This window comes from Microbispora sp. H10885 (assembly GCF_014161415.1).
Lineage (GTDB): Bacteria > Actinomycetota > Actinomycetes > Streptosporangiales > Streptosporangiaceae > Microbispora > Microbispora triticiradicis.
In genome coordinates, this window is the sequence record NZ_JABBWY010000015.1 from 113,593 (window position 1) to 167,214 (window position 53,622).

54 protein-coding genes and 1 riboswitch (1 of these 55 only partly in view) are annotated in these 53,622 nt (G+C 72.8%); of the genes, 40 read left to right on the forward strand and 14 right to left on the reverse strand.

What is annotated here, in order from left to right; genetic code table 11:
- The 15 genes from HHX37_RS32540 to rpe all read left to right on the forward strand — a co-directional run.
- A protein-coding gene (locus HHX37_RS32540; RefSeq protein WP_117408569.1) for a dihydroorotate dehydrogenase crosses the window boundary here: on the forward strand, nucleotides 1-521 show its 3' portion. Its footprint begins 454 nt before the window's first position; the window shows 521 of its 975 coding nt (coding positions 455-975); its start codon lies beyond the left edge, outside the window; it ends in the stop codon at nucleotides 519-521.
- Nucleotides 518-1,228, forward strand: coding sequence for an orotidine-5'-phosphate decarboxylase (gene pyrF / locus HHX37_RS32545; RefSeq protein WP_117408570.1), 711 nt, complete (start codon nucleotides 518-520; stop codon nucleotides 1,226-1,228). The genes HHX37_RS32540 and pyrF overlap by 4 nt, the downstream gene beginning before the upstream one ends.
- 229 nt (nucleotides 1,229-1,457) lie before the next feature.
- Nucleotides 1,458-1,781, forward strand: coding sequence for an integration host factor, actinobacterial type (mihF, locus tag HHX37_RS32550; RefSeq protein WP_030450375.1), 324 nt, complete (start codon nucleotides 1,458-1,460; stop codon nucleotides 1,779-1,781).
- A 136-nt stretch (nucleotides 1,782-1,917) separates the two neighbouring features.
- A complete protein-coding gene (gene gmk / locus HHX37_RS32555) occupies nucleotides 1,918-2,463 on the forward strand; it encodes a guanylate kinase (RefSeq protein WP_244361583.1) in 546 nt (181 codons plus the stop codon).
- A 13-nt stretch (nucleotides 2,464-2,476) separates the two neighbouring features.
- The gene (gene rpoZ, locus HHX37_RS32560) at nucleotides 2,477-2,740 is read left to right on the forward strand and encodes a DNA-directed RNA polymerase subunit omega (RefSeq protein ID WP_117408572.1); all 264 of its coding nucleotides are present in this window, start codon (nucleotides 2,477-2,479) and stop codon (nucleotides 2,738-2,740) included.
- 243 nt (nucleotides 2,741-2,983) lie between these two features.
- Nucleotides 2,984-4,195, forward strand: coding sequence for a bifunctional phosphopantothenoylcysteine decarboxylase/phosphopantothenate--cysteine ligase CoaBC (gene coaBC, locus HHX37_RS32565; RefSeq protein ID WP_182887855.1), 1,212 nt, complete (start codon nucleotides 2,984-2,986; stop codon nucleotides 4,193-4,195).
- Between the two features lie 93 nt (nucleotides 4,196-4,288).
- Nucleotides 4,289-4,657 carry a hypothetical protein gene (locus HHX37_RS32570; protein WP_117408574.1) on the forward strand — a complete coding sequence of 123 codons (369 nt, stop codon included), beginning with the start codon at nucleotides 4,289-4,291 and terminating at the stop codon, nucleotides 4,655-4,657.
- Between the two features lie 193 nt (nucleotides 4,658-4,850).
- Nucleotides 4,851-6,038 carry a methionine adenosyltransferase gene (gene metK, locus HHX37_RS32575; protein ID WP_117408575.1) on the forward strand — a complete coding sequence of 396 codons (1,188 nt, stop codon included), beginning with the start codon at nucleotides 4,851-4,853 and terminating at the stop codon, nucleotides 6,036-6,038.
- A 147-nt stretch (nucleotides 6,039-6,185) separates the two neighbouring features.
- On the forward strand, nucleotides 6,186-8,378 hold the full coding sequence (locus HHX37_RS32580; RefSeq protein ID WP_182887856.1) for a primosomal protein N': 2,193 nt from the start codon (nucleotides 6,186-6,188) through the stop codon (nucleotides 8,376-8,378).
- A gap of 40 nt (nucleotides 8,379-8,418) precedes the next feature.
- Nucleotides 8,419-10,083: a hypothetical protein gene (locus HHX37_RS32585; RefSeq protein ID WP_182879095.1), complete on the forward strand. Its 1,665-nt coding sequence runs from the start codon at nucleotides 8,419-8,421 to the stop codon at nucleotides 10,081-10,083.
- Between the two features lie 23 nt (nucleotides 10,084-10,106).
- A complete protein-coding gene (locus HHX37_RS32590) occupies nucleotides 10,107-11,348 on the forward strand; it encodes a hypothetical protein (RefSeq protein ID WP_182875739.1) in 1,242 nt (413 codons plus the stop codon).
- A gap of 46 nt (nucleotides 11,349-11,394) precedes the next feature.
- Complete coding sequence (gene def / locus HHX37_RS32595; protein ID WP_117408579.1) at nucleotides 11,395-11,943, forward strand: peptide deformylase; 549 nt, start codon at nucleotides 11,395-11,397, stop codon at nucleotides 11,941-11,943.
- Nucleotides 11,943-12,872, forward strand: a complete 930-nt coding sequence (gene fmt, locus HHX37_RS32600) for a methionyl-tRNA formyltransferase (RefSeq protein WP_182875738.1) — start codon at nucleotides 11,943-11,945, stop codon at nucleotides 12,870-12,872. Before def ends, fmt begins: the two co-directional genes overlap by 1 nt.
- Before the next feature lie 459 nt (nucleotides 12,873-13,331).
- Entirely contained in the window at nucleotides 13,332-14,615 is a 1,284-nt protein-coding gene (locus HHX37_RS32605; protein ID WP_220498617.1) for an RsmB/NOP family class I SAM-dependent RNA methyltransferase, read from the forward strand.
- A gap of 124 nt (nucleotides 14,616-14,739) precedes the next feature.
- Nucleotides 14,740-15,411, forward strand: coding sequence for a ribulose-phosphate 3-epimerase (rpe, locus tag HHX37_RS32610; RefSeq protein ID WP_111700279.1), 672 nt, complete (start codon nucleotides 14,740-14,742; stop codon nucleotides 15,409-15,411).
- A 97-nt stretch (nucleotides 15,412-15,508) separates the two neighbouring features.
- Here rpe and HHX37_RS32615 read toward each other — a convergent pair whose 3' ends face one another.
- The 5 genes from HHX37_RS32615 to HHX37_RS32635 form a co-directional block, all read right to left on the reverse strand.
- Nucleotides 15,509-16,540 carry an ABC transporter ATP-binding protein gene (locus HHX37_RS32615; protein WP_182879093.1) on the reverse strand — a complete coding sequence of 344 codons (1,032 nt, stop codon included), beginning with the start codon at nucleotides 16,538-16,540 and terminating at the stop codon, nucleotides 15,509-15,511.
- The gene (locus HHX37_RS32620) at nucleotides 16,537-17,637 is read right to left on the reverse strand and encodes an ABC transporter ATP-binding protein (protein WP_310737891.1); all 1,101 of its coding nucleotides are present in this window, start codon (nucleotides 17,635-17,637) and stop codon (nucleotides 16,537-16,539) included. Before HHX37_RS32620 ends, HHX37_RS32615 begins: the two co-directional genes overlap by 4 nt.
- A 45-nt stretch (nucleotides 17,638-17,682) precedes the next feature.
- A complete protein-coding gene (locus HHX37_RS32625; RefSeq protein WP_111700282.1) occupies nucleotides 17,683-18,663 on the reverse strand; it encodes an ABC transporter permease in 981 nt (326 codons plus the stop codon).
- Nucleotides 18,664-18,746: 83 nt separating this feature from the next.
- Nucleotides 18,747-20,540, reverse strand: a complete 1,794-nt coding sequence (locus HHX37_RS32630; protein WP_182887858.1) for an ABC transporter substrate-binding protein — start codon at nucleotides 20,538-20,540, stop codon at nucleotides 18,747-18,749.
- A 34-nt stretch (nucleotides 20,541-20,574) separates the two neighbouring features.
- Nucleotides 20,575-21,594 (reverse strand): ABC transporter permease, encoded by a 1,020-nt coding sequence (locus HHX37_RS32635; RefSeq protein WP_182887859.1) that lies wholly within the window; start codon nucleotides 21,592-21,594, stop codon nucleotides 20,575-20,577.
- Between the two features lie 350 nt (nucleotides 21,595-21,944).
- A riboswitch (FMN riboswitch) is annotated at nucleotides 21,945-22,095 on the forward strand.
- 132 nt (nucleotides 22,096-22,227) lie between these two features.
- On the opposite strand from HHX37_RS32635, the gene ribD reads away from it, so the two are divergent.
- From ribD to HHX37_RS32675, 8 genes are all read left to right on the forward strand, one after another.
- A complete protein-coding gene (gene ribD / locus HHX37_RS32640) occupies nucleotides 22,228-23,412 on the forward strand; it encodes a bifunctional diaminohydroxyphosphoribosylaminopyrimidine deaminase/5-amino-6-(5-phosphoribosylamino)uracil reductase RibD (protein ID WP_310740644.1) in 1,185 nt (394 codons plus the stop codon).
- A 1-nt stretch (nucleotide 23,413) separates the two neighbouring features.
- Nucleotides 23,414-24,022 carry a riboflavin synthase gene (locus HHX37_RS32645; RefSeq protein ID WP_182879090.1) on the forward strand — a complete coding sequence of 203 codons (609 nt, stop codon included), beginning with the start codon at nucleotides 23,414-23,416 and terminating at the stop codon, nucleotides 24,020-24,022.
- Nucleotides 24,019-24,651, forward strand: a complete 633-nt coding sequence (locus tag HHX37_RS32650; RefSeq protein WP_117409773.1) for a nicotinamide mononucleotide transporter family protein — start codon at nucleotides 24,019-24,021, stop codon at nucleotides 24,649-24,651. Before HHX37_RS32645 ends, HHX37_RS32650 begins: the two co-directional genes overlap by 4 nt.
- On the forward strand, nucleotides 24,648-25,907 hold the full coding sequence (locus HHX37_RS32655; protein ID WP_182887860.1) for a bifunctional 3,4-dihydroxy-2-butanone-4-phosphate synthase/GTP cyclohydrolase II: 1,260 nt from the start codon (nucleotides 24,648-24,650) through the stop codon (nucleotides 25,905-25,907). Before HHX37_RS32650 ends, HHX37_RS32655 begins: the two co-directional genes overlap by 4 nt.
- A 76-nt stretch (nucleotides 25,908-25,983) precedes the next feature.
- Complete coding sequence (ribH, locus tag HHX37_RS32660) at nucleotides 25,984-26,454, forward strand: 6,7-dimethyl-8-ribityllumazine synthase (RefSeq protein WP_182879089.1); 471 nt, start codon at nucleotides 25,984-25,986, stop codon at nucleotides 26,452-26,454.
- Between the two features lie 108 nt (nucleotides 26,455-26,562).
- Nucleotides 26,563-27,012 carry a PH domain-containing protein gene (locus HHX37_RS32665; protein WP_138462811.1) on the forward strand — a complete coding sequence of 150 codons (450 nt, stop codon included), beginning with the start codon at nucleotides 26,563-26,565 and terminating at the stop codon, nucleotides 27,010-27,012.
- A 113-nt stretch (nucleotides 27,013-27,125) separates the two neighbouring features.
- A complete protein-coding gene (locus HHX37_RS32670; RefSeq protein WP_182887861.1) occupies nucleotides 27,126-28,388 on the forward strand; it encodes a hypothetical protein in 1,263 nt (420 codons plus the stop codon).
- A gap of 72 nt (nucleotides 28,389-28,460) precedes the next feature.
- On the forward strand, nucleotides 28,461-28,961 hold the full coding sequence (locus tag HHX37_RS32675; RefSeq protein ID WP_182879087.1) for a hypothetical protein: 501 nt from the start codon (nucleotides 28,461-28,463) through the stop codon (nucleotides 28,959-28,961).
- Between the two features lie 132 nt (nucleotides 28,962-29,093).
- On the opposite strand, the gene HHX37_RS32680 is transcribed toward HHX37_RS32675, so the two are convergent.
- The 5 genes from HHX37_RS32680 to HHX37_RS32700 all read right to left on the reverse strand — a co-directional run bounded on the left by HHX37_RS32680 (nucleotide 29,094) and on the right by HHX37_RS32700 (nucleotide 33,523).
- Complete coding sequence (locus tag HHX37_RS32680) at nucleotides 29,094-30,227, reverse strand: LLM class flavin-dependent oxidoreductase (protein ID WP_182879086.1); 1,134 nt, start codon at nucleotides 30,225-30,227, stop codon at nucleotides 29,094-29,096.
- Nucleotides 30,224-31,219: an ABC transporter substrate-binding protein gene (locus HHX37_RS32685; protein ID WP_182887862.1), complete on the reverse strand. Its 996-nt coding sequence runs from the start codon at nucleotides 31,217-31,219 to the stop codon at nucleotides 30,224-30,226. Before HHX37_RS32685 ends, HHX37_RS32680 begins: the two co-directional genes overlap by 4 nt.
- Entirely contained in the window at nucleotides 31,216-31,989 is a 774-nt protein-coding gene (locus HHX37_RS32690) for an ABC transporter ATP-binding protein (RefSeq protein WP_182887863.1), read from the reverse strand. Before HHX37_RS32690 ends, HHX37_RS32685 begins: the two co-directional genes overlap by 4 nt.
- A complete protein-coding gene (locus tag HHX37_RS32695) occupies nucleotides 31,962-32,813 on the reverse strand; it encodes an ABC transporter permease (protein WP_138462807.1) in 852 nt (283 codons plus the stop codon). Before HHX37_RS32695 ends, HHX37_RS32690 begins: the two co-directional genes overlap by 28 nt.
- Before the next feature lie 119 nt (nucleotides 32,814-32,932).
- Complete coding sequence (locus HHX37_RS32700) at nucleotides 32,933-33,523, reverse strand: hypothetical protein (RefSeq protein WP_182887864.1); 591 nt, start codon at nucleotides 33,521-33,523, stop codon at nucleotides 32,933-32,935.
- Between the two features lie 383 nt (nucleotides 33,524-33,906).
- Between HHX37_RS32700 and HHX37_RS32705 the strand changes: the two genes are divergently transcribed.
- Both HHX37_RS32705 and HHX37_RS32710 read left to right on the forward strand, forming a co-directional pair.
- The gene (locus tag HHX37_RS32705) at nucleotides 33,907-34,146 is read left to right on the forward strand and encodes a hypothetical protein (protein ID WP_182875723.1); all 240 of its coding nucleotides are present in this window, start codon (nucleotides 33,907-33,909) and stop codon (nucleotides 34,144-34,146) included.
- 221 nt (nucleotides 34,147-34,367) lie between these two features.
- Entirely contained in the window at nucleotides 34,368-34,646 is a 279-nt protein-coding gene (locus HHX37_RS32710; RefSeq protein WP_117409761.1) for a DUF4031 domain-containing protein, read from the forward strand.
- Here HHX37_RS32710 and HHX37_RS32715 read toward each other — a convergent pair.
- A complete protein-coding gene (locus tag HHX37_RS32715; protein ID WP_182887865.1) occupies nucleotides 34,636-35,271 on the reverse strand; it encodes a metal-dependent phosphohydrolase in 636 nt (211 codons plus the stop codon). The genes HHX37_RS32710 and HHX37_RS32715 overlap by 11 nt on opposite strands.
- Nucleotides 35,272-35,509: 238 nt before the next feature.
- Between HHX37_RS32715 and HHX37_RS32720 the strand changes: the two genes are divergently transcribed.
- The 12 genes from HHX37_RS32720 (at nucleotide 35,510) to HHX37_RS32775 (ending at nucleotide 46,359) form a co-directional block, all read left to right on the forward strand.
- A complete protein-coding gene (locus tag HHX37_RS32720; RefSeq protein WP_182887866.1) occupies nucleotides 35,510-36,412 on the forward strand; it encodes an AAA family ATPase in 903 nt (300 codons plus the stop codon).
- Nucleotides 36,405-37,649 (forward strand): vWA domain-containing protein, encoded by a 1,245-nt coding sequence (locus HHX37_RS32725; protein ID WP_310740645.1) that lies wholly within the window; start codon nucleotides 36,405-36,407, stop codon nucleotides 37,647-37,649. Before HHX37_RS32720 ends, HHX37_RS32725 begins: the two co-directional genes overlap by 8 nt.
- Nucleotides 37,642-38,739 carry an XdhC family protein gene (locus HHX37_RS32730; RefSeq protein ID WP_182887867.1) on the forward strand — a complete coding sequence of 366 codons (1,098 nt, stop codon included), beginning with the start codon at nucleotides 37,642-37,644 and terminating at the stop codon, nucleotides 38,737-38,739. The genes HHX37_RS32725 and HHX37_RS32730 overlap by 8 nt, the downstream gene beginning before the upstream one ends.
- A gap of 1 nt (nucleotide 38,740) precedes the next feature.
- On the forward strand, nucleotides 38,741-39,385 hold the full coding sequence (locus HHX37_RS32735) for a nucleotidyltransferase family protein (protein ID WP_182887868.1): 645 nt from the start codon (nucleotides 38,741-38,743) through the stop codon (nucleotides 39,383-39,385).
- A 96-nt stretch (nucleotides 39,386-39,481) separates the two neighbouring features.
- On the forward strand, nucleotides 39,482-40,315 hold the full coding sequence (locus HHX37_RS32740; RefSeq protein WP_259402620.1) for an SAM-dependent methyltransferase: 834 nt from the start codon (nucleotides 39,482-39,484) through the stop codon (nucleotides 40,313-40,315).
- A gap of 150 nt (nucleotides 40,316-40,465) precedes the next feature.
- On the forward strand, nucleotides 40,466-41,500 hold the full coding sequence (locus HHX37_RS32745; RefSeq protein WP_182887869.1) for an LLM class F420-dependent oxidoreductase: 1,035 nt from the start codon (nucleotides 40,466-40,468) through the stop codon (nucleotides 41,498-41,500).
- A 181-nt stretch (nucleotides 41,501-41,681) separates the two neighbouring features.
- On the forward strand, nucleotides 41,682-42,740 hold the full coding sequence (locus HHX37_RS32750; RefSeq protein ID WP_220503340.1) for a M24 family metallopeptidase: 1,059 nt from the start codon (nucleotides 41,682-41,684) through the stop codon (nucleotides 42,738-42,740).
- A gap of 24 nt (nucleotides 42,741-42,764) precedes the next feature.
- Entirely contained in the window at nucleotides 42,765-43,325 is a 561-nt protein-coding gene (gene efp / locus HHX37_RS32755) for an elongation factor P (protein ID WP_117409754.1), read from the forward strand.
- A gap of 1 nt (nucleotide 43,326) precedes the next feature.
- Nucleotides 43,327-43,737 (forward strand): transcription antitermination factor NusB, encoded by a 411-nt coding sequence (gene nusB, locus HHX37_RS32760; RefSeq protein ID WP_117409753.1) that lies wholly within the window; start codon nucleotides 43,327-43,329, stop codon nucleotides 43,735-43,737.
- An 18-nt stretch (nucleotides 43,738-43,755) separates the two neighbouring features.
- Entirely contained in the window at nucleotides 43,756-44,478 is a 723-nt protein-coding gene (locus HHX37_RS32765) for a methyltransferase domain-containing protein (RefSeq protein ID WP_182875714.1), read from the forward strand.
- A 111-nt stretch (nucleotides 44,479-44,589) separates the two neighbouring features.
- Nucleotides 44,590-45,834, forward strand: coding sequence for a DNA polymerase IV (locus HHX37_RS32770; protein ID WP_117409751.1), 1,245 nt, complete (start codon nucleotides 44,590-44,592; stop codon nucleotides 45,832-45,834).
- A 147-nt stretch (nucleotides 45,835-45,981) separates the two neighbouring features.
- The gene (locus HHX37_RS32775) at nucleotides 45,982-46,359 is read left to right on the forward strand and encodes a DUF3040 domain-containing protein (protein ID WP_117409750.1); all 378 of its coding nucleotides are present in this window, start codon (nucleotides 45,982-45,984) and stop codon (nucleotides 46,357-46,359) included.
- A 133-nt stretch (nucleotides 46,360-46,492) separates the two neighbouring features.
- Here the strand turns inward: HHX37_RS32775 and HHX37_RS32780 are convergent, their stop codons facing one another.
- The 3 genes from HHX37_RS32780 to HHX37_RS32790 are packed head-to-tail and all read right to left on the reverse strand — an operon-like array spanning nucleotide 46,493 to nucleotide 51,245.
- Nucleotides 46,493-48,982 (reverse strand): DUF3488 and transglutaminase-like domain-containing protein, encoded by a 2,490-nt coding sequence (locus HHX37_RS32780; protein WP_182887871.1) that lies wholly within the window; start codon nucleotides 48,980-48,982, stop codon nucleotides 46,493-46,495.
- A gap of 34 nt (nucleotides 48,983-49,016) precedes the next feature.
- Nucleotides 49,017-50,243, reverse strand: coding sequence for a DUF58 domain-containing protein (locus HHX37_RS32785; RefSeq protein WP_182875711.1), 1,227 nt, complete (start codon nucleotides 50,241-50,243; stop codon nucleotides 49,017-49,019).
- A gap of 21 nt (nucleotides 50,244-50,264) precedes the next feature.
- The gene (locus HHX37_RS32790) at nucleotides 50,265-51,245 is read right to left on the reverse strand and encodes an AAA family ATPase (protein ID WP_182887872.1); all 981 of its coding nucleotides are present in this window, start codon (nucleotides 51,243-51,245) and stop codon (nucleotides 50,265-50,267) included.
- Between the two features lie 484 nt (nucleotides 51,246-51,729).
- Between HHX37_RS32790 and mraZ the strand changes: the two genes are divergently transcribed.
- The 3 genes from mraZ to HHX37_RS32805 form a co-directional block, all read left to right on the forward strand.
- Entirely contained in the window at nucleotides 51,730-52,161 is a 432-nt protein-coding gene (gene mraZ, locus HHX37_RS32795; RefSeq protein WP_117409747.1) for a division/cell wall cluster transcriptional repressor MraZ, read from the forward strand.
- A gap of 289 nt (nucleotides 52,162-52,450) precedes the next feature.
- Nucleotides 52,451-53,374, forward strand: a complete 924-nt coding sequence (gene rsmH / locus HHX37_RS32800) for a 16S rRNA (cytosine(1402)-N(4))-methyltransferase RsmH (protein ID WP_182887873.1) — start codon at nucleotides 52,451-52,453, stop codon at nucleotides 53,372-53,374.
- On the forward strand, nucleotides 53,371-53,622 hold a 252-nt coding region (locus tag HHX37_RS32805; protein WP_220503326.1), incomplete at its 3' end, for a hypothetical protein. The genes rsmH and HHX37_RS32805, both read left to right, overlap by 4 nt.

The window sequence follows — 53,622 nt, forward strand, 5'->3', positions numbered from 1 at the left end:
TGGCCTCGGTGCGCGCGGCGACGCCGTACGACGTGCCGGTGATCGCCAAGCTGTCGCCGGACGTGGCGGACGTCGTCGCGGTCGCGCGCGCGTGCGTGGACGGCGGCGCCGACGCCCTCGCGATGATCAACACGCCGGTCGGGATGAGCATCGACGTGGACTCGATGCGCCCCGCGCTCGCCGCCGGCACCGGCGGCCTGTCCGGCCCCGCCGTACGGCCCCTGGCGGTGCGCTGCGTGTGGCAGGTGCACGCGGCGCTGCCCGGGGTGCCGATCGTGGGCATGGGCGGCGTCACGACCGGCAGGGACGCCCTTGAGCTCGTCCTGGCGGGCGCCTGCGCCGTCGCCGTGGGCACGGCCCTGTTCCACGACCCCTACGCCTGCCCGCGCGTCCTGAGGGAGCTGGAGGAGCTTCTGCAGGCGCGCGGGTTCGACCGCCTCGCCGACGTCGTGGGCCTGGCCCACCGCCCGGCGGGCGCGCAACCACGCACACGCACCGATCTGGAGGAGAGTTCGCTTTGACCACGCCCGCCCCCATCGCCGTCGCCCTGGACGCGCCCGACCTGGAGACCGCGGCCCGCTGGGCCGGTCTGGTCACCCCGCACGTCTCCACGGTGAAGGTGGGACTGGAACTTTACCTGCGGTACGGGCCCGATGTGATCGCCTCGGTGCGCGGCGCGAGCGGCGTGCAGGTCTTCCTGGACCTGAAGCTGCACGACATCCCGAACACCGTGGGCGCGGCCGCCAGGGCCGTCGCCCGGCTCAAGCCCACCTACCTGACCGTGCACGCCGCAGGGGGTCCCGCCATGGTCAGGGCGGCCGTCGAGGCGTCCCCCGGCACGCGGATCGCGGCCGTGACGCTCCTGACGTCGCTCTCCGAGGCCGATCTCCGCGAGGTGGGCATCCAGGGACCCCCGGACGACGCCGCGCGCCGTATGGCCGCCGTGGCCGTCGGAGCGGGCGCGCAGGCCCTCGTCTGCTCGCCCCGGGAGGTCGCCGCCGTGCGGGCCGAGGTCGGCCCGGAGATCACGCTCATCACCCCCGGCGTACGGCCCGCGGGCGCCGGCACTCAGGACCAGGCGAGGGTGGCCACCCCCGAGGACGCGGTCGCCCAGGGGGCCGACCTCCTCGTGATCGGGCGGCCCATCACCGGGGCGCCCGACCCCGGCGCCGCCGCCGCCGCGATCGCCGCCGCGCTGCGCCGCGTGCGCCCTGTGAGCACCCCGTGAGCACCCCCTGAAAGTCCCTGAACGTCTCATCGGGCCCGTAACGAAGCGTCATCCGTTCCGGGCCTGCTGAGGCGGTTTTGATCTACCCAGAGTAACTTTTCCAATACCGGAAGTAGTAAAATCAATTTTATGGTCCGAGAAACCTCTCTTGACGTTGCCGATACGGCCAAGACCAGCTAGTTTCCCCTCCCGTCCGAGTACATCGACAAGAAATTCGAGGTGACCCGGCGTGGCTCTTCCTCCCCTGACCCCCGAGCAGCGCGCCGCAGCTCTTGAGAAGGCCGCCAAGGCACGCAAGGAGCGTGCCGAGGTCAAGAACCGGCTCAAGCACGGCGCGGTTTCTCTGGCTGAGGTGCTGAAGGATGGGCAGACCGACGACGTCATCGGCAAGATGAAGGTCTCGGCTCTGCTGGAGTCGCTCCCTGGCGTCGGCAAGGTCCGCGCCAAGCAGCTCATGGAGCGCCTTGGTATCGCCGAATCCCGCCGTGTGCGGGGTCTCGGCGCCAACCAGCGCGCCTCCCTTGAGCGCGAGTTCGGCGGCGCCGAGAGCTGATCTCGGCGGCGTACGAACGAGTTCACGGGGGTACGGAGTGACCGAAACGTCCTGGTCCGCTGGAGATCGGGCCCATGAGGCGGCGACCGACAGCGGGTCCCGGGCACGCGGAGGTGACTTCACACCCCGCCCGCGCCTGACGGTCCTGTCCGGTCCGTCGGGTGTGGGCAAGTCCACGGTCGTCGCCGAGCTCCGGCGGTCCCACCCGGAGGTGTGGCTGTCGGTCTCGGTGACAACCCGGAAGCCCCGTCCGGGGGAGACGCACGGCGTGGAGTACTTCTTCGCCGGCAACGACGAGTTCGACCGGCTCGTCGCCTCCGGCGAGCTTCTCGAGTGGGCCGAGTTCGCCGGCAACCGGTACGGCACGCCCAGGCGTCCGGTGCTGGAGAGGCTGGCGGCGGGCGTCCCCACTCTGCTGGAGATCGACCTGCAGGGCGCCAGGCAGGTGCGCAGGACCATGCCCGAGGCCCTGCTGGTGTTCCTTGCCCCGCCGAGCTGGGAGGAGCTGGAGCGGCGGCTGCGCGGCCGCGGCACCGAGCCTCCCGACGTGATCGCCCGCCGCCTGGAGGCGGGACGCGTCGAGCTGGCGGCGGAGAAGGAGTTCGACCTCACCCTCGTCAACACGTCCGTCGATGACGTGTGCCACCGGCTGATAACCTTGCTGGGACACTCACCTAGCTAGGGGAATCACTGACGTGGCAAGCAGCGCCGCCTACGCGGAAGGCATCACCAACCCGTCGATCGACTCGCTCCTCGACATCGTCGACAGCAAGTACAGCCTTGTGATCATGGGTGCGAAGCGGGCGCGCCAGATCAACGCCTACTACTCCCAGCTCGGCGAGGGCCTGCTGGAGTACGTCGGGCCCCTCGTGGAGACCCACGCCCAGGAGAAGCCGCTGTCCATCGCCCTGCGCGAGGTCGCCGAGGGCCTGCTGACCTCCGAGCCCATCGAGGGCTGACCCCCGCCCCGCCACGGGAAACCCCGAGCGAGCCGGAGGGGCGCGCCGGCGGTCTGGACTGAGGAGCGAGGGACGAGCGACGAGGGCTGTATTCCTCGCGTGCCTCCGGCACGACCAGCCGGGGGTGAGCGCCTCGATGGGCGACGCGGAAAACCCCCGAGCGAGCCGGAGGGACGCGCCAGCGGTCTGGACTGAGGAGCGAGGGACGAGCGACGAGGGAAGACGCCGGGTATGAGCGCCCCGATGAGTGAAGCGGGAAACACAGTCGTGCTGGGCGTCAGCGCGGGCATCGCGGTCTACAAGTCCTGCGAGTTGCTGCGCCTCTTCACGGAGTCGGGACACGACGTGCGCGTCGTGCCGACCAGGGACGCCCTGCGTTTCGTCGGCGAGCCGACCTGGGCCGCGCTGTCGGGCAACCCGGTGACCACAGAGGTGTGGGAGTCGGTGCACAAGGTGCCGCACGTGCGCATCGGGCAGTCCGCGGACCTGGTGGTCGTCGCCCCGGCGACGGCGGACGTGCTGGCCCGGGCCGCGCACGGCATGGCGAACGACCTCCTCACGAACACACTGCTCACGGCGCGCTGCCCGGTGGTGTTCGCGCCCGCGATGCACACCGAGATGTGGGAGCACCCCGCCACGCGCGCCAACGTGGCGACGCTGCGGGAGCGGGGCGCGGTGGTGATCGAACCCGCGAGCGGCAGGCTCACCGGCGCCGACACGGGCCCCGGGCGGCTGCCGGACCCCGCCGAGATCTTCGAGGTCTGCCGGCGCGTGCTCGCGGGCCGCGGCGGCGATCTGGCGGGGCGGCACGTCGTCGTCTCCGCCGGCGGCACCCGTGAGGCGATCGACCCCGTCCGCTTCATCGGCAACCGCTCCTCGGGGCTGCAGGGATACGCCCTCGCCCGTACGGCCGTCGCCAGGGGCGCGGAGGTCACGCTGGTGTCGGCGAACGTGGCGCTGCCCGACCCGGCGGGCGCGAAGGTGGTGCGGGTGGAGTCGGCGACGCAGCTCCGCGAGGCGGTCCTGGCCGCGGCGGAGCACGCCGACGCCGTCGTCATGGCCGCCGCCGTCGCGGACTTCCGGCCCGTACGGCAGAGCGGCACGAAGATCAAGAAGTCGGCCGCCGAGCCCGATCCAATCCATCTCACGAAAAATCCGGACATCCTGGCTGAGCTGGGGGAGACCCGCCGGGCCGGAGGCGGGACGTACCCCCGGGTGATCGCGGGTTTCGCGGCGGAGACGGACGACGTCCTCGCCAACGGGCGAGCCAAGCTGGAACGCAAGGGCTGCGACCTGCTCGTGGTCAACCAGGTGGGGGAGAACCTCGCCTTCGGCACGCCCGACAACGCCGCCGTCGTCCTCACCGCGGAGGGCGAGTCGGTGGAGATTCCGAGGGGTCCCAAAGAGGATCTCGCCGACGTAGTGTGGAACCTGGTGGTACGGCGTCTCCCCTGACCCCTCGTGGACCTCGACCCCTCGCGGACCTCGCGTGGTGCCGGTGCGGGCGTCCGTGCCCGCCTCCGCAGGGTGCGTCGAGGGAGCGATCGCATGCCGGTGTCCGCCACGATCAGAGAGCGCTGCCGGGCCATGCTCGGCCCCGGCGAGGACATCCGCTATGTCTTTCCCGCGGTGGCCCTGCCTCCTCCTGCCATGATCAGCTTTCTCGTCGTCGTGACGAACCGCTCGGTCACGCTGCTGTCCACCAAGATGCTCACGCGGGACGAGCCGTCGCGGGTGTGGGCCCGCTACCCCCGCCGCACGCGCCTCGGGCCGGTCGAGTTCGGGTCGGGCCCGAGGATCGAGATCGACGGCATGACCCTGGAGGTCGACGACGAGTACGCGGCGGTGGTCGCGGCGGCGGACGCCGAGGCCTTCTCCCCGGGTGACCTGCCCAGAGATCCCCTCCCCGACCTCTGAGGGGTGTCCGGGACCCCGGCGGGCGCGTCCTGCCCGCCGCCTGTCGGGGAACCGGTGACGTGGCCGGAACCGGGATGGCTGTGCCGCGCCGCATCGCCTGAGGCTAGACTCGCGTGAGCATCGAATGGCCGCCGGTAGGCCCTACCGGCGGTCCTTCACAGACGTCAGCAGCCGCTGCATGAGGAGCCCAGAGTTGTCCCGTCGCCTGTTCACCTCCGAGTCGGTCACCGAGGGCCACCCGGACAAGATCGCTGACCAGATCAGTGACGCGATTCTCGACGCGATGCTCAAGGACGACCCGAAGAGCCGGGTCGCCGTCGAGACGCTGATCACCACTGGCCAGGTCCACGTCGCCGGCGAGGTGACGACGGAGACCTACGTCGACATCCCCGCCCTGATCCGGGAGAAGATCCTCGAGATCGGGTACGACGCCTCCCACAAGGGCTTCGACGGCGCCTCCTGCGGCGTGTCGGTGTCCATCGGCGCCCAGTCGCCGGACATCGCCCAGGGCGTCGACGACGCCTACGAGCACCGCGAGGGCGAGGGCGCCGACGACTTCGACCGCCAGGGCGCGGGCGACCAGGGCCTGATGTTCGGCTACGCCTGCCGCGAGACCCCCGAGCTGATGCCGCTGCCGATCACGCTCGCGCACCGGATGGCCCGCCGCCTGTCGGAGGTCCGCAAGAACGGGACCGTTCCCTACCTGCGCCCGGACGGCAAGACCCAGGTCACGATCGAGTACGACGGCGACCGGCCGGTCCGCCTCGACACCGTGGTGGTCTCCACCCAGCACGCCCCGGAGATCGACCTGCGGGAGATGCTGGCCCCCGACATCCGCGACCACGTCGTGGAGCCGGTGCTGGCCGACCTGGAGATCGAGACCGAGGGCTACCGCCTGCTGGTGAACCCGACCGGCCGCTTCGAGATCGGCGGCCCGATGGGCGACGCCGGGCTCACCGGCCGCAAGATCATCATCGACACGTACGGCGGCATGGCCCGCCACGGCGGCGGCGCCTTCTCCGGCAAGGACCCGTCCAAGGTGGACCGTTCGGCCGCCTACGCGATGCGCTGGGTCGCCAAGAACGTCGTCGCGGCCGGTCTGGCCGACCGCTGCGAGGTCCAGGTGGCGTACGCGATCGGCAAGGCGCAGCCGGTCGGCCTGTTCGTCGAGACGTTCGGCACCGAGAAGGCGCCGGTCAACGTGATCCAGGACGCGGTGCTCCAGGTGTTCGACCTGCGCCCGGCCGCGATCATCCGCGACCTCGACCTGCTGCGCCCGATCTACTCCGAGACCGCCGCGTACGGCCACTTCGGCCGTGAGGGCGTCTCCTGGGAGTCCACCGACCGGGCCGACGCCCTGCGCACCGCCGCGGGCCTGTGACCCGTCCCTGACGGACCCCGGCGCCGCCCTCGCGGCGGCGCCGGACAGGCACGCCCGGCCACGCCGGCCCGGACCCTCGACCGGCTTCGCGCACAGCCCGCGGGCCTGTGGGCGATTGCGGCCCGCCGGGTCTGGTAGGACGTACACGTGACCGAGCCGACCCGCGCCCCTCATCCGCAGGAGGCGCTCCTACCGGCGCCTCCCGCCGCCGGGAAGCGGTTCATCCAGCCCGCCGGGCGGACTCGTGCGGCGGGCACGGAGCGGACGCGGGCGGGCGCGCGCAAGGGGGCGCGTGAGGCGGCGGCGAGCCTTCCGGTCGCCCGGATCGTGGTGGACACGCCGTTGCCGCACCTGGACCGGCCGTTCGACTACCTCGTCCCCGCCGAGATGGACGCCGAGGCCGTGGCCGGCTGCCGGGTGCGGGTCCGGTTCGCCGGTCAGCTCGCCGACGGTTACCTGCTCGAACGGCTGGCCGAAAGCGAACACGGCGGACGGCTGTCCTTCCTGGAGCGGGTGATCTCCCCGGAGCCCGTTCTCACCCCCGAGATCGCCCGCCTGGCCCGTGCGGTGGCCGACCGCTACGCCGGGACCCTGCCGGACGTCCTGCGGCTGGCGGTGCCGCCGCGGCACGCCCGGGTCGAGGCCGAGGCGCGCACCCCCGTCCGCCGCACCGATCTCCCCGCTCCTGCCGGCGCCGCCGCCCCGGCGGGGAAGGACGCGTACGCGGGTCCGTGGGAGGCCTATCCGGCGGGGGCCTCGTTCCTGGAGGCGCTGGCCGAGGGCAGGGCGCCGCGGGCGGTGTGGACCGCCCTGCCCGGCACGGACGCCGACGGGCCGACGTGGCCCCACGCGATCGCGGCCGCCGCGCGGGCGACGCTGGACGGCGGCCGGGGCGTCGTCGTGGTGGTTCCCGACGGCAAGGACGTGGCCCTGGTGGCCGAGGCCCTGGGCGACACCCCGCACGTCGCGATCACCGCGGACCTCGGGCCCGCCGAGCGATACCGGCGCTGGCTCAAGGCGCTGCGCGGGGAGGCCGGCATCGCGGTGGGCAACCGCCCGGCGGCCTTCGCCCCGGTGGCCCGGCTGGGCCTCGCGGTCATCTGGGACGACGGCGACGACCTGCACGCCGAGCGCCACGCCCCCTATCCCCACGCGCGGGAGGTCCTCGGCCTGCGCGCCCACCAGGCGGGAGCGGGCCTGCTCGTCGGGGGCTACGCCCGCACCGCCGAGGCGACGGCGCTCGTCGACACTGGCTGGGCGGGCCCCCTCGTGCCCGACCGCGCGGTGGTGCGGGCGCGGGCCCCCAGAGTGCGCCCCGCGGGCGACGACGCCGAACTGGCCCGTGACCAGGCGGCCAGGGCCGCCCGCCTGCCCAGCGTCGCCTGGCGGGCGCTGCGCGAGGGCCTGGAGCACGGGCCCGTCCTCGTGCAGGTCCCGCGCAGGGGCTACCTGCCCGCGCTCGCGTGCCGCCACTGCCGCGCCCCCGCACGCTGCTCGGGCGCGCCGCCGGTCCGCCTCGCCACGGAGCCGTCGCACGCGGAGCAGCCGCACTCGGAGCCGTCGTATTCGGGGCCGGTCTGCTCGGGACCGCTGGCCCTGCGGGGCGGACACGCCATGCCGTACTGCCGCTGGTGCGGCCGGATCGCGGGCGACTGGCGCTGCCCCTCCTGCGGGGGGACCGGCGTGCGGGCCGTCATCGTGGGCGCCCGGCGGACGGCGGAGGAGCTGGGCCGGGCCTTCCCGTCCGTCGCCGTGCGCACGAGCGGACGCGACGGGGTCCTGGCGAGGGTCAGCGGCGCTCCGGCACTGGTCGTGGCCACCCCCGGGGCCGAACCGGTGCCCGACGGCGGCTACGCGGCCGGCGTGCTACTTGACGGATGGGCCCTGCTCGGCCGTCCCGACCTGCGCGCGGCCGAGGAGACCCTGCGGCGCTGGGCGAACGCCGCCGCGCTGCTGCGGCCGGCGGGCGAGCTGGTCGTCATGGCCGACGCGGCGGTCCCGGCCGTACAGGCCCTGCTGCGGTGGGACACCGTCACCTTCGCCGAGCGGGAGCTCGACGACCGGACCGAGCTGGGCTTCCCGCCCGCCGTGCGGCTGGCCACGCTGACCGGCCCGGCGGCGGCCGTCAGGGAGACGCTGGCGGACGCCGATCTGCCCGCAGGGGCGCAGGTGCTGGGGCCGGTTCCGGTGGACGGCGGGCAGGAGCGCGCCATGGTCCGGGTGCCGCGTCACCTCGGCTCCGCGCTCGCCCGCGCGCTCAAGGGCGCCTCCGGGGTGCGCTCGGCACGCAAGGCACCGGAGGTGGTCCGAGTGAACATTGATCCGCTCGATCTCATCTGACCGATTCGCCTCGCACAAAGCGAGCCGTTAGCGTGCGTGTGTGTCGATCGAATGGGTGAACCGGGCCGTCGACGGCCTCCGCGCCTGGGGGCGGGAGAGGAACGTCGAGGTCGACGTCGACGAGGTACGGCTGCTGTGCGACTACGCCAGCGACTATCTGGAGGTCAACGAGCTGGGCGATTTCCGGCCGGGGACCTTCGAGGAGCTCCTGCTGGAGATCTACCCGCGCAAGGTCATCGCGCCGCCCGAGAGCGCGCCGGAGACCGTGGCCGCGGCGCGCACGCTGGTCGAGTTCCTCCTGGACACGGGCGAGATCGGCGGCAAGACCGCCGCCCGGATGCGGGCGACGATCGACGAGATCGAGCCCGAGATGCCCCGGGCGCTCGCCGACACGTCCAAGTTCGGCATGGCCAAGAGCCTGTTCAGCGCCATCGGCCCCGACTCGCTGGAGCTCGACGCCGCGGGCGGCCGGGCCGAGGGGGAGACGGACGGCCCCGACTGCGACTGCCCCGGCTGCGCGCCGCTGCCGCCCGTACGGCTCGCCCCGGCCGAGGAGGTGGCGCGGGCGGCGCGCGAGGTGCCGCTGCTGGTCGACGCCCACCGCGTGGTGACGTGGCTGGCGGAGGGCCGCCGCACCCTCACCCTGCGCCGCTCGCTGCGCGCCGCGGACGCCCGCGCGATCAGGGACGGCCTCGGCGTACGACGCCCCGAGGCCGCCTGGCGCCTGGCGCTCGAACTGGGGCTGGCGCACTCCGGCCCTCCGGCCGTCGAGGCGGCCGAGGGCTTCCGCGACCTGGCGGAGCGCGGCGACGAGGAGGTGCTCGACCTGTGGACGGGGGCGCTGGAGCTGCTGATCGAGGGCCTGGTGCCGCTGACCGGCGAGCGGGTGGTCGACGACGGGATGGCCCAGATCCACGACCTGCTCTACCGGCTGCAGTCGCCCGTCCCGGTGGACGCGCTCGCCGACTACCTGCGTGAACTGGCCGACGGGCGGCCGGTGGGGCGGCTGGACGAGGCGCTGACCGGCCTGGCGTACGCGGGAACGGTCCAGCGTACGGAGGACGGCCTGGCCCTCACCACGCACGCCCTGTGGGGCCTGCGCGAGGTGTACGCGGGCATGGGCATGGACGCGCCGCTCGCCCCCGACCTGGCCGAAGGCGACGCGAGCGGCCTCATCGCGGGCCTCATCGGCGACGGCCCGGCGGACGAGGCGGCCGAACGGGACATCGCCGAGTGGCTGTCCCGCCGTACGCCCGAGCAGGCCGCGGCGGAGCTGCTGGCCGCCGTCGCGGGCGCCCCGGCGGAGGTGCGCGGGGTCGCGGTGACGATCGTCGACCGGCTGGGCCGGGAGGCGGCTCCCGTCGTGCGGTCCTACCTGGACGACACCGAGCTTCGCCCGCACGCCATCCACTGGCTTTCCTCACGCGGCCTGGAGGCCCCCGCGCTCACGCCGGAGGAGGTGCTGTGGATGAGCGTCGACATGCTGGCGCTGGCGCTGCCCGCCGCCGAGGCCGACCCCGAGGGCTTCGCGGAGAACATCGCGGCCTCCGGCCCGCCCCCGCATCTGATCGAGGACATGTGGCGGGTGGAGCACCCCGACGTCGTCGAGGTCCTGGAGCTGCTCGGCAACACGCTGCGGGACCAGGCCGCCGCGAAGGCCGCCCGGAAAGCGGCCTTCAAGGCACGTTCGCGGGGCATCAGGTGACTGCTGTGCAGTAAGTTGCTGGAATGGCCGACAGCGACGTGCTCACCTTCCCGCCGGTCGACATCGCCCCCGACGAGGAGCTCGTCCACGCGGTCCGGGAGGTCCCCCTCGTACGCGACGCCCGCCGCCTCGCCGAGTGGGTCGGGGGCCGCTGCGCGGCCTCCCCCCAGGGCGTCTGCGAGGTGACCGAGGAGGGGCTGCCGCACCCGGCCGAGGCGGAGGCGGTCGTCGCCGCGCTGGACCTGGCGGCCGCCCGGCTCCGGCTGCTGTGGGTGGTCGCGGTGAACGGCCGTCTCGTGGAGGTCACCCGCCAGGGCGCCCGCCCCGGGCCGGGGGTGCCCGACCCCATGGAGTTCTGGGACGGCGTGGTCATGGACGTGCTCGACCGGACCGAGGAGGGCCTCACCGGCTCGGCCGTGGTCGACGAGCACCTCACCGAGATCCTCGCCACGATCTACTCGGTGCGCGAGGGCATGCCGCTCGCGGCGCTCGCCGGCGGCATCCTGCAGGCGCACGAGGTGGGATGCGAGGCGCGGCCGGCCGACCTGCGGCGGCTGCGGATGACCCTGCCGGGCGAGCTGTCGGCGGCGATGGCGCTGCTGGAGTACTGCGGGCTGATCGAGCTGACCGGCGAGCTGGTCCGCCTCAGCCAGCCGGGCGTGTGGGCGGTGCGCCGCGACCTGCTGCGGGAGGGGCACGACGCGCCGTCCCTGGGCGAGGTGGCCGCGCTGGCCGAGCTGGGGGCCGCCGACCTCATCGACGCGATGCTGCACGGCCGGGCGTCCGCCAGCGCCGCCACCCTCTGGCTGGAGCGCCGGGTCCCGGAGGACGCCGCGCGGGAGCTGATCAAGATCGCCGCGTCGGGCGACGCGGCCCAGCGCGGCACCGCGGGGACCGTGCTGGAGGAGCTCGGCCCCGAGGCCGCGCAGGCCGTACGGGAGGCCCTGGACGAGCCGATGATGTGGCGCTACGCCGCGGCCTGGCTGGGCGTGCGGGACCTGGAGGCGCCCGCCCTCGGCGAGGGCGACGGCGCCTGGGTGGCGGTGGACACCCTCGCCGCCCTGCTCTACATCGGCGCCCCGGTCGACTCCGTGGCCCACTTCGACCTGCTCGGCGAGGACCTGCTCGCGCTGGTGCCCGAGATGGGCCGGGCCGACCACCCCGACGCCCTCGCCGTGCTGGAGATGCTCGGCCGGCACCACCCCGATCCGCTGATCGCGAAGACGGCCAGGAAGACGGCGATGAAGGTGCGGTCGCGCACATAGACTGTGGTGATCCTCCTCGTGTATGTGACGTGAACGGAGCCGACCCTTGGCCATTCAGCCGATCCGCCTGTTCGGCGACCCCGTGCTGCGCACGCCGGCCGAGCCGGTGGTCGACTTCGACAAGGAGCTGCGCAGGCTCGTGAAGGACCTGACCGACACGATGATGGACGCGCCGGGCGCCGGGCTCGCCGCGCCGCAGATCGGCGTCGGGCTGCGCGTGTTCACCTACTACGTGGACGAGCAGCTCGGCCACGTGATCAACCCCGATCTCGACCTCGGCGACGAGCTGGACGAGGAGGGCGAGGAGGGCTGCCTGTCCTTCCCCGGCCTGTCCTTCCCCACGCCGCGGGCGATCCGGGCGGTCGCCAAGGGCTTCAACATGCACGGCGAGCCGGTGACGATCGAGGGCACCGACATCATGGCGCGCTGCTTCCAGCACGAGACCGACCACCTGGACGGCGTGCTGTTCATCGACAGGATGGACACGAAGCAGCGCAAGCTCGCCATGAAGGCGATCCGCGAGGCCGAGTGGAGCGGCCTGTCGGCCCCGGTGGTGAAGATCTCGCCGCACGCCACGCAGGGACGGGCCCTGTAGTGCGCCTGGTCTTCGCCGGCACCCCCGACACCGCGCTGCCGTCGCTGCGCGCCCTGCTGGACTCGCCCCGGCACGAGGTGGCCGCCGTCGTCACCCGGCCGGACGCGCAGTCGGGCCGGGGGCGGAAGGTGCACCCCAGCCCGGTGGCCCAGCTCGCGGAGGAGTCGGGCATCGAGGTGCTCAGACCGGCGAAGGCCGGCGACCCGGACTTCCTCGACCGGCTGCGGGCGATCGGCCCGGACTGCTGCCCGGTGGTCGCCTACGGCGCGCTGCTTCCGCAGACGGCCCTCGACATCCCGCCCCATGGCTGGATCAACCTGCACTTCTCCGTGCTGCCGGCGTGGCGGGGCGCGGCCCCCGTCCAGCACGCCGTACTGCACGGTGACGACGTCACCGGCGCCTCGACCTTCCGCATCGTGAAGGAGCTGGACGCCGGGCCGGTCTTCGGCGTGCTGACCGAGCCGATCCGCGACGACGACACCAGCGGCACGCTGCTGGCCCGGCTCGGCGAGGCCGGCGCGGGCCTGCTGCTGGCCACGCTGGACGGCGTCGAGGACGGCGCCCTGGAGGCGCGCCCGCAGCCCGCGGACGGCGTCAGCCTCGCCCCGAAGATCGAGGTCGACGACGCGCGCGTCGACTGGGCCGCGCCCGCGATGCGGGTGGACCGGCTCGTGCGCGCCTGCACTCCGGCTCCCGGCGCCTGGACGGAGTTCCGCGGCCAGCGGGTCAAGATCGGCCCGGTGCGGCTCGCCCCCGACGCGGACAAGCTCGCCCCGGGCGAGATCGCGGCCACCAGGAAGACCGTGCTCGTCGGCACCGCCAGCCACCCCGTCGAGCTCGGCGAGGTGCAGCCGCAGGGCAAGCGGCAGATGACCGCCGCCGAGTGGGGCCGCGGCGTTCGCTTCGCCGACGGTGAGACGCTGGTCTGAGGGGCCTGGTGGCCACCACCACCGACGTGACCGGGCGGCGCCGCGTCGAGGCGGACGCGTTCCGGGCGGTGCACGGCGCGGGCGGACCGTGCGCCGGGCGGCGGGGTGTCGGAGGAAGGCGCTAGGGTTGCCCGCTGGTTCACGGATGGCAGGGTCGAGGGTGGCAGGGTCGAGGGTGGCAGGGTGAAGCAGGGCAGAGGCCAGGGCGGCGACGCCGGGGGCGGCGCGCCGCGCGGCCGGCGGGGCGGCCAGGCAGAGGGCCGGGGCGGCGGACAGAACGGTGGCCAGGCCGGCGGACAGGGTGGCGGACCGCGCGGCGGTGCCGGCCGGGCCCGGCCGGGCCGCGGCGCGCAGACGGGGCACGCCGGGCAGGCCGCCCCCGAGGCGAGGACCGGGCAGCGGAGGCAGGGTCGTGGCCGCCCGCCGCGCGACGAGGCGCGTAACGCCGCCTACGACCTGATGCGGGCCGTCGACGAGCGTGACGCGTACGCCAACCTGCTCATGCCCACGCTGCTGCGGCAGCGGCGGATCAGCGGCCGGGACGCGGCCCTCGCCACCGAGCTGGCCTACGGGACGCTGCGCGGCCTCGGCACCTACGACGAGGTGATCGCCGCGTGCAGCGACCGCCCGCCGGAGAAGGTCGACCCGCCGCTGCTCGACGCGGTGCGTCTCGGCGTGCACCAGCTTCTGCGCACCCGGATCCCGCCCCACGCCGCGGTCAGCGCCACCATCGACCTCGTGCGGCTGCGCGTCGGGCCGGGCCCGTCCAAGTACGCCAACGCCGTGCTGCGGAAGGTCGCGGGCCGGACGCTGGAGCAGTGGCTGGAGATCGTGGCGCCGCCCCGCGAGGAGGACCCGGCCGGCCACCTCGCCGTCAGCTACAGCCATCCGCGCTGGATCGTCACCGCGTTGCGCGACGCGGTCGGCGGCGACCTGGACGAGACGGCCGCGCTGCTGGAGGCCGACAACGAGCGGCCCCGGGTGGCGCTGGTGGCGCGGCCCGGGCGGGCCACGGTGGAGGAGCTGTTCGCCGCCGGGGCGGAGCCCGGCGCCTACTCGCCGTACGCCGCGTATCTGCCGGAGGGCGACCCCGGCTCCCTCGCGGCGGTGGGGGAGGCGCGGGCGGCGGTCCAGGACGAGGCCAGCCAGCTTGTCGCGCTCGCGCTGACCCGCGTGCCGCTCGACCACGACACGACCTGGCTGGACATGTGCGCGGGCCCCGGCGGGAAGGCCGGGCTGCTCGACGCGGTGGCCACGGAGCGGGGCGCCCGGCTGCTCGGCGCCGACCTGCAGTATCACCGCGCCCGTCTGGTCTGGGGCACCACCCGCGAGGCGAAGGTGATCACGGCGGACGGCACCCGGCCCGCCTGGCGGCCCGGCGCGTTCGACCGGGTGATGCTCGACGCCCCCTGCACGGGGCTCGGCGCGCTGCGTAGACGGCCGGAGGCCCGGTGGCGGCGAGACCCCCGGAGCATCCCCGAGCTCACCGCGTTGCAGCGGCGGCTGCTCGACTCGGCGCTGGAGGCCGTCAGGCCGGGCGGCGTCGTGGCGTACGTGACCTGCTCGCCGCACCTGGCCGAGACCCGCGCGGTGGTGGAGGACGTGCGCGACCGGGCCGAGGTGCTGGACGCGCGCGCGTTCCTGCCCGAGGTCCCGGGGCTCGGCGACGGGCCGTACGCGCAGTTCTGGCCGCATCGGCACGGCACCGACGCGATGTTCCTGGCGCTGCTGCGCCGTCCCTGAAGAGCGTCCTCGCCGCGGGCTCCCGGACCGGCCCCGGGACGGCACGAGGCGGCACAGGGCGTCACAGGGCGGCACGGGGCGGGGGCGGGGACCTGGCGCCAGGGCTGAATAGACTGCAGGGACTATGGCCGTTCAGATCTCGCCCAGCATCCTGTCCGCCGACTTCGCCCGCCTCGCCGACGAGGCCGCGCGGGTCGAGAACGTCGCCGACTGGCTCCACGTCGACGTGATGGACTACCGGTTCGTGCCCAACCTCACGCTCGGCCTGCCGGTCGTCGAGTCGCTGCTGAAGACGACCTCTACGCCGGTCGACTGCCACCTCATGATCGAGGAGCCGGACCGGTGGGCGCCCGACTACGCCGAGGCGGGCGCGGGCAGCGTCACGATCCACGCCGAGGCCGCCAAGGCGGCCGTGCGCACGCTGCGGGCGATCCGCGCGGCCGGGGCGAGGGCCGGTCTCGCGCTGAACCCGGCGACCGCCGTGGAGGGGTACGAGGACCTGCTGCCCGAGATCGACATGCTGCTCGTCATGACCGTCGAGCCGGGCTTCGGCGGGCAGCGCTTCCTCGACATCGTGCTGCCGAAGGTGTCGCGGGCCCGCACCCTGATCGACAAGTACGGCGGCGAGGTGTGGCTCCAGGTCGACGGCGGCGTGTCCACGGAGACCATCGAGCGCTGCGCCGAGGCCGGGGCCGACGTCTTCGTGGCCGGCAACGCCGTCTACGGCGCCGATGACCCCGCCCGCGCCGTCACGGAGCTCAGGAACCTCGCCGAGCGGGCCACCCCGCCCTCCTGACCGGCCCATCCGAACGGGCTTCTCGGCCGGGCTTGCCGGCCGGGCTGCGCCCGGTCACGCCGCGGACCCGCGCGGCCGGCCTCTGGACGGGCCGGGGTCAGGCCAGGGCGGGGTCGAGGACCACGTCCTCGCCCTGGGTGGTGGGCGCCTCGGGGAAGTGGCAGGCGGTCAGGTGGCCCTCGCGGTTGCCGCTGAGCCGGACCAGGGGCGGCACCTCCTCGGCGCACTTGTCCTGGGCCTTCCAGCAGCGCGTGCGGAACCGGCAGCCGGACGGCGGGTTGATCGGTGAGGGCACGTCGCCCGCCAGGCGGATGCGCTCACGCGGCTCGCTCGACATGTCGGGCTCCGGCACCGCCGACAGCAGGGCGTGCGTGTACGGATGCCGGGGCCGCTCGTAGATGGACGCGCGGTCGCCGATCTCGACGATCTTCCCGAGGTACATGACCGCGACGCGCTGGGAGAAGTGCCGTACGACCGCGAGGTCGTGCGCGATGAACAGGAACGCGATGCCGAGGTCGCGCTGCAGTTCCTGCAGCAGGTTGACCACCTGGGCCTGGATGGAGACGTCCAGCGCCGACACCGGCTCGTCGGCGATGATCAGCTTGGGGTCGAGCGCCAGGGCGCGGGCGATCCCGATGCGCTGCCGCTGGCCGCCGGAGAACTCGTGCGGGAAGCGGTTGTAGTGCTCGGGGTTGAGGCCGACGATCTCCAGTAGTTCCTGGACGCGCCGCCTGCGCCCGCCGGGCGGGTCGATGTCGTTGACCTCCATCGGCCCGCGGATGATCGTGCCGACGGTCTGGCGCGGGTTGAGCGAGCTGTACGGGTCCTGGAAGATCATCTGGATCTCGGGCCTGATCGGCTTGAGCTCCCGGCGCGAGCTGTGGGCGATGTTCCGCCCGCGATAGAGGATCTCGCCCGAGGTGGGTTCGAGCAGGCGGGCCGCCAGGCGGCCGGTGGTGGACTTGCCGCAGCCCGACTCGCCCACCAGGCCGACGGTCTCGCCCTCGCCGACGGCGAGGTCGATGCCGTCCACCGCGTGGACCGCCCCGACCTGGCGCTTGATCAGCGTGCCACCCCGTACGGGGAAGTGCTTGACCAGCCCCTTGAGCTCCAGCAGCGTCTCGTTCATGCGCCGTCCTCGGTCCGAGCGTCGATCTGGGCCTCGGTCTGGTCCGAGGCCTGGGTGGTGCGAAGTTCCCTCTTCTGTTCGAGGGTGAGATAACAGGCGTCCCCGTGACCCGTCTCGGGGGAGACGTCCGGCCGCTGCCGGAAGCACAGTTCGGGCCCGGCGAGCCGCGGATAGTCGCAGCGCGGGTGGAACGGGCAGCCGGAGGGCGGGTTGAGCAGGCTCGGGGGAGTGCCGCGCACCGGCTTCAGCGGGACGTCCACGCTGGAGTTCAGCCGCGGCATCGACGACAGCAGGCCCCACGTGTAGGGGTGGCGCGGCTCGCGCAGCACCTCGCGGACGGTGCCGCGCTCGGCCGCCCGCCCGGCGTACATGACCAGGACGTCGTCGGCGGTGTTGGCCACGACGCCGAGGTCGTGCGTGATCAGGATGATCGAGGTGCCGAACTGCTGCTGCAGGTCCTTGAGCAGGTCGAGGATCTGCGCCTGGACGGTCACGTCCAGCGCGGTGGTCGGCTCGTCGGCGATCAGCAGGTCGGGGTCGCAGACCAGCGCCATGGCGATCATCGCGCGCTGCCGCATGCCGCCGGAGAACTCGTGGGGGTAGTGGTCCACCCGCACCTCCGGCTGCGGGATGCCCACCCGCCGGAGCATCTCGACGGCCCGGTCCCGGGCCTCCTTCTTGCTCGCGCCCCGGTGCTTGCGGTAGACCTCGCCGATCTGCCGGCCGATCGTGTGGAACGGCGACAGGGCGGTCAGCGGGTCCTGGAAGATCATCGCGACCCGGTCGCCGCGGAGCTTCTCCATCGTCGCGCGGTCGGCGGTGATGAGCTCCCGGTCCTCCAGCCAGATCTCGCCGCCGATCCGCGTGTGCGCGGGGTCGTGCAGGCCCAGGATGGCGAGGTTGGTGACGGACTTGCCCGACCCCGACTCGCCGACGATGCCGAGCGTGGTGCCCTTCTCCAGATCGAAGGACAGGCCGTCGACGGCGTGGACGACGCCGTCCTCGGTGCTGAACTCGACGCTCAGGTCACGGACGGACAGGAACGGCCCGGGGCCGCGAGAGGTCCCCGGCTCGCCGCTCCACGACACGGTGGTCACTTGCTGCTCCAGTTCCAGGTTTCGGGCGTTCGGCTCGGGCGCGGCTCAGGTCAGGCGGACCCGCGGGTCGATGAACGCGTAGAGCACGTCCACGACGATGTTGAGGATGACGATCATCGCGGCGCCCACGATGGTCACGCCGAGCAGCATCGGGAGGTCGTTGTTCTGCACCGCCCGCACGGCGAGCTCGCCGATGCCGTGGAGGGTGAACGTCTGCTCGGTGATGATGGCGCCGCCCAGCAGGGTGGCGAGGTCGACGCCGAAGATCGTGACGATGGGGATCATCGCGCCGCGCCAGGCGAACCGGAAGAACACCGCGCGGTTCGACATGCCCTTGGCCCGCGCCGTGCGGACGTAGTCCTCGGCGAGCTGCTCCACCATCTGGGAGCGGGTCATCCTGGTGTAGTTCGCGGTGAAGATGATCGACAGCACCACCCACGGGAGGAGCAGGTGGGTGAACCAGCCCACCGGGTCCTCGGTGACCGGCACGTAGGACGGGCGCGGGATCAGCTGCATGGTGTCGACGAGGTAGAAGGCCAGCAGCGGGCCGACGAAGTAGATCTGCAGCGAGGCCCCGATGACGGAGGAGGCGCTGGCGATCTTGTCGAGCGGCTGCCCGACCTTCCAGGCCGCGATCATGCCGGTGATGATGCCGAACGCGAGGATGACGATCGACGCCCCGAACGTCAGGGACAGCGTCACCGGGAAGCGGTCCACGATGGCGCCGAACACCGGCTCCTGGGTGGCGAAGGAGTAGCCCAGGCAGGGGGCGGGGCAGTCGCCGAACTGCACGAGCTCCCGGCCGGCGAAGATGCCCACGAGCCAGTGCCAGTACTGCACGAACAGCGGCTCGTCCATGCCCAGGTTGTGCCGGACCAGCTGGAGCGTCTCCGGCGGGCAGATCTTGCCGCAGAACGCCCGGGCGGGGTCGCGGGGGACGGCGTAGAAGAGGTAGAACGTGACCGCGCTGATGATCAGCAGGATCATGAGGGCGCCGAGGATCCGGCGTACCAGGAAGCTGGTCATGGTCTCGTACGTGCTCCAGCGGTCGGAACGGGCGGGGGCCCGCCGCCCCGCCCGCGGGGGCGGAGGCGGCGGACCCGGTGGTGCTACTTCACGTAGACGTTCAGCGCGGACTGCTCGCCCTGGATCGGGTCGAACCGCACCCCGCCGAGGCCCGAGCCGTACAGGCCGAAGTAGGTCTGGTAGAACTCGGGGATGATCGCGGCCTGGTCCATGATCTGCCGGTCGATGGCGGCCCACGCCTTGCCGGCCTCGGTGGGGTCGGTCACCGCGTTGGCCTTGTCGATGGCGGAGTTGATCTCCGGCACGTTCAGGTGGCTGTAGTTCGGCGCGTTGTCGGAGATCTGGCGGCCGTCGAACTGCGGCTGGATCGCGGTGGAGCCGGTCGGCCAGTCGGCCGCCCAGCCGCCCCAGTAGACGTCGTACTTGTTGTCCACCGGGCCGATGGCGTCGTAGTAGGTGCCCGCGTTCAGCGGCTTGCCGACCACCTTGATCCCGGCCTTGGCCAGCGCCTCCTTGATGGCGATGGTGACCTTCTCCTGCGTCGGCGTCTGGTTGTAGGCGTAGACGATGGTCGGGGTGGGGTTCCCGGCCTTCTGCAGGAGCGTCTTCGCGGCCTCGGGGTCGCCCTCGGGCTTGGCCAGCTTGCCGTACAGGTCGAACGCCTCGTAGCCGAGGACGGTCGGGCTCATCACGGTCGTAGCGATCTTCCCGGCCGAGATCTCGCCGCCCTGGAGCTGCTGGATCTGCTTGGCCGGCCACGCCAGCTGGATCGCCTTGCGGACGTTGACGTCCGTGACCCGCTTGGTGTTGATGTTGTAGAAGGTCGTGAACGGGGTCAGGCCCTGCAGCGACCGCTTCATCAGGTCGGCGTTGCCGAACACCTCCTGGACCCGCTCGGGGGCGACCGGGTTGTGGAAGGTGAACGCCTGCTTGTCGTTGCCCGTGTCGGCCATGAAGCGCTCGGTGGTCTGCTGGCTCTGCAGGCCGAACTCCATGTGGAACTTGTCCGGGTACGCGTGCCGGATCGGGTCGGTGTTCTTGTCCCAGTGCTCGTTGCGCTCCAGGTCGAGCGACTTGTCCGTCACGTGGCTGACGATCTTGTACGGACCGGACGACCAGGGCTGCTTGTCGTACTTCTGCTTCGTGTCGTGCGCCTTCGGCACGGCGCCGTAGCCGGTCATGGCGACGGTGAAGTTGAAGTCGGGGTGCGCCGCGTTCAGGTGGAAGACCACCGTCTTGTCGTCCGGCGTCTCGATCGTGTCGAGTTCCTTGCCGTCGTACGGGCCCTTGTACTGGTCGCGGAACGGCTTGTTCGGGTCGGGGACCAGCCAGGACTCGGCGTAGTCGGGGCCCTCGGTGATGAAGTCGGCGAACAGGCGCTCGAAGCTGTACTTGACGTCAGCGGAGGTGATCGGCGCGCCGTCCTGCCACTTGAGGCCGTCCTTGAGGGTGAACTTCCAGGTCTTGCCGCCGTCGGTGGTGGTGCCCGTGTCGGTCGCGAGGTCGCCGACGAGCTTGATGTTGCCCGCGTCGTCCTGCTTGTAGTTGGTCAGCGTCCGGGTGAACAGGGCCGAGACCGAGGAGTTGTAGTTGATGTAGACGCGGCCGGGGTCGAGGTGGCTGAAGTCGTCACGGTCGATCATGTAGACGGTGCCGCCCGGCTTGGCGCCCGGGACCTCGGGGGCCGGTCCCGTGGAGTCGTCGGCGGTGCCGACCGATATCGCGCTGACGGCCTTGTTCTCCAGCGGCTTCTGGGAGCTGCCCGCGGCGCCCTCGGGGGCCCCGCCGCCACCGCCCTTGGCGCAGCCGGCCAGTGCCAGCGCGCCCGCCGCGAGCACGGCCGTCATGGAGACGAATCGCCTGCTGTGCGATCTCATGTGGTCCTTCCTATGGAGGTGCGCGCTCACAGGGTCAGCGCTTGGTGCGTGGGTCGAAGGCGTCGCGGATGGAGTCCCCGAGCAGGTTGAAGGCCACCACGAAGATCAGCATCGAGACGCCGGGGAACAGCAGGTAGGTGACGTCGGAGTGGTAGACGTTCACGCCCACCTGGAACATGCGGCCCCAGTCGGGGGTGGGCTCGGTCATGCCCACGCCGAGGAAGCCGAGTCCCGCCTCCGCGCCGACGTAGAGCGGGAGCGCGAGCGTGGCCTGGATGATGATCGGGGTCCAGAGGTTGGGCAGCAGTTCCTTGAAGATCACCCGGGCCGGCGACGCGCCGGTGACGCGGGCGGCCTCCACGAACTCACGGGCCCGCAGCGACAGCACCTGGGCGCGCAGCAGGCGGGCGATGGTGGCCCAGCCGAGGACGGTGAGGACGACGCAGATCGACACGTACCGCAGCCAGACCGGCGTCTCCTCCTCGGGGAGCACGAGAGCCGCCTCGACGACCGGGAGGAAGACGATCAGGAACAGCTGCGAGGGGAACGCGAGCAGCGTGTCGATGACCCGCCCGATCACGTAGTCGGTGCGGCCGCCCAGGTATCCCGAGGTCACGCCCATCACGACCCCGATGACCGTGGTGAGGACGGTCACGATGACGGCGATGCTCAGCGAGGTGCGGATGCCGTACACGAGTTGCGTGAAGACGTCGCGGCCCAGGCCGGGCTCCAGCCCGAACCAGAAGTCCCCGCTCATACCGCCGTTCGGCGCGATGGGATAGCCGAACTGATTGAGCAGGCCGGGCTGGTTCTGCCCGTACGTGGTGTACGGGTCCTTGCCGTACAACGAGGCGATCACGGGGGCCAGGAGCGCGATCAGGAAGAAGGCGAGCACGACGATCGCCGAGGCGACGCCTGTGCTGTCGCGCCGGAAGCGGCGCCACATGAGCCGTCCGGGCGAGCGGCCGACGACGGCGGAACCGGACGCGGCCGGGTCCGCGGTGTCCGCGGGCTCCGCGGCGGCGTCGGTCGCGGTCGAGGGGGGGAACGTCATGGTTCGGTGCTCCCGGGTGGACCATTAACGATCGGAAGAGATCCGACTATAGGGAACCCTGGCAACTGATTTGGCAGGGGTCAATCACTTGGCGCGGGTAGTTCGCCGCGTTCTTGCTTCGTTGTGCAATGTAAATCACCTTGTGTCCTGCGGCCGCGTTGACCTTGGTGGACGCGCCGCGGGACACTGAATATTACATGAATGCACTTATGTCACAACTTTGTGACATAATCCACACATACCCGAGAAGAAGCGCACGGATAAGGATCCTTGTTTGATCACCGATCCGATCCCCGCAAACCCGCACTAGGTCGTTGAAGCGGGCGTGGCTACACTGGTGGGTAGCAGAGCAGCGTGCTCCGGGGTCGGTGTAATTCCGAACCGGCGGTGACATCCCTGCCCCCAGGGGTGAAGTCCGCGACCCGGCTGAAGCCATCGGCCGGTGGACCTGGTGAGACTCCAGGACCGACGGTGAAAGTCCGGATGGGAGGAAGCGCGCGAACGGGCGGTCGTATGCCGCCGGGCGGTCCCACAGGGCCGTTCCGGCAGCGGGCCGCCCGAGCAGTGGTGCGTGGCCGCATCCCGATCGTTCCCCGGGGCCCGCCGTTACGACAACGGCGAGAGGAAGACCGGGTGACCTCGCGGGACATCCTTCACATGCGGCGCGCGATCGCGCTCGCCGCCCGGGGACTGGGCGGCACCAGCCCCAATCCCGTCGTCGGCTGCGTCGTCCTCGACGCGTCGGGTGAGGTCGCCGGGGAGGGCTTCCACGCCTACGCCGGCGGTCCGCACGCCGAGATCGTGGCGCTGCGCGAGGCGGGCGGACGGGCCCGGGGCGGCACGGCCTACGTGACGCTGGAACCGTGCGCCCACACCGGCAGGACCGGGCCCTGCGCCACCGCCCTCCTGGAGGCCGGCGTGGCGCGGGTCGTCGTCGCCGTCCCCGACCCCAACCCCGTGGCCTCGGGCGGCGCTGAGGTGCTGCGGCGGCACGGCGTGCTGGTGGACGAGGGCGTGCTGACGGCGGAGGCCGAGGAGGGCAACGCCGCCTGGCTGACCTTCGTACGGGCCCGCAGGCCCTATGTGACCTGGAAGTTCGCCGCGACGATCGACGGCCGCTCGGCGGCCTCCGACGGCACCAGCCAGTGGATCACCTCGCCCGAGGCGCGGGCCGACGTGCACCGCCTGCGGGCCGAGAGCGACGCCGTCCTCGCCGGAATCGGCACCGTGCTCGCCGACGACCCCCGGCTGACCGTCCGGCCGTCCGTCGATTCGATCGCGCCGCCCGCGGCCCTCCCCGCCTCGCCGCGCGCCACGCCCGTGCTGCGCGTCGTCGCCGACCCCGGCGCCCGCACCCCCGCGGGCGCCCGCGTGCTGGACGGCGAGGCCCCGACGCTGGTCGCGGTGGCCGAGGACGCCGCGGTCCCCGCCCACCTGACCCACGTCGTACGAATCCCCCGCGCCAAGGGGGGAATAGACCTCCACGCTCTCCTGGCTGAGTTGCGCGGGAGGCAGATCGTGAGCGTGCTGGTCGAGGGGGGTCCCACGCTCGCGGGCGCGTTCCTGCGGGAGGGACTCGTCGACCGGGTCGTCGGCTACCTCGCCCCGGCGCTGCTGGGCGCGGGCGCGGCGGCGCTCGGCCCGGCGGGCGTCTCGACGATCACGGAGATCCACCGGCTGGAGTTCGCCTCGGTGACCCCCCTCGGGCCGGACCTCAAGGTGGTCCTGCGGCCCAAGATCCCCGCTCGTCAGTCCTTCCCGCACACCGATCCCCTGGGTGCGGATCCCCAGGTCGTACAGTCCCCTAAGGAGAGCTGAGATGTTCACCGGAATCGTCGAGGAGCTCGGCGAGGTCGTGGCTCTGGAGTCCCTGGGCGACTCCGCGCGCCTCACGGTGCGCGGCCCGGTCGTCACCGGCGACGCCCGGCACGGCGACTCGATCGCCGTGGACGGCGTGTGCCTCACCGTGGCCGGCGCGGAGGGCGACTCCTTCGCCGCCGACGTGATGAAGGAGACCCTCGCCAGGTCCGCGCTCGGCGCCCTGCGCCCCGGCTCGCGGGTCAACCTGGAGCGCGCCGTACGGGCCGACCAGCGGCTCGGCGGGCACATCGTGCAGGGCCACGTGGACGGGACCGGGGAGGTGCTGTCGCGCGAGCCCGGGGAGCACTGGGAGGTCGTGCGGATCTCGCTGCCCGCCGGTCTCGCCCGCTACGTCGTGGAGAAGGGGTCGATCGCCGTGGACGGGGTCAGCCTGACCGTGGCCGCGGTCAGCGACGACTCCTTCGCGGTCAGCCTGATCCCCACCACCCTGGAGCTCACCACGCTCGGCCGCAAGCAGCCGGGCGAGCCGGTCAACCTGGAGGTGGACGTCATCGCCAAGTACGTCGAGAAGCTGACCGCCGCGACCGCCAAGGAGGTCGCGGCGTGAGCTGGACCGAGGCGGGATTCGACGTGTACGGCCAGCACGTCCTGTGGACCGACCTGGTGGGCAACGTGTGCGCGCTGGGCACGGTCTGGCTCGCGATCAAGAAGACGATCTGGACCTGGCCGGTGCAGCTGCTCGGGTCGGTCCTGCTGTTCGTGGCGTCGGTCGGCGCGCACATCACGGGCAACGCGCTCAAGCAGGCGCTGTTCGGCGTCCTCGCGGTCTACGGCTGGGTGAAGTGGTCGCGCGGCACCCGCGGCGGCGCGGAGCTGCCCATCCGGTCGGCGCGGCCGGGGGAGCGGGCGGCGCTCGTGGGCCTGCTGGTCGCCGGGACGGTGGCGGTCGCGCTCACCTTCACCTTCCTCAACTCCCGGGGCTGGAACATCTCCTGGAACCCCTGGCCCGACGCGTACATCTTCGTGGGCAGCGCGGCGGCGACGTGGGCGCAGGGCAGGGCCCTGGTCGACTTCTGGATCATCTGGGTGGCCGTCGACCTCGTGGGGGTGCCGCTGGCGTTCAGCTCCGGGCTGGTCGTCTCCGGGGTGGTCTACGGGCTGTTCTTCGTGATGGTGATGATCGGTTTCCGTGACTGGCTGCGCCAGTCGCGCACGCTGCGGGCGGTGATCGCGTGAGTGACATCAGGCTGGACCCGATCGAGCGGGCCGTCGCCGACATCCGGGACGGCCGTCCCGTGGTCGTGGTCGACGACGAGAACCGCGAGAACGAGGGCGACCTCATCTTCGCCGCGTCCAAGGCGACGCCCGAGCTGGTCGCCTTCACGATCCGGCACACCAGTGGCGTGATCTGCGTGGGCATGGAGGGCGCCACGCTCGACCGGCTCGGCCTGCCGCTGATGGTGCAGGACAACCGCGAGCGCCTGCGCACGGCGTACACGATCAGCGTGGACGCCAGGGACGGCGTGACGACCGGCATCTCCGCCGCCGACCGGGCCAGGACCATCAGGACCCTGTGCGACTCGGCGACCGAGCCGTACGAGCTGGTGCGGCCGGGGCACATCTTCCCGCTGCGCTACCGCGAGGGCGGCGTGCTGGCGCGTCCCGGCCACACCGAGGCGTCGGTGGACCTCGCCCGGCTGGCCGGGCTGTCCCCGGCCGGCGCGCTCGCCGAGATCGTCAACGACGACGGCACGATGGCGCGCCTGCCGAGGCTGCGCGAGTTCGCCGACGAGCACGACCTCGCGCTCGTGTCGATCGAGCAGCTCGTCGAGCACCGCCGCCGGTCGGAGCCGATGGTCACCCGGGCCGCCGAGACCGGCATCCCGAACCGGTACGGCATGTGGCGCGCGTACGGCTACGCCAGCGCGCTCGACGGCGGCGAGCATCTCGCGCTGGTGTACGGCGACCTCGGCGACGGTGAGAACGTGCTCGTCCGGGCGCACTCCGAGTGCCTCACCGGGGACGTGCTCGGCTCCCTGCGCTGCGACTGCGGGGTGCAGCTCGACACCGCGATGCGCATGATCGCCGAGTGCGGCCGCGGCGTGATCGTGTACCTGCGCGGCCATGAGGGGCGGGGCATCGGGCTGCTGGCCAAGCTGCGGGCCTACGGCCTTCAGGACAACGGCAGCGACACCGTCGACGCCAACCTCGAACTGGGGCTGCCGGTGGACGCCAGGGAGTTCTCCAACGCGGGGCAGATGCTGGCCGACCTCGGCGTGAAGTCGGTGCGGCTGCTGACCAACAACCCCGCCAAGACGCGGGGCATGGACGGGTACGGCGTCAAGGTCCTCGGCCGCGAACCCATGCCGGTGGCGATGAACCCCTACAACGAGCGGTACCTGACGGCCAAGCGGGACCGGCTCGGCCACGAGATCTCCGGCGGCATACCCCGCGACATCCACGGCGAGCACTTCGGCAGGGAGGCCTCATGAGTGAGCGAAGCGAGCGAACAAGCAGGCACGGCGCGGTCCGCGCATGCGGCTCCGAGCCGTCAGGCGAGGAGGGCGCATGAGCGGTGCGGGACGGCCGGACGCGGCGGCGGTGGACGCGGGCGGGCTCACCGTCGGCATCGTCGCGGCCCGGTGGCACGAGAAGATCACCGACCAGCTCCTGGCCCGGGCGGAGCGGGCGGCCGAGGACAGCGGCGCGGCCGTGGTCACGGTCCGGGTGGCCGGGTCGCTGGAGATCCCGGTGGTCGCCCAGGCACTGGCGCGGCGCTGCGACGCCGTCGTCGCGCTCGGCGCGGTGATCCGGGGCGACACGGCTCACTTCGACTACGTCTGCGACTCGGTCACCGCGGGGCTGACCAGGGTCAGCCTCGACGAGTCCACCCCCGTGGGCAACGGGGTGCTGACCTGTGACACCCTTGATCAAGCGGTCGAGCGGTCCGGCGTGCCGGGCAGCAAGGAGGACAAGGGGTACGAGGCGACGATCGCCGCCCTGGAGACCGCGGTCCTCCTGCGCGGCCTCGCCGGCTGACACCCGCGCGATCCTCGCATCCGCAGCGCCGAGCCGGGAAGATGTCACTGGTGATCACGTTCCGTCCGTCCGCCGGGCACGCCGTACGCAGTCCCGAGGGGGATCGTCATGCCTGAGGGCGTGCCGTCGTTGCCGGTCACCTGGCGGCCCCGGAGCACGACGATCATCGCGTACGGCCTGGCGGGGGTGATGGTGGGCGGTGCGATCGTGCTGGCGGTCGGCCTGCCGGAGCAGTTCAAGCTGCCCGACCGGCTGGGCATGGTCGGCTTCGGGCTGCTCGTGGCGTTCGTGCTGCACCTGCTCGGCCGCCTGCGGGTGCGGGCGGACGAGCGGGGGATCACGGTGGTGAACCCGCTGCGGGTCCACCGTTTCGAGTGGGCGGAGGTGCTCGACGTCACGATGGTGGAGGGCGACCCCTGGCCCAAGCTCGACCTCGCGAACGGCCTCAGCCTGGGCGCGATGGGCATCCAGAGCACCGAGCGGGAGCGCTCGCGCCGGGCGGTCGCCCAGCTCACCGCCCTCATCCGGGAACGCGGCGAGGCCCCCGACCACCTCTAGCTCCTGAATGGTCACCGAAATCAGGAAATATCAGCAGCCCTGAAATAATTGACATGGCTCGAATAGCGCCTGCCTCCTAGACTCTGGACGTGGCCGCCAGGCGGGAGTCGCAAGTGGGCAATAAGCCCGATTCGAGCGACGTTGCGAGATCTGCCCTTCCATGGGGTAAAACGCTGCAGGCGCGGCGGCTGGCCGCCGAACTCACCACGAAAGAACTGGCCAAGCGGGCGGGGTGCGATCCGGCGTTCGTCGTCTGGCTGGAAATGCTCCCGGTCCGGCCGGCGAGTGGTCTGGCGGACCGGGTGGAGGCGCTGCTGGATCTGCATCTCGACCCACCGCCCGAGACCCCGCCCGGACCCGGCCCCGAGGGGCTGATCAGCAGGAGGGCCTTCACCGGTTCGCTGAGCGCGATGATCTACTACGCGGCGAGCCGCGGGGACATCGCCGGCGCGGCCCTGCGGCCGCGGCTCGGCCGGGAGATGATCGACGATCTGGACGCGGCCCGGCTCGCCCTGGTGGCGCGCGAGCGCGCCTTCGGCCCGGCCGAGCTGATCGCCTCCGCCGCGGGTTACCTGTCGCTGATCCGGCGCCTGCTGCGGGAGGGAGCGCACGGCTCCATGAGCCGCGAGCTGCTCAGGACCGGCGCCCAGTGGGCCGACTTCGCCGGTTGGCTCCATCAGAGCGCCGGCGCTCCGGCCGTCGCCGCGTCCTACGAGGACCTGGCCGTCACCTGGGCGCGGGTCGGCGGCAACGCCCAGCTGGAGGCCTACTTCCTCGGCCGGCGTTCCCAGATCGCCGTCGACGCGGACGACCGGCCCTTCGCTCTGTCGCTGGCGCGGACGACGATCGAGGACGGGCTCCCGCCGACGATGAAGGCGTTCCTGCTGCAGCAGCGGGCGCACGCCTACAGCGGCATGGGAGTGCGGAAGATCGGCCTGCGGCTGCTCGACGAGGCCGACGAACTGGTCGACGGCCCGCGGGCCCAGGATCACTCGGGCGAGAGGAATCTGATCAAGGCGGATTACGTCACGCACGCCTATCTCGCCCTGCAACGCGGAAAGGTCCTGACCGACACCGGGCGTCCCCGAGCCGCCATCGAGGTGCTGGAGGCGGGCATGCGGAAGTGGCCGCGCGATTTCTACCACGAGGGAAGCCTGGTCTCCGCCCGCCTGGCGGTCGCCCATGCCGCTGCCGGCGACATGGAGGAATCCGCCCGCGCGGCTCTGCGGGCCGTTCGCATCGCGAAGGAGACCGGAGCGGGCCGGGCGATGGGGGAGATGGCCCCGATCATTCCGGTTCTCCGCGCTCATCGCCGGAAATCTCGAACAATCGACGAATTCTTCCGGATTCTAAACAACGTTCCTTCTACCATCTGACGAGGCGAGGCGGCCGCAGGAACAGCGGCACGACTCCTCGCGGGAATCGAACGTCTCAACAACGGGTGGCCGATGTCGGAATTCTGGTTGGGGCTGCTCGGCGCGGTCATCGGCGGGGTGTTCAGCACGGCCGGTTCGCTGGTGCAGGCACGTGCCACGTACGGCGCGGTCATGCGGCAGGTCGTCGCCCAGCACGAGTTCGATCGCCGGCTCAGGAGGGAGGACGAGATCCGGAGCGCGGCGACCGCCATCCTGCTCGCGTTGTCGAGCATGTCCGCGCGGGCCTTCTCGCTGGCCGAGCAGCGGGCGTCGGCGCACGAGCACACCGCCGGGGCGGCCGGCGATCTCCTGTCCGGCCTCGCGACCGGTGCGAGGGAGACCCGTTCGCTGGTGCTCGTGTACGAGGACCTGCTCGACGACGAATCGGTCGAGCGGGTGCTGGAGGCGTGCGCCCTCGCCGCCGACCTGCCGTTCCAGCCCGACTCGCACCTCGGCACGGCGCTGGAGCGGATCGACCTGGCGATGCGCACGCTCAAGGCCGTGAAGCGCGGGGAGGCCGTTCCGCCGGCCTAGTGCCGCCTCACCCTTTCCTCGTTCCACCCGTTGATCACCACGAGAAACCAGGCGGACGCGCCGGAGCGGCGCGTCACCACAGCGGGCGACGCGCCATCCGCCGTCCGGGTGAGGACGGTGCCCCGGCGGGCCTCAGGCGGTCAGCCGTACGGGCGTGGGGGTGTCGTGCAGGCCGCGGCGGCGCAGTTCGGGCAGCACGCCCTCCCCGAACCAGTAGGCCTCCTCCAGGTGCGGGTAGCCGGACAGGACGAACTCCTCCACGCCGAGCGAGGCGTACTCCTCGACGAGGTCGGCGACCTCCGCGTGGCTGCCGACGAGAGCCGTGCCGGCGCCGCCGCGCACCAGGCCGACCCCCGCCCACAGGCCGGGGTGGATCTCCAGGTCCCTGACCCTGCCGCCCCGGAAGCCCTCGTGGAGCGCGAGCATCCGCTGCTGCCCGACCGACTCGCTGCGGCCGAGGACGGCGCGCGCCGCGTCGATGTCCTCGGGGGAGATCTGGTCGAGCAGCCGCTTCGCCTCCGCCCACGCCTCCTTGGACGTGTCCCTCGCGATCACGTGCAGACGGATGCCGAAGCGCAGCGTACGGCCCTCGGCGGCGGCCAGTTCGCGCATCCGGTCGAGCTTGGCCGCGACCTGCGACGGCGGCTCGCCCCAGGTGAGGTAGACGTCCACGTGCCGGGCCGCGACCGGGCCGGCGGCGGCCGACGAGCCGCCGAAGTACAGCTCGGGCACGGGGTCGGGCCGCTCGGCGACCGTCGCGCCCTCGACGTCGTAGTAGTGGCCGGTGAAGTCGAACGGCCCGTCCCAGGCGCCGCGGACGATCGTCAGGAACTCCGCGGTCCGGGCGTACCGCTCATCCTTGGCCAGATGGTCGCCGAAGCGCCGCTGCTCGGCGGTCTCACCTCCGGTGACCACGTTGAGCAGCAGCCGCCCGCCGGAGATCCGCTGGTAGGTGGCGGCCATCTGGGCCGCCAGCGTGGGCGACAGCGCACCGGGACGGAACGCGACCAGGAACTTCAGCCGCGTCGTGACCTGGGTCAGCGCGGCGGTGACCAGCCACGCGTCCTCGCAGTAGGTCCCGGTCGGGGTGAGCACGGCCTCGAACCCCGCCTGCTCGGCCGCGCGGGCCACCTGGGCGAGATAGTCGATCGAGGGCGGGCGGCGGACGGCCGCCGCGGACAGGCCGTGACTGCGCGTCAGGCCGTGCCCGCCGCCGACGATCGCCCGGCCGTCGCCGGATGTGGGCAGGAACCAGTGGAATCTCATCGCGCGGCCTTTCCGACGACCTCGTTGAATCGGTCGTCAACGAACTGGGAGAACGTGACCGTGCCGGGGATCAGGCCCTCGGCGCCGAAGGCGTCGGCGATCTCCTGCTCCGAGGAGACGACCGAGTCGTCGATCTCGACCGGGGTGGCCACGGCGTTGGCGACGGCGGCGTTCGCCACCTCGGCGGGCAGGCCGGTCTCCTGCGCCCAGACCTTCGCCCACTCGTCCAGGTGGGCGGCGGCCCAGACCCGGGCCTTGGCCAGGCGGGTGAGGAAGTCGGCGATCGCGGCCCGCTTGCCCGTGTCCTCGATCGCGGCCGGGGCGGCGACCTGGAAGCCCAGGCCGTTCACGATGCCCGCGCCGTCGACCAGCAGCCGCGCCCCGTGCTGGATCTTCGCCTGGGAGGAGAAGGGGTCCCAGATGGCCCAGGCGTCGACCGTGCCGGAGGAGAACGCCGCCAGGGCGTCGGCCGGCTGGAGATACTGCGGCTGGATGTCCTTGAAGGACAGCCCGGCCTTCTTCAGCACGGCGAGCAGGTGGTAGTGGGCCGAGCTGCCCTTGGCCACCGCGATCTTCCTGCCCTTGAGCTGCGCCGTCGAGGTGATGGCGGACCCGCCGGGGACGAGGATCGCCGACCCCTTGGCGCTCTGCCGGTAGGCCGAGACGACCTTGATCTTCGATCCGGAGGCGGCGGCGAAGACGGGCGGGGTGTTGCCCACGCCGCCGATGTCGACCGCGCCGGCGTTCACGGCCTCCAGCAGCGGTGGGCCGGAGGTGAACTGCGACCACGCGATCGTGTAGGAGGTGCCGCCGAGCAGCCCGGCGGCCTTGAGGATGGCCTCGGAGCCGGCCTTCTGGTCGCCGACCCGCAGCGTGACGCGTCCCTGGGCCTCGCCCGGCTTTCCGGCGGCGGCGTCCTGCCCGGCCGGGGCGCAGGCCGCCGTGCCGGCCGTCAGGGCGATCAGCAGTACGGCGAGGAGTCTCCTGGTCATTCCGTTCCTTCCGGGGGCGCGCCCAGGGCCGCCAGCAGGGCCGCGCGCAGGGCGAGGAGGTCGTGGTGGTCGCGGTGCCGGGGGCGCGGCGCGGTGACGGTCCAGGAGTGGGCGACCCGCCCGCCGTCGAGCACCAGGACCCGGTCGGCGAGCGCCAGGGCCTCGTCCACGTCGTGGGTCACCAGCAGTACGGCCGGGCCGTGCGCCGCCCACAGGTCGAGCACGAGGCGGTGCACGGTGATCCGGGTCAGCGCGTCGAGCGCGCTGAACGGCTCGTCGAGCAGCAGGAGGCGGGGCTCGCGGACGAGGGCCCGGGCGAGGCTCGCCCGCTGCGCCTCGCCGCCGGAGAGCGTCAGCGGCCACGCCCCGGCACGCTCGGTCAGGCCGACCTCCGCGAGCGCGGCGTCCGCCCTGGCGGCGGGGCCGGGCGCGTCCAGGCCGAGCGTGAGGTTGTCGCGCACCCGCTTCCACGGCACCAGCCGGGGCTCCTGGAAGGCCACGGCCACCGAGCCGTCGACCTCGATGTCACCCTCGACCTCGTCGTCCAGCCCGGCGAGCGCGCGCAGCAGGGTGGACTTGCCCGAGCCGCTGCGGCCGAGCAGTGCGACGAACTCGCCGGGCGCGATCGTCAGGTCGAGGCCGTCCAGCACCGCGCGGTCGCCGAAGCGCCGGGTGAGGCGCCGTACCGAGGCCGCCGGTGCCTCGCCGGGACGGCCCGAACCGCCGGCGGGGGCCAAGTCACTCAGCGGGACAGGAACTCGCGCCGCCATCCGAGCGCCCTCCTTTCGAGGAGCCGGACCAGGGCGTCGGTGAGCAGCCCGAGCGCGCTGTAGACCAGCAGGCCGACCACGATCACGTCGGTGCGGAGGAACTCCCGCGCGTCGTTGATCATGTAGCCGAGCCCGGCGTCCGCGTTGATCTGCTCGGCCACGATCAGCGCCAGCCAGGCCACGCCGAGGCTCTGGCGCAGCCCGACGAGGGTCTGGGGCAGCGCGCCGGGGAGCACGATGTGCCGCACCAGCGCGGCCCTGCCGAGCCGGAGCGTACGGGCGAGTTCGGCGAGCTTGCCGTCCACGCCCCTGATGCCGGAGAACGTGTTGAGGTAGAGGGGGAAGGAGACGGCGAGCGCGACCAGCAGCACCTTGGGCGTCTCACCGATGCCGAACCAGAGGATGAACAGCGGGATCAGCCCGAAGAACGGCAGCGCCCGGAGCATCTGCATGATCGGGTCGACCGCGTTCTCACCGGCCCGGCTCAGCCCGGCCACCAGCGCCAGGACGATGCCGGCCGCCGCTCCCGCCGCGAAGCCGAGCAGGACGCGTTCGAGCGACACCGCGATCGCCGTGGGCAGCGTGCCGGACCGCACCAGGTCGAGCGCGGTCGCCGCGATCTGCGACGGCGCGGCGAGTAATCGGGCGGGCAGCAGCCCGCTGCCGCTCGCGGCCTGCCACACCAGCACGACGGCCACGGGGCTCACCCACCGGTACGACCGCCTCCCGGCGGACCGGACCGCGGCGCCTACGGCGGCGGCGCGGACGGCAGGGGCGCCGCCGGCGTGTGGGGCGGTGCCGGTTTCGATTCCGGCGACGGACATGGACACACCTCGCAGGGACGACGGAAGATTCCCCACAAGGGTTGTCCATATTTCCTACCAAGTCAATAGGTTATGTCTCTCCGCCGACGGCCGACGGCCGACGGGACCCGGGCACCCGGTCACGAGGCTCCGGGGACGGTGACCTTCCGCTCCTTGAACGGGAAACCGGTCCTCGCGGCGTCGCTCTGCAGGCCGCTCAGCGAGGCCTGGCCGGCGTTCAGGTCGGCCTCCGTGGCGGTGCCGCTCTTGAGTCTGTCGGTGAGAGCCCTGACCTTGGTGCCGACGCCCTCGACGGCCTTGCAGAGCGTCGGGTTGGCCACGGCGAACCCCTTGGCGACCTTCAGTTCGTGCAGGGCGAACAGTCCCGCCACCGCCGCCTTCGCGAACGTCCGCTTGCGCTTCTCCGCTCCCTGCTCGAAGCCGCCGCTGCGCAGCGGTTTGTAGATGTAGCGGTGGAAGGCGCCGAGGGCGAGGCCCGCGTGCAGCGCGAAGCGCGTCTTGGCGAACCGCCTGGCGTTGCCGCCCGACGGGCACGGCGAGTTGTACTCGCTCTCCGTCGCGGTCGGCGTGGCGGCCGCCGCCGGACCGGCGACGGCCGCCTTTTCGGACACCGCCCTGGTGGTCGTGCCTCCGCAGCCGGTGAGCAGCGCCAGCGTCAGTGTGACCGCGGCGGTGAGCGCGGCAAGGGATCGGGCATGTCGTGCGGCCATCGTTTCCCCCTGGTGACCCTGTGGTTCCGCGGCGGTGTTTCCCGCGGGCACGTTCTGGACGAGGTTGCCGCCCAGATGCCGACTATTCAGGCTTTTGCCGTATCCGGAGAATTCCATCACGATGGTCGTCCACGCATTTGGCGGTCGCCGTTCCGGGAGAACGTAGATCCCGTGCCGGGAGAATGCCGGAAAACGCCCATCGAGGATCGATCCAAACGGCCTCCGGCCGCTCCACGGCGATTGGGAGATAGGGAATCGCAATTGATTCATCCCGGATCATGTCGCGTGTCGGCCGATGGTCTGGACGCATTCCGGAACCGGTCCGGACTATGGAAGAGGAACACCCGAACCCACGTGTGACGTGATCGGAGAGGAGAACGGCCATGCGAGGAAGGCGACTCGGCATGACCATCGGCTCGGCGCTGCTCACGACGGTCGCGCTCTGGCCGGCGGCGGGATCCCCGGTGCGGGCGTCCACGATCTCCGGCGGCGTCGCCGTCTCGCAGGCGGCTCCCGGCGCGTCCGTCGCGAAACCGAAGCCGCCCAAGTGCTCTTATCGCTGCACGAACCATCGCAAGTACAAGTGCTGTCCGAAATGCAAGCGCGTGAAGGGCAAGTGCTAGCCGCCGATAAGCCGAGTCGCGGGGCCGCCAGGGTGGTGTGCCGGGTGCGCCGATCGCCGGCCGCCACCGCGGCGAGGACTCGTCGAGAGGGGCGCCGCCGTCAGGAGGCGGCGGCGCGAACCACGTGCTGTGCCGCGGCTGGTCAAGCCGACGCCGGATCTCCCGGCCGGTGGGCGGCCCGCGCCGTCGGCCTATGCTGATCGGCGACGACGGGAGAGCGCATGGCGGTGCTGATCGACCGGCCGAACTGGCCGGGTCCCCGGGGGCTGCTCTGGTCCCATCTGGTCAGCGACTCGTCACTGCGGGAACTGCACGAGTTCGCCCGCCTGCTCGACGTGCCGGAACGCGCCTTCGACCGGGACCACTACGACGTGCCGGAGACGGTCTACGACCGGGCCGTCCTCCTGGGCGCCGAGCCGGTCGGGAGCCAGGAGCTGGTGCGGCGGTTGCGCGCGTCCGGCCTGCGCCTCCCGAAGACGCGAAACAGATCTACTTTGTAAAGGCGCGCTCTTCCAGATCGGCGAGTTCACGGGTCATGTTGTCGCGGGCGCGGTCCTCCCACAGGTCCCGGCCGACGGGAGTGCCGAACAGGCGGGGCTTGCCGAGCAGCGCCCGCAGCACCGCGGCGCGGCCGGCCCGGAAGGCGTCGCCGGGCACGTGCCGGTACTCCTCGCGCACGGCCCTCGTGTACGCCTCGTACGTCTCGGGCGGCGCTCCGAGGATCGCGAGGTCGGCGTCGCACAGGACGGCCGCGTTCGCGTCCCCGGGCTCGTACGTATGGCCCGCTGTGAGCCGCACCAGCCGGGCGACCTCGGCGACCCGCGCCGGGGGCAGACCGCAGGCGGGCAGCCGGGACTGGGCGAGCTGGGCGCTGCGCTCCTCGTCCCGGCCGGGCCGCCCGTCGTAGACGGCGTCGTGGAACCACGCGGCCAGCCGTACGGCGTCGGCGTCCGCGGCCTGGGCGGCCAGCGGCTCGACCGCGGCCAGGACCGCCCGCAGGTGAGCCGTCGTGTGGTAGCGGCGGTGTGGCTCCGCCCATCGGGCGGCGAGTTCGGCGGCGAGCGCCCGCCCGGCGGGGGAGCCGGCGAGGCAGGCGGGCCGGGGCAGGCTCGGGTCGTCGGTCATGCTCCGACCCTAAGGAGTGTCGGGCGACGCGACAGCCTGGACTCGTCGCCGATCGGCCACCGGACGCCGACCGGCCTGAGGGGGACCGGCAGGAGACCCGGGCGCCTGCCTCGCCCGCCGGTCCGGTGACCGCGTGGGGGAGCGCTGTGGGATTGTGCCAAGGCGGCGTCTCCGGGTCGCCCGGCTTTGGCGGATTCGGCCAGAGCGGGGCGGAACGGCCTGCGCGTAGCCTGTCCGTGTGCTGCGGCGGACCACCACCATCTCCGACATCGACTCGCCGGCGGGGCTGGCGGAGCTGCTCGACCACCACGACTACCTGCCCGACGAAGGGCTCACGACGGCGGCCTATCTCGCGCTCAAGATGGGGCGGCCGCTGTTCCTGGAGGGCGAGGCGGGCGTCGGCAAGACCGAGCTGGCCAAGACGCTGGCGGCGATCCTCGGCGCGCCGCTCATCAGGCTGCAGTGCCACGAGGGCCTGGACGCGGCCCAGGCCATGTACGACTGGGACTTCCCCCGCCAGCTTCTCCACCTCAAGGCGGCCGAGGCGGAGGGGAGCGCCGACGTGGCCGCGCTGGAGGGCGAGATCTACGACCGGCGGTTCCTGATCGCCCGGCCGCTGCTGCGGGCCCTGGAGACGCAGCCCAGCGTGCTGCTGGTGGACGAGATCGACCGGGCGGACGACGAGTTCGAGGCGTTCCTGCTGGAGGTGCTGTCGGACTTCACGATCTCGGTGCCGGAGATCGGGACGATCAGCGCACCGACCCCGCCCGTCGTCGTCCTGACCTCGAACCGGACCCGCGAGGTGCACGACGCGCTCAAACGGCGCTGCCTCTACCACTGGCTTGAGCACCCGGGTTTCGACCGGGAGGTGGCCATCGTTCGGCGCCGCCTGCCCGGCTGCGCCGAACGGCTCGCGGCGGACGTGGCGCGGGCCGCCGGGCGGATGCGCGCGGCCGGCCTGCTCAAGCCGCCCGGCGTCGCGGAGACGCTCGACTGGGCGGAGGCCCTGCTCACGCTCGGCGCGGCGGAGCTCGACCCGGCCCTGGCCGCCGCCACGCTCGGCGCCCTGCTCAAGCACCGTGAGGACCAGGAGACGGTGCACGCGGGAGGGCTGCTCCACGCGGACGGCGGACGTGACTGACCCCGGCGCCCGCCGCCCCGCCGAGCGCACGCCCGGACCGCGGAGTTCCGAAGCGCGGACTTCCGAAGCGCGGGGGGCCGGACCACGGCGGGCGGGCGACGCCGAGCGGATCACGGGCGGGCTGGTCGGATTCGCCCGGACGCTGCGGGCGGCCGGAGTGCCGGCCGACCCTCAGCGCACGCAGAACTTCCTGGCGGCACTCGCCCACCTCGACGCCGCCGTGGCACGGGACGTCTACTGGGCGGGCCGCCTCACCCTGTGCGCGGGCCCCGACGACCTGCCCCGGTACGACCGCTGCTTCGCCGCCTACTTCTCCGCCTCCCTCCGGCCGGCCCGCCGCGTCCGCGGAACGGCCGTATCGGTGACCCGGCCGGTGGCGGCGCCGTACGGCACCGGCGACCCGCGGACCACCGGCGAGCCGGGGGCGCCGCCGGCCACGGCGAGCGAGATCGAGGTGCTGCGGCACCGGGACGTGGCGCGGATGAGCGAGGCGGAGCGGCGGGAGGTCCACCGCCTGCTCGCGCTGCTGCGCGGCACGAGACAGACGCGCAGGTCGCGGCGGTACCGTCCGTCGCCCCACGGTCCGGCGTACGACAGACGGCGCACGATCAGGGAGATCCTGCGCGACGGCGGGGAGCCGGCCCGGCCGCGCCGCCGCGCCCGCCGGCGCCGGCCGCACCGGGTCGTCCTGGTCGTCGACGTCAGCGGTTCGATGGCCGCCTACGCCGACACCCTGCTGCGGTTCGCGCACGCGATGGTGCGGGCGGAGCCCCGGGCGACCGAGGTGTTCAGCGCGGGGACGCGCCTGACGAGGATCACCGGCGCGCTGCGCCACCACGATCCCGGCCTCGCCATGGACGAGTGCTCGGCCGCCATCCCGGACTGGAGCGGCGGCACCAGGCTGGGCGAGGAGGTGCGGGCCCTGCTGCGGCTGCCCGACCCCCGGGGGGCGATCGTCGTGATCGCCTCCGACGGCTGGGAACGCGGACCGGCCGACCTCCTCGGCGCGCAGATGGCCCGGCTCTCGCGGCTCGCCCGCCGGGTGGTGTGGGTCAACCCGCACAAGGGCGACCCCGCCTACCGTCCGCTGACCGCGGGCATCCGCGCGGCGCTGCCGTACGTCACGGACTTCCTGGCCGGGCACAGCCTGGCCGCGTTCGAGGACCTGGCCGCGCTGCTGGCCGGCCGGCGCGCGGATCCGCGCGGGGCCGTACGGAGGGGAGGGGCCGATGCGTGATCTGCTCGACCAGGTGCTGGAGTGGTGGGAGTCGGGGCGGCGGTTCGGGCTCGCCACCGTCGTCGGCACGTTCCGCAGCGCGCCGCGCCCGCCGGGGGCGGCGATGGCCGTGCTCGACGGCGAGGCGGCCGGCAGCGTGTCGGGCGGCTGCGTCGAGGGAGCGGTGTACGAGCTCGCCACACGGGTCGCCGAGGACGGGACGCCGGTGCTGGAGCGGTACGGCGTGAGCGACGACGACGCGTTCGCGGTCGGGCTGACCTGCGGCGGGATCATCGACGTGTTCGTGGAGCCGGTGTCGCGGCGCGACTACCCGGAGCTGGGGGAGATCGCCGCGGCCGTCGCGACGCGGCGGCCGGTCGCGGTGGCCACGATCATCGGCGGTCCCGGCCGGGTGGGCGCCCGCCGCGTGGTGTGGCCGGACCGGGCGACGGGCTCGCTCGGCTCCGCCCGGCTCGACGACGCGGTGGACGACGACGCGCGCGGCATGCTGGCGCAGGGCCTGACGGGCGTGCGGCGGTACGGCCCGGACGGCGAGCGGCGGCTGGACGACCTGCCGGTGTTCGTGCTCTCCTTCGCGCCGCCACCGCGCATGCTGGTCTTCGGCGCCATCGACTTCGCCGCGGCCGTCGCGCGGATCGGCCGCTTCCTCGGCTACCACGTGGTGGTGTGCGACGCGCGGCCGGTCTTCGCGACCGCCAAGCGGTTCCCCGAGGCCGACGAGGTCGTGGTGGCCTGGCCGCACGACTACCTGACCACCACCGAGGTCGACGGGCGCACCGTGATCTGCGTGCTCACCCACGACCCTAAGTTCGACGTGCCGCTGCTGGAGGCGGCGCTGCGCACCCCGGCGGCGTACGTGGGGGCGATGGGGTCGCGGCGCACCCACGAGGACCGGCTGGCGCGGCTGCGCGAGGCCGGGCTGTCGGAGGAGGAACTGTCCCGGCTGCGCTCGCCCATCGGGCTCGATCTCGGGGCGCGCACGCCCGAGGAGACCGCCGTGTCGATCGCGGCGGAGCTGATCCGGCTCCGCTGGGGCGGCAGCGGCAGGCCGCTCACCGAGACCTCCGGTCGCATCCACGGCGAGCGGTGACGTGACGGACGAGGAGGTCGTCGCCGGGCTGCTGCTGGCGGCCGGGGGCGGCAGCAGGTTCGGCGGGCCCAAGGCCCTGGTGGAGTTCGAGGGGGAGCGCCTCGCCGGGCGAGGCGTCCGGCTGCTCACTGAGGGCGGGTGCCGGCCCGTCCTGGTCGTGGTCGGTGCCGCCGAGGCCGCAGTCGAGGCCGAACTCAAGGGCATGGCCAAGGGCGCGACCGAGGATGCGGAGGTCGGCGCGGTCGTCGTGCGGAACCCCCTGTGGGAGACGGGCATGGGCTCGTCGCTGCGGGCCGGGCTGCGCGCGCTTCCGCCGTCCGCCGCCGCGGTGGTGATCGCCCTCGCCGACCAGCCCCTCGTACGGCCCGAGGCGGTGCGCCGGCTGGTCGCGGCGTTCCGGGACGGCGCCCGGGTCGCCGTCGCCGCGTACGGAGGCGTGCCGCGCAACCCCGTACTGATCGCCCGCGAGCACTTCGCGGAGGTCGAGGCGCTCGCCGTGGGCGACGTGGGCGCCCGTCCCTTCCTGCGCGCCCATCCCGGACTCGTCACGGCCGTGGCCTGCGACGACGCGGGCGACCCGGCGGACGTGGACACCCCGGACGACCTGCGGCGACTCCGGGGAGCCAACGGGGGAGATCGCCGGTGAGGCCACCGGTAAGGCCACGGGGGAGACCGCAGTCGAGACCCTCGGCCGGACGATTTGCCCGAATCGGCGCCGTTTGCCGGGCCGACCATTATGATCATGAGGAATCATCCGGCCGAGCGGGAGCGTGTCATGACGGAGCAGGCGCCCGGTGGGTTCGACGTCACGCGGCCCAACGTCGCCCGGATGTACGACTACTACCTGGGCGGCAAGAACCACCTGCCCGCCGACCGGGCGGCGGCCGAGCGGATCATCGAACTGTCGCAGGGCCACGTGCGGGAGGCCGTACAGGAGAACCGCGCCTTCCTCGGCCGGGCCGTGCGCTTCCTGGCCCGCGAGCGTGGCATCCGCGCGTTCCTCGACCTCGGCGCGGGGCTGCCGACCCAGGGCAACGTCCACGAGATCGCCCTCGACGTCTCGCCCGACGTGCGGGTGACGTACGTGGACAACGACCCGGTGGTGGCGGCGCACGCGCGGGCGCTGCTCGAAGGCGATCCCCGGGTGCGCTTCGCGCTGGCCGACCTGCGGCGGCCGGAGGAGGTCGTCGCCGCGGCGCAGGCGAACGGCTTCGCCCTCGACCGGCCCGTGGCGCTGCTGCTGGTGTCGTGTCTCCACTTCGTGCGCGACGAGGAGGACCCGGAGGGGCTCATGGCCGCCTACCGCGAGTTGCTCCCCTCGGGCAGCCACGTCGTGATCTCGCATGTCAGCTCCGATCCCCTTCCGGATGAGATGGCCGCGATGGGCAGTGTGTACAGCAGGGCCAACGCGCCGTTCGAGGCCCGGCCCGCCACGCAGATCGCCAGGTTCTTCGACGGGTTCGACCTGGTGGAACCCGGGGTCGTCGAGTTGAACCGGTGGCGGCCCGAGCCCGACGCGCTGCCCTTGCGCGGGGTGGCCCTGCCGGTGCTCGGCGGTGTCGCCCTCCGCCCCTGAGCCGCCCCTGAGCCGCCGCCGGGCCGCCACCGGACCCCCTGTGCCGCCCCTGAGCGAGGTGGCCGCGGCCGGTCCGGGTCGTTAGCCTTGGTCACGCCGACGGAACATCATTCGGTTACTCACCGGTTTACGCGCGGAAGGACGAGGCGGATGCGGATCGGGATGGCCCTCAACTACTCAGGGGACTTCAAGGAGACGGTCGCGGAGCTGGCCGACTACGAGAGGGCCGGGCTGGACATCGTGTTCGTCGCCGAGGCGTACAGCTTCGACGCGGTCAGCCAGCTCGGCTACATCGCGGCGCGGACCGAGCGGCTGCGGATCGCCTCGGGCATCCTGCCGATCTACTCCAGAACGCCGGCCCTGCTGGCGATGACGGCCGCGGGCCTCGACTACGTCTCCGACGGGCGTTTCACCCTCGGCCTCGGCGCCTCGGGCCCGCAGGTGATCGAGGGCTTCCACGGCGTGCCGTACGACGCGCCGCTCGGCCGCACCCGCGAGATCATCGAGATCTGCCGCAAGGTCTGGCGGCGCGAGCGGCTGGAGTACGAGGGACGGCACTACACCCTTCCGCTGGAGGGCGGCACCGGCCTCGGCAAGCCGCTCAAGCTGATCAACCATCCGGTGCGCGAGCGCATCCCGATCGTCGTCGCGGCGATCGGGCCGAAGAACGTCGAGCTGGCCGCCGAGCTCGCCGAGGGCTGGGAGCCGATCTTCTTCATGCCCGAGAAGGCCGGGGAGGTGTGGGGCGCGTCGCTGGCCGCCGGGCGGGAGCGCCGGGACCCCGCGCTCGGCGAACTGGACGTGATCGCGCAGGCCGTGCTGGCGATCGGCGACGACGTCGAGGACGTGCTGGACCTGGGCCGCTCGATGGCCGCCCTCTACATCGGCGGCATGGGCGCCAAGGGCAGGAACTTCTACAACGACCTCGCCCGCCGCTACGGGTACGAGAAGGAGGCCGAGCAGATCCAGAACCTCTACCTGGAGGGCAGGAAGAAGGAGGCCGAGGCGCTGGTGCCGAGAGAACTGCTGGAACACGTCTCCCTGGTCGGCTCGGATGGCCACGTCAGGGAGCGGATCGCGGCGCTGCGCGAGGCCGGGGTCACCACGCTCAACGTCGCCCCGTTCGCGCACACCCACGAGGAGCGCGTCGGGCTCGTCGAGAAGATCAGGGACCTGGCGTCCTGACCCGCGGCCCGGTCGCCGGTCCCAGGCAGGGTACGCGCGGTCTGCGGGGATGCCCGGAGGACGGCGGTAAAGTCCGTTCGTGACCGATGTCCACAGGACCGCCGACAGGACCGCCGACAAGACTTCCGACAAGACTTCCGACAGGACCGCCGAGGAGACCCACGCCAGGCGGCGCGCACGGCTGGCCGAGGCGCTGGGGGAACACGGGGCCGGGGCGGTCCTCGTCACCTGGCCGGTCAACGTGCGTTACCTGACCGGGCTGACCAGCTCCAACGCCGCCGTGCTCGTCACCGCGGCGGGGGAGGCCGCGCTCGCCACCGACTCGCGCTACCGGGAGACGGCCGAGGCGGTGTGCGCGGGAATCGAGGTCGTCGAGGACCGCGACGTGGCGGGGGCGCTGCTCGACCGCTGCGCGGGTGCGGAGCGGGTCCTGGTGGAGGGCGACCACATGCCGGTGGGGCTGTTCCAGCGGCTCTCCGAGCGGCCGTCCGGCAGTCACCCCGGACGCCGCCCCGCCCTCACCCCGGCCGGCGGCCTGGTGGAGACCCTGCGCGCCGTCAAGGACGAGGCGGAGATCGAGGCGCTGCGCCGCGCGTGCGCGCTCACCGACGAGGCGTTCTCCCTCGTCGTGGAGCGCGTCGCCCCCGGCGTCACGGAGCGGGAGATCGCCCGGTGGCTGGAGGTCGCCATGGTCGAACTCGGCGCGGACCGGCCCGCCTTCGACTCCATCGTGGCGAGCGGCCCGAACGGCTCGATCCCGCACCACTCGCCCTCGGAGCGGCGTGTCGAGCGCGGCGACCTCGTGACGATGGACTTCGGCGCGCGGTACGGCGGCTACCACGCCGACATGACCCGCACGGTCGCGGTGGGCCCGCCCGCCGCCTGGCAGCGCGACCTGTACGACCTCGTACGGCGGGCGCAGCGCGCGGGCCGCCACGCCGTACGGCCGGGGGCGACGGCCGGCGAGGTGGACGCGGCGGCGCGCGAGGTGATCGCCGGAGCGGGCCACGCCGAACGGTTCGGCCACGGGCTGGGGCACGGGGTCGGCCTGGAGATCCACGAGCTGCCGTTCCTGGGCCCTGGCAGGACCGGTAGACTAGAGGATCGAGTTCCGATCACCGTCGAGCCGGGGGTCTATCTTCCGGGCGCGGGCGGTGTGCGCATCGAGGACACGCTGGTCACGCGTGCTGACGGGCCGGAGCTTCTCACACTGACGACCAAGGAGCTGCTCGTCCTCTAGGGCAGCCGCACGCGGGAGACGCACGTGGCGACGACGAACGACCTGAAGAACGGACTCGTGCTCAAGCTCGACGGCGGAGAGTTGTGGGCCGTTGTCGAGTTCCAGCACGTAAAGCCGGGTAAGGGCGGCGCGTTCGTCCGTACCAAGCTGAAGAACGTCATGTCCGGGAAGGTCGTCGACAAGACCTTCAACGCCGGCGTGAAGGTCGACGTGGCGAACGTCGACAAGCGGGAGATGCAGTACTCCTACCTCGACGGCGACGACTTCGTGTTCATGGACACCGAGACCTACGACATGGTCAACGTCGCGCGGTCCGTGGTGGGCACCGCCGCCAACTACATGCTGGAGAACACCACCGCGACCATCGCCTTCAACGAGGGCAACCCGCTGTACGTCGACCTCCCGGCGGCCGCCGAGCTGACGATCGCCCACACCGATCCCGGCCTGCAGGGCGACCGCTCGACCGGTGGCACCAAGCCCGCCACGCTGGAGACCGGCGCCGAGATCAAGGTCCCCCTCTTCATCACCACCGGCGAGAAGGTCAAGGTCGACACTCGCACCGGCGAGTACCTCGGTCGGGCCTGACGTGTCGGCTCGGGGGAAGGCCCGCCGCCGCGCGCTGGACGTCCTCTTCGAAGCCGAGGCCCGGCAGGTGAGCCCGCTCGACGTGCTCGCCGAGCGGGTGGAGCGGGCGGACCCGCCGGTCAACGAGTACACCTCCTTCCTCGTGGAGGGCGTGGTCCGGCACCTGGACCGCATCGACGAGCTGATCTCGACGTACGCCGAGGGCTGGACCCTGGAGCGCATGCCCGCCGTGGACCGCAACGTCCTGCGCGGCGGCACGTACGAGATGCTGTGGTCGGAGGAGGTCCCCGAGGGTGTGGTGATCAGCGAGTGGGTGCATCTGGTGGCGGAGCTGTCGACCGACGAGTCGCCGCAGTTCGTCAACGGCCTGCTGGCCCGCTTCAAGCAGCTCAAGCCCTCGCTGTCGCTCTGAGCCGGGAGGAGGCCGCAAGTGCGTGACGCCACACGCCGCGCCGTCGTCTGGGAGGCGCTGCGCGCGGTCCTCGCCGAGCGGACGGCCGCCCTCGGGCGCGAGACCCTCGACATCGTGGACGCGGGCGGCGGCACCGGCGGCTTCGCCGTGCCGCTGGCCACGCTCGGCCACGTCGTGACCGTGGTCGACCCGACCCCCGACTCGCTGGCCGCCCTGGAGCGCCGCGCCGCCGAGACGGGCGTCGGGGTCAAGGGCCTGCAGGGCGACGCCGCCGACCTCGGCGACCTGCTGGAGCCCGGCAGCGCCGACCTGGTCCTGTGCCACAGCGTGCTGGAGTACGTCGAGGACCCGGCGGGCGCCCTGCGCGCCGTCGCCGGCATCCTGCGGCCGGGCGGCGTGGTGAGCGTGCTCGCCGCCAACTCGGTCGCCGCGGCCGTCCACCGCTCCCTGGCCGGGCACTTCGACGAGGCCCGCCAGGTGCTGTCGGACCCGGGGGGCCGCTGGGGCGACCGCGACCCGACGCCGCGCCGCTTCTCCCGGGAGACGCTGGCCGCGCTGCTGGGCACGGCGGGGTTCGCCGTCGGCGAGGTGCACGGCGTGCGGATCTTCGCCGACCTCGTGCCGGGCATGCTGGCCGAGAGCGACCCCGACGGCCTGGTCGCGCTGGAGCGGGCGGCGGCCACCCACCCCGTGCTGCGGGACATCGCCACCCAGATCCACGCCATCGCGTACCGCGAATAGACGCGCGAACAGACCCCGCCAACAGACGCGGGCGACCGCGGTCGGACGCGAATAGAAAAGACGTTCGGGTGGGGTGAGGTTGGTGGGGGAGCGGTCGGGTAAGGTGACGTCATGTCCCGGAACCAGCTGCTGCCCCGGGATCCGTCGCCGCCGCCGGAGGGGCCCGTCGACGACAGCGGCTGCCCGATCCTGCACGTGGACATGGACGCCTTCTTCGCGAGCGTCGAGCTGCTCGACCACCCGGAGCTCCGGGGCACCCCGGTCATCGTGGGCGCGGCGGGCGCGCGCGGGGTCGTCCTGAGCGCGACCTACGAGGCCCGCCGGTTCGGCGTCCACTCCGCGATGCCGATGACCCGCGCCCGGCGCGTCTGCCCGCAGGCGACCGTGATCCCGCCCAGCCACGGCAAGTACTCCGAGGTGTCCCGCGGCGTCATGGAGATCTTCAAGGCGATCACACCCGAGGTCGAGCCGATCGCCTCCGACGAGGCGTTCCTCGACGTGGGCGGGGCGAGGCGCAGGCTCGGCAGTCCCGCCGCGATCGCCCGGATGATCCGCACCCAGGTCGCCGAGCAGTACGGCATCACCTGCTCGGTGGGCGTGGCGAGCACGAAGTTCGTGGCCAAGCTCGCCTCACGGCAGTGCAAGCCGGACGGCCTGCTCGTGGTCCCGGCCGGCAAGGTGGTGGAGTTCCTGCACCCGCTGCCGGTCGCCGCCCTGTGGGGGGTGGGCGAGCGCACCGAGCAGGCCCTCGTACGGCTCGGCATCCGGACCGTGGGCGACCTGGCCCAGGTGCCGGTGGCGACGCTCCGGCGTGAGCTCGGCGTCGCCGGCACGCACCTGGCGGCCCTCGCCTGGGGGCGCGACGAACGCCGGGTGGTGCCGCACGCGCCCGACAAGAGCATCGGCAACGAGGAGACGTTCCCGCACGACGTCGACGACCCCGAGACGATCAGGCGTGAGCTGCTCCGGCTGTCGGAGCGGGTCGCCGCGCGGCTGCGCGCCGCCGGGCACGTCGGCCGCACCGTCAGCGTCAAACTCCGCCGCTCGGACTTCACCACCATCACCCGGTCGCGTACGCTGCGCGAGGCCACGGACGTCGCGAAGGAGATCTACGACACATCATGCGAGCTCTACGAGGCGGCAGGACTGGAACGGGTGCGACTGCGGCTGGTCGGGGTGCGCGTGGAGAACCTCGGCCCGGCCGCTGCGGCGACCCGCCAGCTCGGCCTGGGCGAACGGGAGACGGGCTGGCGGGAGGCGGAGCAGGCCATGGACCGGGCCGCCCGCCGCTTCGGCCCGGACGCGGTGAAGCCGGCGTCGCTTGTTCGTCGTCCATTTGGTCCAATAGGTCCATGACGTCGCCTCCGGTTTGGACCGCGTTGGTCGTTTTCTTTCGCCTACGTCTGAGGCCTCGTATTCTGGGGATAACCGACCGCGAGGTTCGGACACCCCGCGTCGTCCGTTGCCGTCTTCCCCTGAATGGGGCCGTCCTTGGGAGGCGCCGTGCCGCTGTCTGAGCACGAGCAGCGCTTGCTCGACCAGATCGAGCAGGCCCTCTACGCCGAGGACCCGAAGTGGGCGAACACCGTACGGATCAGTGATCCGCGCAGCCACTACAAGCGCCGCCTGGTGAAGGCCTCCATAGGCTTCGCACTCGGCGTGGTCCTGCTGATGGTCGGCGTCGTCGCGGCATTGATCTGGCTCGGTGCCGCCGGCTTCGTGGTCATGCTGGCCACCTGTCTTTGGGGCCTGTCGAGCTGGAAACGCATGAACGGGTTCGGTGACTCCCCGTCGTCCCGCACCCGAGGCCGCCGCCCCCAGCGCCGCAGCTTCATGGAGCGCATGGAGGAGCGCTGGCGCCGCCGTCACGACGAGCACTGATCCCCGTGCTCGCGCACACGATCTGAACCACCCCCGGTGGGCCCGCTGTGCGGGCCCACCGTCTCTTGTGCCCGGCCTCTTGTGCCCGGCCTCTTCTTCCGGCCTCGAATCGCCCTCGGATCGGCCTCGCCGCTCAGCGGCGGGTGCCGGTGAGGGTCGGCTCCCGCGCGGGCTCGCCGTCGTCCCCGGTGGCCGGCCGGCGGAACGGCCCGTCCGGGCCGCCCGAACGCGTCCCGGCCTGCCGTGCCCCGTCCTGCCGTGCCCCGGTCAGCCGCGTCCTGCTCAACCGTGTCCTGTTCAATCTGGGCGCCAGGTTCTCCATCCGGTCGAACACGTCGAGCGCGCCCTCGCCGAACGCCCGCACCCGCAGCAGCGTGGACATCGGAGCCAGCGCGGCCCCCAGCCTCCGCCACCGCGACAGGTGCGCGGCCAGCCCGCGCCTGATCCGGTGCAGGTCCGCGGGGACCGGTCCGGACGCCGGGGGCGCCGGCGCGTACCGCAGCCGCTCCTCGGCCGTGACGACGCGGGCGAGCGACTCGGCGGCCCGCCGGTCCAGCGCGTACCTCTCACCGATCCGGCGGCCGAGCGCGCGCGGCGTCTCGCCCGGCTCCCCGGCCATGCCGAAGTCGATCAGCGTGTCGCGCAGCTCCGCCCACGCCGCGTGCGGCCCGCCGGACGGACGGGCCAGCCGGCGGTTCCGGCCGCGCCGCACCAGCAGGCGCGCCGCGGCGGGCAGCAACAGCAGCACCAGGGCGCCCGCGGCCCCGAGGCCGACCTTGACGCTCGTGGGCGTGCCCGGGTCGGCGGCGACGGCCGCGCCCTGCGGCTCGCGGTCGAGCTGGCGGGGGTTCGGCCGGGACGGGCCGCCGACGCCGGTCGTGTCCTCGTCATCGTCCGACTGTCCCGCCGAGGGACCGGCCGAGGGCTCGGCCTCCGGTGTGACAGGGCGGGTGTACTCCGGCACCTCGGCGGTGCCCTGCCCGCCGACGCCGGCCGGGGTGGGCTCGAACCGCAGCCAGCCGACGCCGTCGAAGTACAGCTCCGGCCAGGCGTGGGCGTCGTGCGTGCGGACCGTCCACTTACCGTCGATCTTGCTGCCGCCCGTGTAGCCGATCGACACCCGGGCCGGGATTCCGGCCATCCGGGCCATCGCGGCCATCGCCCCGGCGAACTGCTCGCAGTAGCCCGTGCGGTCGCGCAGCACGAAGCGCGACAGCGCCTCGGCCCCCGACCCCGACGCGCGGAGGCTGTAGGTGAAGCCGCCCTTCCGGGTGAACCACTCCTGGAGCCTGACCGCCTTCTCGTACGGCGTGGCGGCCCCGGCGGTGACCCGGCGGGCGAGGGCGTTCACCCGCGGGTCGAGCCCTTCCGGCAGCCGCAGGAAGGGCTCGCTCTCCGGCGGCGTCACCGCCGACCTCAGCGCCCCGGCACCGGGGTCGGGCTCGTCGGCGACGACCTGGTAGTCCAGCCCCGCCACCTCGTCGCGGGTGGAGAAGACCATGAGCGACCCGCGGTCGGCCCGCCAGTCGCCGTCGGCGTCGACCTGCCGGGCCGGGTACGGCAGGGGCAGGAAGTGGAGCCGGTCGAGGTCCTCGCTGATCGTGACCCGCATCGTGGCCCGCTTCACCGGCACCCCGGGGCCGAGGCCGGGCACGGGCGGCAGCGGCCCCTCCGACACCCGGTCCTCCGGGCGTCCCCGCAGCGGGCTGAAGGTCCACTTGGCGCCGTCGAAGACGTCGAGCGCGTAGATCCGCAGATAGTGCGGCTTGTCGTCGCTGCTGGTGTAGCTGAGGACGGTGGCGTTGCGGTCCTGCCTGAGCTGGCCGCCGAGCTTGGCGATGGCGTCGGGGATGCCGATGTTGCCGCCGCTCCCGCCCAGGCCGTTGCCCACGCCGAAACCGAACAGCGGGTCGGGGGACAGCGCCGGCAGGATCGCGGGCACCAGCACCGCGAACACGATGGCCGTCACGCCGATGCGCTTGCCCGACAGGGCCAGCCGCTCGGTGTCCGGCGCGACCCCGGACGCGGGGCCGGAGCGGCGGACCACCACGGCCCGGCCCCAGCCCTTCAGCCGCTCCCGGCCGTCGGCGACGAGCAGGCCGACGTATCCGAACGCCGCGACGACGAACGCCGGCCACCCGATCGGCTCGGGGAGCACGGCGGCCGGCACGGTGAACAGGGCGAGCATCGGCAGCCCGGCCAGCGCGGCCCGGCGCAGCCGCACCGCGAACACGTCCACCACCAGGGCGATCAGCGCCACGCCCGACGTGGTGAGCAGGGTGATGCCGGGGTTGGCGGGCACCGGGGCGGCGTAGCGCTGGATGTCGTCGAAACCCTCCCCGAGGAGCGCGACGAGCCCGGCGAGCGAGTCGCGGGTGGGGATCACCCGGAGGAACGCCTCCTGCGCGGTGAAGGCGGCCGTCAGGTAGACGAGCACCGCGACGGGCGCCACCGCGGGCGCCACCCAGGGACGGGCGCCCAGGCGCGAGGCCACCGTCCCGGTGGCGGCGACGACCAGGATGACCCCCATGCAGGACCAGAACCACGCGCCGCCCTCGAAGAGCGGATAGAGCGTGATCGTGACCGCCGCCGTGGCGAGCCCCGCCGTGATCGGCAGTTTCAAGGGTTCCACCTCTTCTCCGGGCAGCCCGGCCGGCTCAGGCCGCGCTCCTGCTGTTTCCGGCCTCGGGCCACACGGTCGCGAGCGAGGCGCCGGCGGGCAGGTCGAGCACCCGCCAGCCGGCCCCGGTCAGCACCGATCGGGCGGCCTGCGCGTGCTCGCCGCCGGAGCCGTCCCAGCCGGCCAGATCGAGCAGCACCGCCACGGCGGTCACGCCCGGGTGCCGGAGCCGCGCGAGGGCGTGGGCCTCCTCGGGGTCGAGCGCGCCGAGGACCGCGATGATCAGGCCTTCCCCGCCGCCCTGACGCAGCGCGCCGACGCCGTGCTCCAGGGACCGCGCCGAGCTCTGCCGGACGACCGCGAGCGTGTCGAGCAGCGACCACGACTGGCCGGTGTCCACCGTCTGCCGCGCGCCCTGGTCGGTGACCAGGCGCAGGGCGAGTCCCTCGGCGGACAGGTGGACCCCGATGGACGCGGCGGCGGAGACCGCCACCTCGAACGACGAGCGCGGCCCCTCGCCCCGGTGGGCGTACCTGCGGGTGTCGAGCAGCAGCGCGCCGCGGCTCTGCCACTCCTGCTCCTCGCGCCTGACCATCAGCTCGCCGCGCCGCGCCGTCGACCGCCAGTGGACCCGGCGCAGGTCGTCCCCCTGGCGATACTCACGTGGCGCCACGTCGTCGTCGCCCGCCGCCGCGACCGACCGCGTACGGCTGTCGCCCCCGCCGGTGTGGTCGCCCGACAGGCGTACCTGCGGCAGCGGCACCACCTCGGGGGTGACCACGAGCGTGTCGGTGACGGTGAACGAGCGGGTCAGCTCCACCAGCCCGAACGGGTCGGCGATCCGCACGGACAGCGGCCCGATCGGGAAACGCCCGCGCAGGTCCGAGCCGACCTTGTAGTCGATCTCCCGGACGCCGCGCGGCTCCATGCGGTCCAGGACGAACCTCGGCCGGGTGCCCAGCGCGTACTGCACGGTGTCCTCCACCAGCAGCAGCCCGGTGGGCAACCGCGTGACGTTCTCCAGCCGCAGGGTGACCGTGCTCTCCTCGCCGGCCTGCACCCGCGCCGGGCCGAGCCGGCGGGTGCAGGACAGGCGGTAGCGGGTGCGCGTCACGACCAGCGACGCGATCAACGGCATCGCGATGATCAGTACGGCCACGCGCAGCAGGTCCTGCTCGCCCAGGACGAGGGCGCACACCAGGGCCGCCACGCCGGAGGCGAGGAACGACCGTCCCCGCGATGTCAGAGCCTTCAGGCCGGGCATCAGCCCTCCGTCACTTTCTCGTCAGTGCGCGTCCGGGACGGGGACGCGCCGCAGCAGCTCGTCGACGAACTGCTCCGGCCGGCGGCGCTGCCCCTGCGCCTCGAGGCTGGGCAGGAGGCGGTGCGCCAGCACGGGAACGGCCAGATCCTGAAGGTCGTCGGGAATCACGTAGTCGCGGCCGGACAGCGCCGCGTGGGCCCGCGCGCTGCGCACCAGATGGAGGGTGGCCCGCGGGGACGCGCCCAGCCGCAGGTCGGCGGAGCTCCGGGTGGCCGCGACCATGTCGACGGCGTAGCGCTTGACCGGCTGGGAGACGTAGACGGCGCGGACGGCCCGGATCAGCGCGGCCACCTCGGCCGTGGTCGCCACCGGCTCCATCTTGTCCAGCGGCTGGGAGGCGCCGTGCACGTCGAGCATCTCCAGCTCGGCGGCCGGCTCGGGGTAGCCCATGGCGATCTTGGCGGTGAACCGGTCGCGCTGCGCCTCGGGGAGGGGGTAGGTGCCCTCCATCTCGATGGGGTTCTGCGTCGCGATGACCATGAACGGCGACTCCAGCGTGTAGGTGACGCCGTCGACCGTCACCTGGTGCTCCTCCATGCACTCCAGCAGCGCCGACTGCGTCTTGGGGGAGGCGCGGTTGATCTCGTCGCCGACGACGATGTTCGCGAACACCGGGCCCGGCTTGAACTCGAACTCCCGCGTCTGCTGGTTGTACGCGCTGACCCCGGTGATGTCGCTCGGCAGCAGGTCGGGCGTGAACTGCACGCGCTTGACCGGGCAGTCGATGGAGCGGGCCAGGGCCTTGGCGAGCATGGTCTTGCCGACGCCGGGCACGTCCTCGATCAGCAGGTGGCCCTCCGCCAGGAGCACGGTGAGAGTCAGGCGGACGACGTCGCTCTTGCCCTCGATCACGGATTCGATCGCGTTGCGGATCCGATGGGCGGTGTCCACCAGATCCTCAAGCGGGGCTGCCGCGTCGGTGACGTCGGGTGTTACAGCCACCAGGCCTCCATGAGGGTGCGTCCCCGAGAATGGGGCGTTAAACGTTCCTTTTCCATTCTGTGTACCGACCTTATGTCCCCTGTGGTTCGCGGGCGACTTTGTCCAGAAATCAGGGTGAAGTGCGCGTAGAGTCCTGACCTTTCGCGGTCACGTACCGCGACCGGCCGAATCCCGGGACGCGACCCCGGCCGCTCCACTTCCCCCCACCCGCTTTCCCGCCCCTTCCCCCACCGGGCCGCGCGCCCGGCCGGAACCCCCTGCGCGTCAAGGGTCCCGCCGTGGGCCGACACGCCCGCACGCGGGCGGGGGGCGGCGCGGCGCCCCACTCCGACCCACCCCATTTCACCTGCGAAAACGCCGCCGATTTCGAATGCGGACACGGCCGGAATCAGTTGACGGTGGGGAGAAGTGGAGTATGGTGGTGCGCAGTGGAGGGCAGAGGCTACAGAGCTGAGCGCTCCGCAAGGCACAGGAGGTGGGTCCGGTGTTTCTCGGCACCCACCACCCGCGCCTCGACGACAAAGGACGGCTGTTCCTGCCGGCGAAGTATCGCGAGGAGCTGGCGGAGGGTCTGGTGATCACCAAAGGCCAGGAGCGCTGCCTCTACGTCTTCCCCGTAGAGGAGTTCCAGCGCATCACCGAGGCCCTGCGCACCGCACCGGTGACGGCCAAGGCGGTCCGCGACTACAGCCGTGTCTTCTTCGCCAGCGCGTCCGACGAGATGCCGGACAAGCAGGGGCGCATCACGATTCCCCAGACGCTCAGGCGGTACGCCGGGCTGGAACGCGACTGCGTCGTCATCGGCGCCAACACGCGTCTGGAGATCTGGGACGCCCAGGCGTGGGACACCTACCTGGATGCCCAGGAGCAGGCATTCTCCGATCTGTCGGAGGAGGTGCTGCCCGGGATCCTGTAGCTCGATTCCCTTTCTCGTTCGATCAGAAGACCCGTCGGTGACGTTCGGCGAGGTCTCCACCCGCTCCCAGATGGCAGCTGATGCACCTTCCCCGGTGTCAGACGCCACGGCAGGCGACGCGGATGGGGACCTGGCCGGGCGGGTCGGTTCCCCTGAAGGAACCGGCATGGGTGGGGATCCGTTGGGTAGTCACCGGCGGCACAGCCGCGAATCCGCGAGTACAGCGGCGTAATGGGGGTTGGAAGCGTTGTCGTACGAGCCCGGTCAGCCGGGTGGTCACGTTCCGGTCATGCTCGATCGCGTGCTGGAGTTGCTCGCTCCGGCGCTCACCGGACCGGAGCCGGTGGCCGTGGACGCCAACCTCGGTCTCGGCGGGCATGCCGAGGCGCTTCTCGCCGCCCACCCCTCCCTCCACCTCGTCGGAATCGACCGCGACCCCACCGCCATCGCGCGCTCCACCGCACGGCTCGCGCCGTACGCGGACCGGATCACCCTGGTGCGCGCCGTCTCCGACGAACTGGCCGACGTGCTCCATGACGCCGGACGGCCCCGCATCGACGCCGCGCTGTTCGACCTCGGCGTGTCCTCCCCTCAGCTCGACGAGGCCGAGCGCGGTTTCGCCTACTCCTACGACGCCCCCCTCGACATGCGGATGGACCGCGACCAGGAGCTCACCGCCGAGCGCGTGGTGAACACCTACCCGGTCGCGGACCTGATCCGCATCCTGCGCGACTACGGCGAGGAGCGCTTCGCGGCACGCGTGGCGAACCTCCTCGTCAAGGAGCGTGCCAAGGACCCCATCACCAGCACGAAACGGCTCGCCGACCTCGTACGCGCGGCGATACCCGCCGCGACGAGGCGGACCGGGGGCAACCCGGCCAAGAGAACGTTCCAGGCGCTGCGCATCGAGGTGAACGGAGAGCTGACCGCGCTGGAGCGCGCGCTCCCGGCCGCGCTCGGCGCGCTCGCACTGGGCGGGCGCGTTGTCGTGCTCGCCTACCACTCCCTGGAGGACCGGCTCACCAAGCGGGTCCTCGCGGCGCGAACCAAGGACACCAGCCCTCCGGGGCTGCCGGTCCCGTTGGAGGCGCACCAGCCTCGGTTCCGCCTTCTGACGAGGGGAGCGGAGCTCCCGGACGACGAAGAGGTGGCCCGCAACCCGCGGGCGGCCTCGGCCCGCTTGCGGGCGGCAGAGAGGATCCGCGAGGGATGAGGACAGAGCAGGAGAGCAGGAGGGCGGCCGGACGCGTGGCCGCGCCGTCCCGCGTACCCGGCCGGGTGCCGGGCCAGGCCGCCGGATCGGCGGGCGAGACCGTCGCGACTCCCGACAGGCCCCTCGGCGGCGCGCGCCGCCGGCGTGAGGACGCCCAGCCGCGCCGGGCCCGGCCCGCCGCCGCGAGCGACGCACTCCCGCGCGAGGCCGTCCCGGCTCCCCGCGGCGGCGCGACCGGACGCGGCCGC

Excerpts from the sequence above, each read along its gene's own strand:
- HHX37_RS32680 (WP_182879086.1), bottom strand. The coding sequence starts at position 30,227 with ATGAGATTCCACTGGTTCCTGCCCACATCCGGCGACGGCCGGGCGATC.
- HHX37_RS32665 (WP_138462811.1), top strand. The coding sequence starts at position 26,563 with ATGCCTGAGGGCGTGCCGTCGTTGCCGGTCACCTGGCGGCCCCGGAGC.
- HHX37_RS32605 (WP_220498617.1), top strand. The coding sequence starts at position 13,332 with ATGCGGGCCGTCGACGAGCGTGACGCGTACGCCAACCTGCTCATGCCC.
- HHX37_RS32615 (WP_182879093.1), bottom strand. The coding sequence starts at position 16,540 with ATGAACGAGACGCTGCTGGAGCTCAAGGGGCTGGTCAAGCACTTCCCC.
- HHX37_RS32785 (WP_182875711.1), bottom strand. The coding sequence starts at position 50,243 with ATGCCCGGCCTGAAGGCTCTGACATCGCGGGGACGGTCGTTCCTCGCC.
- HHX37_RS32710 (WP_117409761.1), top strand. The coding sequence starts at position 34,368 with ATGGCGGTGCTGATCGACCGGCCGAACTGGCCGGGTCCCCGGGGGCTG.
- rpe (WP_111700279.1), top strand. The coding sequence starts at position 14,740 with ATGGCCGTTCAGATCTCGCCCAGCATCCTGTCCGCCGACTTCGCCCGC.
- HHX37_RS32625 (WP_111700282.1), bottom strand. The coding sequence starts at position 18,663 with ATGACCAGCTTCCTGGTACGCCGGATCCTCGGCGCCCTCATGATCCTG.
- HHX37_RS32770 (WP_117409751.1), top strand. The coding sequence starts at position 44,590 with ATGTCCCGGAACCAGCTGCTGCCCCGGGATCCGTCGCCGCCGCCGGAG.
- HHX37_RS32690 (WP_182887863.1), bottom strand. The coding sequence starts at position 31,989 with ATGGCGGCGCGAGTTCCTGTCCCGCTGAGTGACTTGGCCCCCGCCGGC.
- HHX37_RS32700 (WP_182887864.1), bottom strand. The coding sequence starts at position 33,523 with ATGGCCGCACGACATGCCCGATCCCTTGCCGCGCTCACCGCCGCGGTC.
- HHX37_RS32630 (WP_182887858.1), bottom strand. The coding sequence starts at position 20,540 with ATGAGATCGCACAGCAGGCGATTCGTCTCCATGACGGCCGTGCTCGCG.
- ribH (WP_182879089.1), top strand. The coding sequence starts at position 25,984 with ATGAGCGGTGCGGGACGGCCGGACGCGGCGGCGGTGGACGCGGGCGGG.
- HHX37_RS32730 (WP_182887867.1), top strand. The coding sequence starts at position 37,642 with ATGCGTGATCTGCTCGACCAGGTGCTGGAGTGGTGGGAGTCGGGGCGG.
- rsmH (WP_182887873.1), top strand. The coding sequence starts at position 52,451 with ATGCTCGATCGCGTGCTGGAGTTGCTCGCTCCGGCGCTCACCGGACCG.
- HHX37_RS32645 (WP_182879090.1), top strand. The coding sequence starts at position 23,414 with ATGTTCACCGGAATCGTCGAGGAGCTCGGCGAGGTCGTGGCTCTGGAG.
- HHX37_RS32695 (WP_138462807.1), bottom strand. The coding sequence starts at position 32,813 with ATGTCCGTCGCCGGAATCGAAACCGGCACCGCCCCACACGCCGGCGGC.
- HHX37_RS32685 (WP_182887862.1), bottom strand. The coding sequence starts at position 31,219 with ATGACCAGGAGACTCCTCGCCGTACTGCTGATCGCCCTGACGGCCGGC.
- HHX37_RS32745 (WP_182887869.1), top strand. The coding sequence starts at position 40,466 with ATGCGGATCGGGATGGCCCTCAACTACTCAGGGGACTTCAAGGAGACG.
- HHX37_RS32740 (WP_259402620.1), top strand. The coding sequence starts at position 39,482 with ATGAGGAATCATCCGGCCGAGCGGGAGCGTGTCATGACGGAGCAGGCG.
- coaBC (WP_182887855.1), top strand. The coding sequence starts at position 2,984 with ATGAGTGAAGCGGGAAACACAGTCGTGCTGGGCGTCAGCGCGGGCATC.
- HHX37_RS32675 (WP_182879087.1), top strand. The coding sequence starts at position 28,461 with ATGTCGGAATTCTGGTTGGGGCTGCTCGGCGCGGTCATCGGCGGGGTG.
- HHX37_RS32715 (WP_182887865.1), bottom strand. The coding sequence starts at position 35,271 with ATGACCGACGACCCGAGCCTGCCCCGGCCCGCCTGCCTCGCCGGCTCC.
- HHX37_RS32590 (WP_182875739.1), top strand. The coding sequence starts at position 10,107 with ATGGCCGACAGCGACGTGCTCACCTTCCCGCCGGTCGACATCGCCCCC.
- HHX37_RS32635 (WP_182887859.1), bottom strand. The coding sequence starts at position 21,594 with ATGACGTTCCCCCCCTCGACCGCGACCGACGCCGCCGCGGAGCCCGCG.
- HHX37_RS32705 (WP_182875723.1), top strand. The coding sequence starts at position 33,907 with ATGCGAGGAAGGCGACTCGGCATGACCATCGGCTCGGCGCTGCTCACG.
- HHX37_RS32570 (WP_117408574.1), top strand. The coding sequence starts at position 4,289 with ATGCCGGTGTCCGCCACGATCAGAGAGCGCTGCCGGGCCATGCTCGGC.